Consider the following 57,671-nt stretch of genomic DNA (forward strand, 5'->3'; position numbering starts at 1 on the left):
GTAACTCTCTGGTGTAAATGTCTCGCGCATCCACTTATCCAGTTGGCCGCTCCAATCTTTTACTGTTGTACCTGCCTTCGCCGAAGTAACACGCCATTGCAGATACGCTCCATCCTTGGCCTCGTAGATCATCTGATTGTTGTCGATCGACCAGCCGGCAGGAATCTTCAATTCAATACCATAGTCATCGTTCCACGCGGAGCGCATGCCATTATCTACGGTGGACAGATCCTTGATCGTTCGATCCGACTCTGCATAGGTTGGCTGGAATGAATTGAGCAGCGCCGCACGTTTGCCCAGATCTTTATAATTCAGGGCTTCGTAATCCGCGAGGTACACATCATATTGACGGCCTTCACTCAGATACTGGCGCATCTCCCACAACATGCCGTCTACATCTTTCACAATAATCCGTGCATAAGGCGTCTTGCCTTTCGACACCGCTTCACGATCTAGCACCGTATCTCCCGATTGCTTGGCCTCCTGAACGAGTTGCTGCAACAAATCATCCGAATCCAGCGCCACATCCTGGTCACTGACATACACTTCAAGATAATAACTGTTGTCCGCAGCGCCGAAAGTCATCATGCGCTCCTGCTCACCAGTCTGGAAGACCATGAGATCTGCCGGATAATTAATGGACCACCCGTAAAAGCTGTTACCGATTCTGGTTTTGCCTTCGTCCAGATGGGTGCCGTCCTCATCGTCCACCGAATCATCGGTTTGCAACAGACGAATCACCATTTCTCCCGAACTGTTTGGAGCAAGCGTCGCTCCGATACCCGCAGCAACCGCACGAAGTGGGACCATGAGTACGTGATTCACCATCTTGGGAGCGGCACCCATCTCATGTTTCACACCATCCACCCAAGCAATCGTACTGCCAATCGTTAGAGTGACCGTGTGCGGACCTTCCTTGATTTTGACGACATCATTTTTCTCCAATCGGATTTCACTGCCAAATGCTTTCTTGAATACACCCACAGGCACCATCGTTACACCCTTGACCTTGTATGGTTTGGCTATGGCCTGCTTATCGCCGTTAATGTAGGCGCTCGTGCTACCTGCTTTGACCCGTAGTTCACTCGTCGTCAGATCAGATGCCCATACAGGCAGTGCCGCACCAATGGTCAGCATCCCGGTTAATACACCTGTGCTCAGCACACGTATCCATGACTTTTTCATTCCGTTCTTTCGTCCTCTCTCCATCCGGGTTGATTGCCGGGCTATATTATTCTTCATCTGCAAGGAACGCTTCATCTTCCTCGTCCTGGATGTCCGCACGATCAGCAAGCACTAACGTACGGGTGACGATATCGCCATCCGTTTGCATCAAGAGCTTTACCTTTTGCCCTGGCAGATATTTTTTGAGCAACTCATTGATATCCACGACAGAGGACACACGTGTACCTGCCACACTATAGATGACATCGCCCTCTTTGATTTTGGCCTTCTTCGCTTCAGAAGACAGTACGCCCGTAATCGTTAATGGATCATCTGTAGGCAAGCCCACAATCGCAGACCAGCTTTCTTCCAGCTGTAGCCCCAGACTCGCACGTTTTATTTTGCCATATTTAAAAAACTGATCGATGATATATTGAACGGTATCCACTGGAATCGAAAATCCCAAGCTTTCTACGCCGACCGCAGAGAATTTCATGGAATTGATACCGACCACTTCACCCTTCAGGTTGACCAGCGGTCCTCCGCTATTTCCTGGGTTGATGGCCGTGTCAGTCTGAATCAACCGATAGGTCGCCTCAACACCACGATTCAAGCCGCTAATTACCCCTACCGTTGCCGAGTTGCGCAAAGAAAAGGAAATTGGCGTACCTAGGGCAATCACCGTTTCTCCAACAGAGGTTTGTGAAGCTTTGGCGAAGCTCGCCGGTTTAAGTGATTTGGCATTGATTTTGATTAGCGCCAGATCACTTAGTGCATCACTGTATGTTTTCGTAATTTTGTATGTATTGCCATCCGTCGTTACGACCACCGGATTCACTAATCCATCAACCACGTGAGCATTCGTCACGATCCATCCGTTGGAACGAATAATGACCCCTGTACCATGTGCAAGATTATAACGGTCGTCTGATGTTGCACCGTCCTGCACTTCAGTAGATTTCCCAATAATGCCTACGACCGAAGGAGAAACTTTTTCAATCACTTTAGGAATGGCTTCATTTCCCTTGTACGTGTATGTTCCGGATTTGGCATCATATTGTCCGCTTCCACCAAATGCCTTGACTAGATCCTTCGTGTTTACATAGACTTGACCGTCTACCACTTTGGCTTGCATTGCCTTTTTGGATTCAGCCGCACCAGCCGTTGCCGCCACACTAATTGAGAGTACAGCAGCCATCAGTATGGCTATCCCCTTTTTACCCAACACGCTCATATTCTCACCTGACCCTCTCTATACATCCTTCTTGCGCGACTCGACATCGGATTCATCGCTGAATCTATTCTCTATTTCTCTCATCTGCAATTCCGGTATCCTTCAATGTATCATACAGAATCTGGATATACAATTGTTTTAAGTCCCGATTTTAGTAGAGAAGATAGAATCCTTTTCAATCCTTCAATATAAATGAAAAAAACACCCTCCATGTCTATCTGGAAAGTGTCCGTCTGTAACTCTATTGTCTTAAATTCCATCCACTTCAGTAGCATTCCTACTGAGCAAACCAACCGGTTATCATCGCATAGTCTGTCATCAGAAATACCAATAGGCTGACTATTGCAAACCCGATCGCAAACAGATTCTTCTTTGGTGCCCGAAGCAGGCGAACGACTCCAATGAAAATCAGGATCGTAAATAAGATGACAAAAATATCAAATGCATTAAAATTCGATGTACTCGCCGTGGCAGCTTCTGCAAACAGCATGGATAGACAGACCTCCTCACCATAGTTGAACAGCTAACGCATACCCTAATATCTTCCTCTATGTTATCTGTACCCTGCTTGTAATGCAAGCCCTATCATCCATAAAAATGAAAAAAATCCAATTTGGCCGAATATTCCTGCAATGCTTGTCTCTATACATATGTAAACACTTTCACGAAAACATTATAAGTCTGAGGAAGGCTCTACATATCCCACAAAATAAAACCCTTCTTGTCGGAAGCAGAACACATCAGATCCTAATCCAATGTCTCACACTTCTCGAAAAGAAGGGCCTATTCACTATCGTTAATTGTTCAATAATCTCTGACTACAAGGAGTTAGTCCACCAATTGCAGCGCCTTACTCCGCTCGGTATCCCGCTCCAGAACTGGCTTCAAGTACTTGCCCGTATAGGAAGCTTCCACTTTAATGATATCCTCAGGTGTTCCAGTTGCAACAATGGTTCCTCCACCGCTACCGCCTTCTGGACCCAGATCGACAACATAGTCTGCCGTTTTGATCACATCCAGGTTATGCTCGATCACTAGTACCGATTCCCCAGAATCAACCAGACGGTGCAATACGTTAAGCAAACGGTCGATATCATCGACATGCAAACCGGTTGTCGGCTCATCGAGGATGTAGATGGTTTTCCCTGTACTGCGGCGATACAGCTCGGAAGCAAGTTTCACCCGCTGGGCTTCACCACCAGACAATGTAGTTGCAGGCTGTCCCAGATTAATATAACCCAGACCCACGTCCATCAGTGTCTGCATTTTGCGATGGATCTTCGGGATGTTCTCGAAGAATTGGGTTGCATCTTCAACCGTCATTTCCAGCACATCGGAAATGTTTCTGTTTTTATATTTCACTTCAAGCGTTTCCCGGTTGTATCGTTTGCCTTTGCAGACTTCACAAGGGACATAGACGTCCGGCAAGAAGTGCATCTCGATCTTGATAATGCCGTCTCCACGGCAGGCTTCACAACGTCCACCTTTAATATTGAAGCTGAACCGGCCTTTCTTATATCCACGTACTTTGGCTTCGTTCGTCTGAGCAAACAGATCACGGATATCATCAAAGACACCTGTGTACGTAGCCGGGTTGGAACGAGGTGTCCGCCCGATTGGCGATTGGTCAATATCGATAACTTTATCGATATGTTCCAGACCACGAATCTCTTTATGCTGACCCGGACGTACACGAGCACGGTTCAGATCACGTGCCAGCGTTTTGTACAGGATCTCATTGATCAATGTAGATTTACCTGAACCGGACACACCTGTTACCGCAGTAAACACACCCACTGGAATTTTCACATTCAGATTCTTCAGGTTATTTTCTTTGGCTCCGCGCACTTCCAACCAACGGTCTCCTACACTTCTACGTTCTGTACGAATAGGAATGAATTTGCGCCCACTCAGATATTGACCGGTTAAGGAGTTCTCATCATTCATGATCTCTTCCGGTGTACCCTGTGACATGATGGTACCACCGTGGATACCTGCACCAGGGCCAATATCAATGATATAGTCGGCAGCCATCATCGTATCCTCATCATGTTCAACCACAATCAACGTGTTACCAATATCCCGCATATGCGCAAGCGTTGAAATCAGACGGTCATTATCCCGTTGATGCAAACCAATACTTGGCTCATCGAGAATGTAGAGTACACCCATCAGGCTGGAACCAATCTGTGTAGCAAGTCTAATCCGCTGCGCTTCTCCACCGGACAATGTTCCGGCAGCACGACTCAGTGTAAGGTAATCCAGACCTACGTTCACCAGAAAGCCCAGACGGCTGTTGATCTCTTTCAAAATCAGTTTGGCAATCGTCTGCTCTTTCTCCGTCAATTCCAATGTATCAAAGAATCGGCCAGCTTCACCAATGGACAAACTAGTCACATACGCCATGTTGTGATCATTAATCGTAACCGCGAGACTTTCCCGTTTCAGACGCTGACCTTTACACGTACCACAAGGCTTCGCACTCATGTAACCTTCAATGAATTCGCGGATACCTTCAGATGCCGTATCACGGTAACGACGCTCTAAGTTATTCACGATACCTTCAAAGGTAACCAGTGCTTCCTTCCGTTGTCCAAAATCATTCTCATAGCGGAAACGGATTTTCTCCGTACCTGTACCCTGCAACAACTTGTTCATCTGCTCAGCTGGCAGATCTTCGACAGGTACATTTTGCGGGATGTTGAAGTGCTCACATACTGACTTGAGGAACTGCGGATAATAGGTCGATGTTCCACCAGTCCAAGCATCGAAAGCACCGTCTTCAATCGTCTTGCTGCGATCCGGTACGAGCAGGTCAGGGTCAACGATCATTTTGACACCCAATCCATCACAATCCGGGCAAGCCCCGAAAGGACTGTTAAATGAGAACATCCGTGGTGCAAGCTCTTCAATACTGAATCCGCACACCGGGCAGGCAAAGTTGGAACTGAAGCGCAGCTCTTCTTCACCCATAATGTCCACAAGTAGTTGTCCACCGGACAAATTAAGTGCTGTTTCAATAGAGTCGGCCAGACGCGCCTGTACATCATCCTTAACGACGATCCGGTCAACAACGACTTCAATTGTATGCTTCTTGTTTTTCTCCAATTGAATATCTTCTGAAAGGTCACGCAGTTCCCCGTTCACCCGTACACGGACGAAGCCCTGCTTGGACACATCGGCAAATACACTTTTATGCTCGCCCTTACGGCCCGAGATAATGGGTGCCAAAATCTGCAACCGGGTACGCTCTGGATATTGCATAATGCGGTCAACCATTTGTTCTACGGTCTGGGAACTGATCTCCACACCATGGTCTGGACAATGTGGATGACCTACACGTGCAAATAACAGACGCAGATAATCATAAATTTCGGTCACGGTTCCTACTGTGGAACGTGGGTTACGGCTTGTTGTTTTCTGATCTATTGAAATGGCAGGGGACAATCCTTCGATGGAATCAACGTCCGGTTTCTCCATCTGTCCCAGAAACTGCCGTGCATAGGCTGACAATGATTCTACATAACGTCGCTGTCCTTCAGCATAGATCGTGTCAAAAGCCAGCGAGGACTTGCCTGATCCACTCAGGCCGGTCAATACAACAAAGCGATCACGCGGGATGGTAATATCGATATTCTTCAGGTTATGCGCTCGTGCGCCTTTAATGACAATGTTATCGCTCGCCAATAGTATTCATCCTCTCAGTGTGTTAATCCAAACCTTACCTTTCGATCCCTCCCAAACCCTCCCTTCCAAGGGAGGGCCCCAGAGGGCGCAGCCCTCTGGACACCCGAAACAAGCGGTGCAACGGTGAGGGGTCGGGTCTTGCTATGTGAAGGGTGGTCGTGTGCCCGCGGCTCCGTATAAGGTTCCGGCTCATTGCCGGAACCTTATACGGCCGCTCTGCTGCGAGGTGACGCTCTCGGCTTCGCCTTGGTCGCGACAGGTCGCCATTGCCTTCGGCTCGGCTCCAAGGTCAACACCGGAACGCTCTCAGCTTCGCCTTGGTCGCGACAGGTCGCCATTGCCTTCGGCTCGGCTCCAAGGTCAACACCGGAACGCTCTCGGCTTCTCCTTGGTCGCGACAAGTCGCCATTGCCTTCGGCTCGGCTCCAAGGTCAACACCGGGGCGCTCTCGGCTTCGCCTTGATCGTGCCAGGTCGCCATTGCCTTCGGCTCGGCTCCAAAGTTCAACACCAGGACGCTCTCGGCTTCTCCTTGGTCGCGACAGGTCGCCATTGCCTTCGGCTCGGCTCCAAAGTTCAACACCGAGGCGCTCTCGACTCTCAGGGGGGACACGACTCCCAAATGCTTTCCTATAAACCTTTTAACCAATTTCAACTTTTCTATCAGTATAGACCTGATTTCAAGATTTCAACATCTCTTATTATCGGTAGATATAGATGATTTCCTTACTCAACAAGAGAACGGCCAATTGGCCGTTCTCTTGTTACAGTTCTCTCATTTATGGAGCATATGAATGAGCAATATCTTATTCAGCGCGAAGTTCCAGCAACGCATCGCGAAGCTCGGCAGCACGCTCAAACTGCAGGTTTTTGGCTGCATCTTTCATCTCTACCTCCAGACGCTGGATAAGCGCCTGGCGATCTTTCTTCGACATCTTCTCGGCAGCACCTGTGAGATAATCTTTTTTGGATTCAGCAACTTTGGTTGCTTCAATCACATCACGCACTTTTTTGCGAATCGTCTGTGGTGTAATGCCATGTTTCTCGTTGTACTCGATCTGAATCGCACGACGACGTTCGGTTTCCTTAATCGCCTTGTCCATCGAATCGGTCACTTTGTCACCGTACAGAATAACGCGCCCCTCGCTGTTCCGCGCGGCACGACCAATCGTTTGGATCAGTGAGCGTTCGGAACGCAGGAATCCTTCTTTGTCGGCATCCAATATCGCTACCAGGGATACTTCCGGCAGATCCAGACCTTCCCGGAGCAAGTTAATCCCGATTAGAACATGGAAAACGCCCAGCCTTAGATCACGTAAAATCGCCATCCGTTCCAACGTTTTGATCTCGGAGTGCAGGTAGCGTACCTTGATTCCAATCTCCTTGAGATAATCCGTCAGGTCCTCGGACATTTTCTTCGTTAATGTTGTAATCAACACACGTTCGTCTTTGGCAATCCGATCGTTAATCTCACCGATCAAGTCATCAATCTGTCCCTTCGTTGGACGCAGTTCGATAATTGGATCAAGTAGTCCGGTTGGACGAATAATCTGTTGCACCATCGTATCCGTATGCTCAATCTCATAAGGACCTGGTGTGGCAGATACATAGATAATCTGATCCATCTTGCCTTCGAACTCGTCGAATTTGAGTGGACGATTATCCAGCGCTGACGGCAGACGGAAACCATGATCAACCAGCACCGTCTTCCGCGCTTGGTCACCATTGTACATCGCACGGATCTGTGGCAGCGTCACATGGGACTCATCGACCACGATCAACATGTCATCCGGGAAGTAATCCATCAGTGTATATGGCGTATCGCCACGTTCTCGGAAAGTCAGCGGACCCGAATAGTTCTCAATCCCTGAACAGAATCCGACTTCCTTCATCATCTCGATATCGTACCGTGTACGCTGCTCCAGTCGCTGAGCCTCCAGCAATTTCCCCTGTTCACGCAACACTTCAAGACGCTCTTCCAGTTCACGCTCAATGTTCACCAATGCAACCTTCATCGTCTCTTCTTGCGTTACAAAGTGAGACGCCGGGAAGATGGCAATATGTTCACGTTCACCAATCAGTTCTCCGGTTAACACGTCAATCTCCGTAATCTTCTCAATCTCATCACCGAACAATTCAACCCGAATCGCATGTTCGCCCTTAGAGGCAGGGAAAATCTCAACTACATCCCCACGGACACGGAATGTTCCCCTCACAAAGTTAATATCGTTCCGTTGATACTGAATCTCTACCAGTCGGGACAAAATCTGATTGCGCGGTTTCTCCATACCTACCCGGAGTGACAGCAACATGCTGGAATATGAGTGAGGTGAACCCAGACCATAAATACAGGACACACTCGCTACAATGATGACATCCCTGCGCTCAAACAATGAACTTGTCGCTGCATGCCGCAGTTTGTCGATCTCTTCATTAATACTTGAATCCTTCTCGATATACGTATCGGAGGAAGGGATATATGCTTCTGGCTGAAAGTAATCGTAATAACTGACGAAATACTCAACCATGTTATTAGGGAAAAAATCTTTGAACTCACTTGCAAGCTGCGCTGCCAACGTCTTATTGTGCGCAATAATAAGCGTCGGACGTTGCAGCTGGGCAATGGTCTGGGCAATCGTAAATGTCTTACCGGTACCCGTTGCACCCAGCAGTGTCTGATACCTTTTCCCCTCCTGAACACCCTTCACCAGTTCTTTAATGGCTGCAGGCTGATCACCTTGGGGAGAAAACTCTGACTCGATCTCGAACGTTTTGTCGCTCATTATAATATCGCTCATTGCCGTATCTCACCCTATCGTCTAAAATAATAGTCACTATATATTGTCGAAGTTCCCCGAATTTTCATATGGGAAAACTTATAGTAATAGGAATATTTGTTCCCGTTTAATTATACCTCGTTCGTTTTAGTGATGCAAACGTGAAATGAAGATAGGAGTGGGTTAATTTATGGATATTGCGACACTTATCGGTATTATTGCCGGAATTGCCGCAGTCATTAGCGGTTTTTTGTGGGAAGGCGGTCAATTGTCCGGTCTCCTGCAAAAAACGGCTGCTTTAATTGTATTCGGTGGAACGATTGCTGCTGTGGTTGCCAGTTTCCCAGCGCATCGCCTTCGTACAATTCCAGCTGCCTTGCGTATGGCTTTTGGACGCAACAATAATGAATCAGGCTTGTGGGTTGAAGAGCTGGTCGAGATGTCTTCAATCGCGCGCCGCTCAGGTGTACTTGCATTGGAACGCAAGGTTATGGATCATCCGCATCCATTTTTGCAAGATGGTATTCAGATGGTTGTCGATGGTACGGATCAGGATGTGGTTCGCCAGATCCTGGAGATGGAAATTGACTCCATTGAACTAAAACATGAGGGATATGCCAAAATATTTGAATCCGCTGGTGGTTATGCCCCAACCATGGGCATCATCGGAACTGTGATGGGACTTATTCAGGTCCTTGGCAGTTTGACCGATCCCACAGGACTCGGACCTGCCATTGCTGTTGCCTTTACCGCAACCCTGTATGGGGTCGCCAGTGCCAATCTTATCTTTTTGCCCATTGCCTCCAAGATCAAATCCAGAGGTGCAGACGAAGTGCAGACCATGGAAATGCTTCTCGAAGGTGTACTTGCCATTCAGAACGGTGAGAATCCCCAGCTTGTACGCAAAAGACTGGAGTCCTTCACCCTCACGCATCGTCAGCACGTACGTCCCCTAGCAAAGGAGGGATTGGATGAGTCGGCGCAGTAAACGGCGCGGAAAACGTGAAACTGTCGATCATCGGGATCGCTGGATGATTACTTATGCCGATCTCATCACCCTGCTTTTAATATTTTTTGTCATCATGTACGCCATGAGCAATCTGGATTCCGGTAAATATGATGTCGTTACTCAATCCTTACAAAATACATTCAACGCGTCCGACTCTGTACTTGAGCTTGGTGAAGGACTCGGTGAGAAACCCGGACAGACGATTACAGAGACCCCACCATCCGAGGTTCAGGGTGAAGGAACGCCTTCCGATTCCGGGACTGCTACGCCAGAAGATGACGACAAGCCTCTCACAGAGCGTGAAGAGCAATTCAGATCACAGGAACAGGAACTGCAAAATCTGTTCAATGTGATTACCCAATATATCGAGGATAATAAACTGGAAAATCAAATTTTTGTTGCGGACAAGCCACAGGGCCTCTCCATTACCCTAAGTGACCGTTTCCTTTTTGACCAGGGACAGGCCGCTCTAAAGGATGGGGCAGCACCAACGCTCAGTAAGCTTGCCAGCCTGTTCCGTGATCTGAACACCGTTGTCAGCATTGAGGGTCACACCGATAATGTTCCTGTGGGGGCAAACTCCGCCTATACCGATAACTGGCAGCTTTCGGGAGAACGCGCACTATCTGTATTGCGATTCTTTCTGGATACAGAGAAGCTCAACCCTGACGGCTTCCAATACGCCGGTTATGCGGATACTCGCCCAACGGGTGACAACACTACAGCGGCTGGCAGACAAAAGAACCGTCGAGTGGAAATTACTGTCTTGCGTCAGCTCCAACCTTAATCTTCAACATTTCCATAATGCATCATTACATTCTTCATTCTAAACATAAAGAGCACGCTCTGGCTGAATTATATTCAGGCAGAACGTGCTTTTTTTTGTAACCTATATCGTGTGAAGTCAGATCCCAAATCTCATATTCAAGTTATGAAGTTATGCATCCACACCTGGCTGACTGGGGCGCAGAATCGCAGAACCAACCGTCAACAAAATGGCAGCCATGCCGAACAATATTAATAGTGGCATTGTAATATCCGATAACGTACCGCCGGCGGAGATCGTTTCGACTGCCTGAATCGTCCACTTCTGTGGAACAAAGTTGGCGAGCTTCTGCATATAGTCAGGCATCAACGAGATCGGCCAGAAACAACCGCCTATCATGCAGGTTGGCATAATGACAAGTGAATTCAACATGTTGGCATTTTTGGGATTACGGATTAATCCTGCAACAGTGCTCGCAATCCCCATGGAGACCAGCATGAATGCCGCCAAGATCATGAAATGAATTCCAAAAGGGATACCCGCATCATAATGCAGCAACCACCTGCTGACTCCCAAAACCAGAACAATCTGAATCATACCAATGACAAAGCTGCCCAGAAAATTGCCAAGCGCAATCTCATATGCACGAACGGGCGCCGTATATACTCTGGCCATCGTGCGTTTCCTGCGATCTTCCATAATCACAGCAACTGCGCTGGTCAGCAGGCCCATCATAAACATGATTGTAAATCCAGTCACATTGCTCAGGCCTGGCTTGGGATAGATCTGCAGATTCGTGACTTCACCAGCAACCTGATGCTTTCCTGTTTCCTGCAATAGCTGTTCAACCGGCTTTTGTATCTTCTCCACTATGTCATTCTCACTTGAGACACGACCCGCAGCCAACGTAACAGCTGAAGCAGATTGTTGCAATCCGTTCGTCAAACCTTCAACTGCTGCTCGTAGTGTATAGGAATCTTCACTTATACGCATTTCCACCAGTTTAATTTCGGTGGCCTTACCCTGAAGCAGTTCCTCCGTATAACGTGCCGGAATGATGATGCCAGAACTTCCTTTTTGCTGAGCAATAGCTTCCTTCACTTCTGCTTCATTGTTCATTGGCTTAAGCAGATACTCTTCTTTGCCAGCAAGCTCGTTAATCATCCATGTCCCTGCTACCCCTGTATCCTCGTTGACATAGGGAATGACCGTCCGTGTACTCTGCTCACTCCCAAAAAGGGCAACTGCTCCTGTAACCACCAGGCAAGGCAGAAGCAGAAACGTAATGAAGCCCATTTTACGACCAAGTGTACGTCTGATCATCAACCAGGCGATGTGTAGACTATTCATATCGGTATCCTGCCTTTCTATAGATCAATCCAGAGATAGCCAGTAATACAGCGCATACCACGCCTAACATTAGAATGCTGTACATAATCTCTCCTACAGGTGCATCCAGCATCATTCTCAGAAAACTCTGGAGCGCCCAGTGGTTAACCGTAAATCCGCTAATCCGTTGTACGAAATCAATCGGAATGGGCATGAATCCACCGCTGATGAATGTCATGATAACGATGATACCTTGTATGGATGCACTAGCCGAAGCTGTGCTTTTGCATACCAATGCCACGATCACGCCAAGAGTCATGGATGCCAATGTGATGAACACACAAGTCAGCACGATATACCAAGGATGTGTTCCCCAATCCACACCGTAGAGCCAATATGTCATAAGGATAATCGTCGTTGCTTGTAAGAAAGCGAGCAGACTATTTCCTGCAATTTTGCCAGCGAAAATAACTCCATTACCTATAGGCGCAGCCTGAAGGCGGATTAACGTTTTGTTATCACGCTCTCCAAAAAGGCTGGTGCTGGTTGTCATGCCTGAGTACAACATGAACATTGCCAGCATGGATGCTGCATAGTATTGGGAGGCACTATACGCCGTACCTGTCTTACCGGGATTAATGACAGCAATGGAGGTGGGGTTCACATCACCAGACTCCGAAAAAGCTGCCATGGCAGCAATCACTTCCGGACCGAGCACTTTGGTCATCGCCATCTGTCGGTTCAATTCATCCGTAAAACGTGTGAACAAAGTTTCACCCAACGTATTAAGTGTGTTGTCCTTTCCTCGAATCCACTGTAACCGGGCCTCTTTCCCCATCATCATGTTCTGCTCAAAATCCGAAGGGATCATTACGGCAAAGTCCAGCTTGCCGGTACGCAGCGAATGGACAGCCTCTTCTTCTGTCGTAAAGTTCTGTACCTTAACCATCTCAGCTACCGCTGGGGAATTCACAAATGTATCCAGCGCTTGATTAAGCGTACCTAATCCTACGCCTGATTCAGTACTCAAATGGATGATTCCCACACGTACAGTATCCGGAATAACATCATCCGCCGTACCCATCGTACTGGAAAGGGCCGTGCCCAATATGAAAATCAATAATAATGGCAGAATGAACAGGTTCAACACTACAGATCGAATCTTAAGAATACGTCTCAATTCAAAAATGCAAATATGCCATATATTCATCTCTCGCTCCCCCTAATCCCGAAGCGTACGCCCGGTCAGATTGAGGAACAACGTTTCCAGATCCGGCTCTTCCACCTTGAGCGACTGAATGGATATTTCATGTTTGCTGCAAATGAAGAGCAGATCCTGGAGATCCTGCTGTGCCGAAGGCAGCGTAATGGTCAGTGTATTCTCTGAAACGTCTACCATCCGCACGCGAGGGTGAAGTTTCAGTTCTTCCACAACGTCGGGACCGATACCGGAAGTGGAGAGCACTACTTTTTCCTCCGATGCTACCCGTTCTCTCAGCTCTGCTTCAGTCCCACAGGCAATGATTCGTCCCTGATCCATAATTGCAACCCGGTGACTAATCGCAGCAACTTCCTCCATGTAATGACTTGTATATATGATCGTTGAACCCATCTTATTGAGTGTGCGTACCGATTCAAGGATATGATTCCGAGATTGTGGATCAATACCAACTGTGGGTTCATCCATAATAATGAGATCCGGGCGATGTGTAATCGCACATGCGATGTTTAACCTGCGTTTCATACCGCCGGAGAAGGTTGCGGGAGCATCCTTTGCTTTATCCTGTAACCCTACAAATTCAAGGGATTCCTGTACCCTCTCCTTAAGCAATTTTCCACGCAGTCCATACAGTCGGGCAAAAAAAGTCACATTCTCCGCAGCCGTCATCGTTTCGTATAAAGCCAGATCCTGCGGAACCAGTCCGATCTTACGCTTCACTTCAAGCGGTCGCTCCTTGACCGATATCCCATCTAATCTGATTTCACCCTGATCCATATTCAGGAGCCCTGCAATCATACTGATGGTGGTACTTTTCCCTGCTCCATTGGGACCGAGTAATCCAAAAATTTCGCCTTTGCCAACACTAAGGTTCAAGTGATCCACTGACAGCCTGCTACCGTATCGTTTTACGACATGATCCACTTCAAGTATGCCCATCCCTTTTACGCCCCTTTTCCGTTTCGGCCTTCGCCGCTGAATTTCATAATTGTATTGTAACGGATCGTAATCTGTAGCGAAGGTACGAAAAGTCATGAATCGAAGGTGACTTAAGTCATCTCCTGATTCGAATGCTGCTTATGGTATAATCAAGGGCGCATTACCGAGAGTTTTTCTACTCCACTTTTTATATAAAGGATGTCACAACCATATGCCGATGCGGTTTCTGCAATACGGATTAATTATCGTTCCAGCAGTGCTGTACCTGTTGATGCTACCCTTGGAAAACGAAGCCGTCTACACCCTGTATATCATCATCGCGCTTGGGCTCTCCGTGTGGAAAGATTTCACCCGTTCAAGTGCACAGCAGTGGCTGTTGCTTCTGGCCGAAATACTCTGGAGCTGTTGGCTGATTGCTTCGTATGGACCATTCATGTTATTCCCTTCTCTATCCGTGCTTTACGTGTATATGTACAGACTGGAGGGAAGTCGGCGGTGGCTGATGTTTGGAAGTCAGCTTGTGGTAAGCAATATTGCATTGCATTGGTATTATTCTGACCCACATACATTGCAGCCAGGGTTAACTACACTGTATACAAACGCCACTGCTCTATTCTCCGCAAAGACAACCGCGATGGTTCTTGGCAACCTGTTTCTGCTCATCACAGCGGCTCTGTCCTGGCAGGGATCAAGAACGGCGAGCAGCCGCGGACAACTGGAACAAGTCTATGACGAGCTTCGCAGCAAACATTACGAGCTACAAGAAGCGCGTGCGCAACTTCTGTTATTTACAAAGCAACTTGAAGGAGCGGCTCAGGCAGAGGAACGTACCCGTATTTCAAGACAGCTTCATGACGATATCGGCCATCGACTGATTCGCACCAAAATGATGTCGGAAGCCGCCCTGCTGACCCTCCCCCGAGATCAGGAAAAGGGAACAGAAATGGTGAGACAGATTCGTGATCAATTGGCCACCAGTATGGATGATATGCGCAGCACACTGCACAAACTGCAGCCGGATTCCTATGTATCCAATGCCTACGCACTGGATCGCCTCCTTGAGGAAGTGGGCAGAGATACTGGTGTGAAGACACATTATGAAGTTCATGGCCCATCCCATGTGCTGTATCCCAGCATACAAATCGTTTTGTACAAAAATGTAAAAGAAGCCGTAACGAATGCACTGCGACATGGAAATGCCTCTTCAATCTCAGTGGAGTTGGTATTCGGGGATCAGAAAGTATGTATGAGCGTAAGTAATGATGGCAATATCAATCCTCATTCGACTAAGGGAAATGGCATAGGACAGGAAGGCATGCGTCTTCGTACACAAATGGTAGGAGGGACTCTTGAGATTCAATCGGCTTATCCGTATACGGTGATTACACGCATTCCAATAACGAACAAAGTTGATATACTCTGAAAAAGGAAGTGAATGTTCTCATGTCCGAAAGGAATGATATGAACCAAAAGAGTGATGCAGTCCCCCCTCCACTTATTCAACTGATTCTCGTGGACGATGATTACTTCATTCGTGAGAGCCTTAAAGTGTTGCTAGGACTTGACTCTGGCATTACTGTTACAGGCACAGCCTCAAACGGGCATGAAGCGCTGGGATTGCTTGAAGCAGGAACACATGCAGATGTGGTGTTGATGGATATTCGGATGCCCGAATGTGACGGAGTCGAAGGCACACAACTTATCAAGGTACGTTTTCCTGAAATCCAGGTACTCATGCTGACTACGTTTGACGATGACGAGTATATTATTCAGGCATTACAGAATGGGGCAAGCGGTTATTTGCTCAAAAACGTCCCGCCTGAGCGAATCATTCAAGGCATCAAGACCGTACATAACGGCGATATGTTAATTCATCCAGATATTGCTCGCAAGCTAACAGGACTTCTTCGTCCTACTACGACTTCCCTGACACAGAATCCAATCGAAGCCTATGGACTGACACGTATGGAGCTGGCGGTTGCCGAGGCCATATCGGAGGGTCTATCCAATAAAGAAATTGCCGCCAAACTGTTCCTCAGTGAGGGCACGGTCAAAAACTACGTCACGGATATTCTCGGCAAGTTGAGCTTACGTGATCGGACTCAAATCGCCATCTTTATGTTAAAAAAATAACAAAAAAGGTAGTTCCCCTGCCTGCGACGGCGCTCGGAAATACCTTTTTCATTACTTAATTTATGCAACATATTCAATCCCATATGCTTAGTTACATCTCTATGGACCCTTTGTCACTAACCACAGGGGCAGGCGGTAACGCCAGTGGAGCTTCGTCCCTGTGTGGTTTTTTCAGGCGGGCAAACAATTTGAGGTTAACAATATGGAACAAAGTCAGTGGACGTAAACGAATCGCCCATACCTCATGATTATCTGGTGCCATAATAATCCCAAGCTGATGATGCTCCCCTTCATAGATCGCTCGTTGCATGAACTTGCTTTCTCCCTGGTGATTACGCACCTCAAGCTTGCAAAAAGCCGGGTTCATCCGCAGAGCGCGATGCAACTCTTCCGGTGAATGAACCAACTTACCATTCACCTTATACAACGTCTCTCCTGCTTCAATCCCCAAATCTGCAGCAGGACTCTCCGGAATAACAGCCAATACCTTCAACCCATGCTGCGGATGAACAAATACCGGACTGCGATTTTGCTCTTCAAATGCGCTGTACCATACCAGAAGTTCATGTCCAATAAATGCAATCAATGCAGCAACCACCATAAGTGGAGACCACCATGCAGCAAGCAAACTGAACACGAGCAAGGTTGTCCCATAGATCATCAAACGCTTGGATGTAATCTGCACCTTCTGTCCCGGAAGCATACTCTGCGTGATCTCACCAAATCCGAGCATGATGGGCAATGCAACCAGCATATAACTATGTCCTGCATTCATAAGTGGATTCCATGCCAGCTCCGCGCCACCTCCTGTGACGGGAACAAGAATCAGTAGGGGAATGGCCCAGAACTGTTGTAGTTGATATCCACCCACCAGTTTCCCACGTTTTCCCTCGAAGAGAAGCGGTGATGCCATCGATACTCCCTGCATACGTACCAACAGGGCTTCACCCATATGTAGGAGGGCCGCTAAAACAAGCAGTGCAGGCATATCCAGAGTACGTATCGTCTCCGTGATACTGCCCATCCAACCGGATGGTTGCCAGCCTGAAGCCAGATTCAAACCAAATTGCACCACACCCAGCAAACCTGCCGCGTAGGCAAAGCACAGATATCGGATACGGAACAAGGATAGAACTAACGTTGCAGCCCATATGCATATGAGACTTCCCAGCGTAAGATGTGCACCGAGAAATAGGGTCACGATTGAGACAATGGTACCGATGAGTATGCCTCCGAGCACCGCACGAATCGTCTGTGTTATCGAGCTTTGCAAACGGACATGAAACAATTTACGCTCCTGTAGTAACTGACGATGATAGATCAGCGCAATCAGGATCACCGCAATATAATAAAACGGCTGAATAAACAACTGTAACAAAGCTTCCCCTAATGTAGTTAACCACGGCCATACCCATTCCATTGTGGTCGGTCACCCCTCTCCTTCAGCCGGTTCAGAAAAAAAGAAGGCTGAAAATCAGCCTTCTTTATGGCTTCGACACCGCGGACGAAATATCCTTTGAGACATTTTCGATCGCGCGTTTCAGCTGCGCATCATATTGAGGATTGGCAATACGTTCAATCAGAGCCGCTTCCAGTGATTCAGCGGTTTTCTCGTCAATCTGGCCTGTAGCCTGAATGCCTTTTTGCTTCTGGAATGCCTTGACCGCTTCTTCTGTCTTCTGGTCGTAGTATCCGTCCACACGATCCGGTTTGAAATCGAGTCCTCTCAGCATCGTCTGCGCACTTTTCACATCCGTGCTATTGCTGTCATATTTCAGTGGTAACTTTTCTTTATTAATCGGTGCCACCGAGAAATAATCCGGTTGGTCTACCGCAATATCCGGTTTGATTCCTTTTTCATGAATCCAGTCCCCGTTCGGAGTGAGCCATTTGGCAATGGTGATCTTCAGCAAGCTGCCATCACCCATTTGCTTGTCATAACTCGTCTGTACGGTTCCTTTACCAAAGGAGTTTTCACCGATCAACTTAGCACCTGCTGACTGTTGCAAGGCTCCGGCCAGAATCTCCGACGCACTCGCGCTACCTTTGTTCATCAGCACTGTGATTGGATAAGCTTTCGCTGATCCATTGGATTTACTTTGTTCCTTTTTGCCGTTCTTGTCTTCGACTTGCACAATAACCTTGCCTTTAGGAACAAACTGTTCAGCAATATCAATCACGACTTGCAGTACACCGCCTGGGTCATTACGAACATCGATAACCAGACCTTTCATGTTCTGCTTCTCAAGTTTCGCCAATTCTTCTTTAAAGCGATCGCCCGTATTCAGAGAGAATTGGGTAATGGCAATAACGCCAATTCCGCCGTCCTCCATGTGAGCATATACGGTCTCCAAATCAATGTCATCCCGTACAATAACAAATTCAATCAGTTCGGAAGATCCGGCACGTTTAACCTGTACCTTCGCTTCACTGCCTTTAGGGCCTCTGATTTTGTTAACAGCCTTGTTCAGTTCCAATCCCTGCAGGGATTCTCCGTTTACCGACATAATCATGTCTTTCGCACGAATACCCGCTTTCTCGGCAGGTGATCCTTTGATCGGGGAAACTACAACGACGTTTCCATCCTGTGAGGACACCTCTGCGCCAATACCGGTAAATGAACCTTCGATCGACTCTTCAAACTGAGCAGCTGTTTCCTGCCCCATATAGTTGGAGTACGGATCACCAAGGGATTCCATCATGCCGTTGATCGCACCGTCAATCAATTTGGTCTGATCCACATCTTTATAATAGTTGCTTGAGATCAAATCCATCGCGGTTTCAATCTTCTTCAAATCGTTCTTCTGCTGCGTATTGCCGGTTACACTGGCCAGCAAACCTTCGCCGGCTGTGGTCTGGCTTGCTATTCCCGGATACGTCATTAATACCAGGGTTAGTAAACTACCGCCAAGCAAACCTACAATGACAAGCAGTAGCGCCGATCTTTTCTTCATCATCCGTTTGTCACCGCCTTTAGTTTTAAAGCGTGTCAGATTCCATGATTGCCAGAATCCATTCCCTGAACATGCCAGCTTAGTATATGTCTAGCTTGTACGGAATATGTTTTTTCCATTCGGTCTGTGGATGAGGAAATTACAAATAGTTCATTGGATTGACAGCTGTACCATTATCTCGTACTTCAAAGTGCAAGTGAGGTCCAGTAGAGTTTCCTGTATTTCCTGACTCAGCGATAGTATCACCTTTGCTCACGGTGTCTCCCTTGCTGACTTTAAATCCACCTTCGCGCAAGTGACCATATAACGTCCATAGTCCGCCACCATGATCCACAATAACCGTATAGCCATAACCGCTATACCATTCAGCCATGATTACAATTCCGCCGGAGGCAGCATGTACAGAGCTTCCCACAGGCACAGCGAAATCAACACCGTTATGCATCTTACCCACTACACCCGTAATTGGATGGGTACGGGGACCGAATGGAGAAGAAATACGTCCTCCAGATACCGGTCTTGAGAAGATACCATTACCGGATGAATAGGTAGGCTCACTACTGCTATCCGAGCTGACTCTAGTTGGAGCCTTAGCTGCTGCCTTCGCTCGAGCGGCTGCGGCGGCTTTTGCTTTGGCTGCGGCTGCTGCCTGTTGTTCACGCAATTTATTTTTCTCTTGAAGAAGTGCTGAACGTTTGCTGGCAATCTGCATCAATACATCTTCCTGCTCTTGTGTCAGCTCTTCTGATTCTTCAATCTTAGCATCATATGAAGCGAGAAGCACTTGCTTTTCCGCTTCTTTTTCATTCAATTGGGACTTGCGTTGTTTCTTCTGTGAATACAGGCTCTTGGCTTCTGCATATTGCACATCCAGTTCTGCCTTTTTGTCCACAACCAGTTGCTTGTCCGCTTTGTGCTCATCCAGCAGATGCTGATCCTGATCCACGATCGTTTTGAGTGAATCCGCACGGGTCAAAAAGTCAGTGAAGCTGGTGGAGGACAACAATACATCCAGATAGGATACAGCACCGTCCGTATACATCAGACGCACGCGTGACTCCAAAAGTTTCTCCCTTGCAACAATACGTTCTTCTGCCGCTTGAAGGTCTTTCTTGGTTGTACGGAGATCTTCCTCCGTGTTCTCGATTTGCAAGGATACACTGGCGAGTTCATCACTAACGACATTGATCTGTTCCATGACAACCTTCAGATAAGCATTGGTTTTGTTCTTGTAATGCTGAGCTTCCTTTTTGTTGGAAGCGGCTTTTTTCTGCTCCTGCTTGGCAGTAGCTGCCTTGTTCTCCAGTTGCTGAATCTGCTGGTCAATATCGCTGATGCTACTCTTGGCATATCCGTCAGAAGGTTGAAGCGTCAAACTGGCCAATAACGTAAAGGCCAGTAGCGAAGCGGTTTTTTTCAAAATGATGATCCCCCATCCTATGATTTCACAAGAAAGCAACCTGCACAGGTGGTGAACAGCATGTTCTTTGCTTTCTTCCAACTTAAAAGACTCCGTCTTTCCTACATATCGTCAAACAGCGTCCAATAGTGAACCTGCTTTACCATTCTTTTCGACATATTCTGCAATTCGATCGATGAAAACAAAATTATACGTTGAGTGATTTCCGAATGGACAGTGTACTTCCCAGAATACCTACCAGCACACCGAGTCCGATCAACAGTGTTCCAAACAGCAGCCAGATTTCGCCGAGCGGAATCAAGTTAAGCATCTGCATGAATACATCCTGACCAATCGTATTCATCAACTGGCTATATCCAACGAACAGCACCCCAACCGTAATGACTGAGCCAATAAATCCAATGAGTGCACCTTCAATAAAGAAAGGCCAGCGAATAAAGGTGTTGGTTGCGCCGACCAGCTTCATAATGCCGATCTCCCGGCGACGGGCCAGAATCGTTACGCGAATCGTATTCGAGATCAGGAACATGGACATCAGACCCAGTCCCCCGACAAAAATAAATCCGATATTACGAACAAGCTTCGTAAATTTGAACAATACTTCCACCGTTTCCTTGCCGTAGTTCACTTTCATGATCGGCTTCTCCGGGTGTTTTTCGTTCAGGGCTTCGATTTTTTGCGCCACAAAAGTGACGGTTTCCGGTTCAATGACCTCAACTTCAATGGTCTCCGGCAGTGGATTGTTGTCCACATCGAAACCGCTAAGCACGTTATCTGCACTGTCTCCAAGACGTTCACGGAACTCCTTGAGTCCTTCTTCCTTGGAAACAAAACGAATCTCACTTACTTCAGGCATCGCGCTGATTTCTTGCTCCAGCGTGTTACGCAGGTTCTCGTCCACATTCAGTTCAAGGAACGTGCTGATCTCCACCTGGCTATCAACTTGATTCGCCATGGAATTTACATTGAGCACCAACAGCATGAACACGCCAAGAATCAACAGCGACACAATGATGGACATGATGGAGGCCACAGACATCCAGCCGTTGCGGAATACGTTTTTGAATCCCTCCCGCAGATGGCGCAAGAGAGTACTAAAATTCATAACCGTATTCCCCTCTCATCTGATCCCGTACAATCTGTCCACGTTCAATGGCGATTACCCGTTTACGCATCGTATTCACGATATCTTTGTTGTGGGTCGCCATAACAATGGTTGTTCCCCGGAAATTAATCTCATCCAGCAGTTGCATAATGCCCCATGACGTCTCCGGATCAAGGTTACCTGTAGGCTCATCCGCGATAATAACCGATGGGTTATTGACGATAGCCCGTGCAATCGCAATACGTTGCTGTTCCCCACCTGAGAGCTGTGAAGGTTCACGATTCGCCTTGCTGCGCAGACCCACCAAGTCGAGCACTTCCATGACTCGTTTCTTGATATGCCGCTTCGGCGCTTCAATAACTTCCATGGCAAATGCCACATTCTCAAATGCGGTCATCCGTGGCAGCAGACGAAAATCCTGGAACACAACGCCGATGTTACGACGCACATAAGGAATCTTTCTTGGTTTCAACTTACCAATATTAAATCCGTTAATGGATATTTGTCCTTTGGTCGGAACTTCTTCTCTGTACATCAATTTCATAAATGTCGATTTGCCTGCGCCGGACGGACCGACGATATAGACAAATTCATTGCGGTCGATCTTCACCGACACCCCTTGTAATGCGTGGGTCCCATTGGCGTAGGTCTTCCACACGTCCTGCATTTCTATCACATCATCACTTCCTGCTCGCATAGTTAGCCATTATCATTTCGACACAATCCCGGCATTTCCTTTAAAAAGACCTGAATTTCATCAGGAAAAAATCCACGTCGTTCCTATTTCAATGGTGAAGCATGGATTCATATGAAGTTTATTGTAACAAATTTGTTACCTATTGAGTACCCGAAAGTTTTCCTGCATTGGATCATATATATAGAAAGTGTTACAAAGTCGGGAACAACTGAAGTATAAAGGAGCGTACGGTTATGAAAAAAATACATTTGACGGTCATTGTTGTATTCTCCATCCTCTTGATCGGCTCCGCGTCCTATGGATTGTTGTATATGTACGTGAATCAGCCTGCCCTGCCCAAAGACATTCATGTTGGCGGCATGCCAGTGCAAGGGAAGAACCATAAAGATGTACTGCATGAACTGGAGGAGAAGATCAAAAAGCTCGAGGACTGGCCTGTCACTCTTGAGTTGACTGAACCTGACCCCAAGACGATGACGTACAGCGCAGCTCAGGTGGGTGTAAACTACAACGTTAACGGCTTCAAGTCCGCGATAAAAGAGCTTGAGGAAGGGGATGTATGGGAACGCGCTTATGCACGTTATCATTTTCCGAAAGAGTTCTCTCTGGATATGAGTTACGACTTACGATCACTCCAAGAACATCTCAACCCTGCCTGGGAAAAAGAAACCTTCGGTACACCTGCGAACGCCGTTCGACGCATTACCGCAAGTGACAAAGTCCAGTATATCCCGGAAAAAGGCGTCCGCCGTGTTGATTGGGATACACTCACAAATCTCATTCAAACCAAGCTGCACCGAGATTTTAGCGTACTGAACCCGGATGAGAAACAAGCCCCATTGCTGATCCAGGTACCACTGTATACGCTGACGCCTGAAGTAACCCTTGATTCCCTGCGCCAGGAAGGCATTGACCGGAAGATCATCCAGTTCTCCACGGGTCTGGGCAATAGTAGTGAAGGCCGGATACATAATGTCAGCGCAGCAGCGGAAGCGATTAACGGTATGATTTTGCCACCGGATGCCACATTCGATTATGAGAAGGTCGTCCGTAAAGCGGAGAAAGATTACGGGTTTCGTGAGGCCCCGGTCATTGTCAATGGAAGACTGACCCCCGGAATTGGCGGGGGAATCTGCCAGGTATCCAGTACAGTGTATAACGCAGCGCTGTTGACGGGTCTTGATATTATTGAGCGTCGCAACCACTCCCTGCCGGTCAAATATTTGCCGAAAGGACTGGATGCCACCTTTGCCTCGGGAGCCATCAACTTTCGATTCAAGAATAATACCGGAAAATCCTTACTCATTCATGCAGAGGTGAAGAACCACCAATTGATGGTGAAATTTTTTGGCACATTCCCGGAGAATGTCAGCTATGCACTTGAATCTCGCACCATTGAAACATTAAGTGTTCCAGTGAAATATGTGTCCAGTACAGTACTGCCTGATGGTGCACAGCAGGTGCTGCAAGACGGACAGCCAGGATATATTGTCGAGACGGTACGAACCAAGAGGGTAGACGGAAAAGTAGTCGAATCCAAAACGATTACACGAGATACGTACAAAGCTCAGAATCGTCTAATTGCCCGCTCAGGTCATAGCAGCCTGCCTGATCCACAAGAACCTTCTGTTGTCGAGGACGGGATCAGCGATACGAAACAGCCTTAGGGCTTTTGTTCGAAGCATCTGATCACTTGTACCAGCATAAAAAAGAGCACAGAGTTCAATCCGTAATTTAATCATTCACGGGTAAGCTGATCATACGAAAACAAAAAAAGACACACTTTCCGCCCCCTTTTGAGGATACGTGAGAAGTGTGTCTTTTCATTATTAAAATAAGTTATTCAAGTTTTTAATAGACTACGGTTAGCCCATATTTCATAACTTATAGTTTTCTGCATAACGGCTTAGTGACCGCCTGTGTATTCTCCTTGCTCTTCGCCTACGACCATTTTCTCTTTTCCCATGAAGAAGGAAGCGACCAACGCGAGTGCAGCCGGAATCACAGCCCAGGCAAATAACTGCACGATGGAAGAAGACAGGGCATGTGTGATGGTGTCCAGCACCTGAGGCGGAATCGCCTGTCTGAGTTCTGGTGAGAGTAACGCATGCGGATCGGTCAGATCCACTCCCTGCGGCACGCCACCCGCTGAAGCACCGCCTGCTTCCGCAGCTGAACCAGCGAGAGCATCGTTCATTTTACGCGTAAATACCTGGCTCTGTACGATACCAAAGATCGTAATGCCCATCGTCATACCGAGGGACCGCAAAAAGTTAAGTGTGGAGCTTGCGGCTCCGCGTCTTTGCGGTTCAAACGCATTCATGGCTGCATTGCTAAGTACGGAGAACGAAGCACCGACACCCAGACCAACCATCACCATGTAGATACGTATCGTCCAAAGAGAAGAATTCTCATCCAGTGTGGTCAGCAATCCAAGTCCAATAACAAGTAAGGCTAACGTAGGGATCATGATATTACGATACTTGATTTTGGTCATCAGCACCCCGCCCAAGGACGCCGTCACAACGGACCCAAGCATCATGGGTAGCAGCACAAGACCGGAGTTGGTCGCTTTACCACCAAGTACCCCCTGTATGAAGATCGGAATGTACACGGATGCTGTAATGAACGCCGCACCACTGAACATACCAATAACGTTACTGGACCAGTAGACCCGGTTGCGGAACATGCTGAAGGAGATGATTGGTTCTTTGGCTTTGGTTTCTGCAAAAAGGAAGAGCAGCGCTAATGCTACAAATCCGGCAAACAAGCCAAGAATCTGCCAGGAACCCCAGGCAAATGTTTTGCCGCCCAGTTCCAGACCAAAGATCAGGCACACAACAGCACCGATCAGTGTTACAGCACCCAGCCAGTCGATCTGTTGGGATTGATGCTGATGGGATTCTTTATAAAAGAACGCAATGAACACAAATGCAATCAAGCCTAGCGGCAGGTTGATATAGAATACCCATTCCCATGTCGCATACTGGGTAATGTAAGCACCGAGCAGAGGTCCGAATACGCTGGAGAGGCCAAAGACGGCTCCAAACAATCCACCCAATTTACCACGAGATTCTGGTGCAACGACATCAAACATGATCGTAAAGGCAATCGGCACCAGGGCCCCCGCACCAATACCTTGAATCGCTCTGTACATCGTCAATTCCACAATAGACGTTGCCGTTCCGCACAGCGCTGAGCCAAGCATAAACACAATAATACCAAATACAAAAAACTTCTTCCGTCCATACATATCGGATAACTTACCGAATATCGGCATCCCTGCCATCTCAGCTACCATGTACGCGGAGGTAACCCAGACGAACTTGTCGAGCCCGCCCAGCTTCCCGACAATATCCCCCATAGCTGTTGCCACGATGGTATTATCCATCGAAGCCATTAGTATGCTGAGCAGTAACCCTGCCAGCACCAATCCAATACTGTTTTTACGTGCAACCATTGTACTCAATCTCTCCATTCACGCTCTATTCATATGACTGCATTAGTATATCCGAAAAGAAGTTTTCGTTAATCAGTCCAAGGACCGATTGCTTTGCAGCAAAACTTCCGATTGCGGATGAATTTGCAGAGATGAACGGTATTCCACTGTACCAATCCGGCAGCCAGGACCGATTTTTATTTTATCGCCACGGACAATCTCGGCTTCCGTATTCTCTAATTCAATGTCGTCACCTTCGATAATCTGTGCTTTAAGAATTGATTTATTCCCCGTAAACAAGTCATTCAACCGGCCACTCTTCACCGAGATGATGGAACCACCCATTTCCTTGACCTGGGATGGACCCATGATTTTGAGTGTGATGTGTTCAGCGCTGAGCATCCCCGCTATCGTCAACCGTCCGTTCAGCTTGATATTTTCCGCCTGACAATCCCCTGACAGATGAAGTTCACCGACCACTTTTATATGCTCAGCTTTGGCATGCAGGCCAGATGCCTGGATTCTATCCTCACCATCGTTGCTGGTCTCTCGCTCTGTTAGAGTCAGAGTTCCGATAATTTTAATATCTGTGGATTCAAGCGATCCGTATATGACCGATGTACCCGTACATTTGAATCGATCACAAGATAGATTGTCGTTAAAGGACGCGTCCCCTACGACCTTGATCTTGCCGTACACGCCACCAGAAGAACTGCCATCACCAACGATGCTGATATCCATTTTTTTGTCCAATGAACGCCCAGGATTGTTATTCATGTCGACCCCATCCCTTTCTCTCCATATCCAAACTTTAAATTCGCTGACTGCTGCCCACCTTGGCATCCTGATCTACCTCAAGTTCACCTGAATACTCAACCAGTCTGATGTTACAGCCGCGACCGATAAAAATGTTACTCCCCCGAACAATGTCAGCTTCGGTATCTTCCAGCACAATCTCATCGCCCTCAATTAAGGATGTCTTAAATGACGGGGTCCCGCCCAGGCCAATACTTTTCCAAAATCCATTCTGTTGTTCCTTGCGACGAATATCGATACGCTCTCCGCCAATCTCTTTAGCCGAAGAAGATGTATGCAGCCTGATCTCCACTGTTCCCGCATTCAGTAAGCCGCTGATCTTAATATTGCCCCGTACATTCAGGGACTCACATTGGACATCCCCTTCAATATCGATCACACCGCCAATATCAATTCGCTCCCCATCCACTCTTCCACGTACGGTACACTTTCCGTTCACTTCAAGCTCAGGGCTATGGAGATCTCCGTTAATCGTAGTTAAGCCATCCACCCGAACACGAGAACTGGTCAAAGGACCGTTCAACGTACACATGCCATTAATCGTTGCACTCTCGGAGCTCAAAGCGCCGTGCATCTTCAATGTTCCATTTACTTCCATAGAGGTGCAGTCCAAGTTGCCGTTAACTTTAGCCATGCCATCAATAGATACACGGTGAAAATTCCCGCCTGCCGTTTGACTTATGCCCGACACATTCAGATCATTCCGCTTATTCCGCTCTTCCATAGATGATCCTCTCCTTATCCCAATTTGAGTTTTAATTCTTCCATAAATGTTCCCATCGGCTGCCTAAGAACCACTTTCACACCATTGTCAAAATAAAACTCCGTTCCTGCTGTTATCAGCATGAATGAAGGAACACCCATCTTACGAATAAGCACGAGTTCGCTCGGTTTGCCTGTAAAACGATAATAATGTTCAGACATCACTTCGATCAGCAACGCACCCTCTTGCCGAGTAATATCTCCGCTCATTAACAGCTTATCAAGGACGTAGAGCATCATAATCTGTTCCAAAGCATACAGCGGTTGTTCCCGACCTGCTTCTTTTAACAGATCCAGCGAGATTTGTGAAACAATGTTTCGCTCTAACAGTTGTTGTGCAGACATCTCCACTTCACCCAACGTAGGTGAGAAGACGTCTGCCAGCTCATCCAGCGATAATCCGTCTTTCATATTGAGAATCTTGTCAATGCGCAGTAAAATCTGTTGTTTGGGAAAAAAGGTCTCTTGTCCGGTGTAGGACGACTTCCGAATGAACCATTCTTCCGGAATGAGATTTTTCCGCTTCCAGCGGTATAACTGGCCATATGAGATTCCTGTCAGGTCCAACAATTCTTTCTTGGAGATCAAATCATCTGTCATATATGGTCCCCCTTTTTATTGAAATGAGTGTAACATAACATTGTTACGTTGTAAACCAGATTGAAAAATCGATGATCCGATTACATACTTCCCTTTTAACCACTGGTGTGAAATTCTTTGTTTCCTACTGCAGATCTTGTTATTGCAATGGAAGAGTAATGCGTATAACCTGTTACATATAAACACTTTGGAGGCCTAGGCATCCGATTTCCATCCCATCGTCTCATGTCAGTACACGTGGTTAACGAAATTATGAAAGGGGTTTCTTATACTCATGGCACTTATTAAATGTGATTTTTACTCGGATACGCTCGGGCTTAGCACCAGCATGCATGTCATTCTGCCGCAACAAACCCACAATCAGATCGGTATGGAGAATGTGACTGGCAAAGGGTTGCACCCAACCCTGTACCTGTTGCACGGTCTGTCTGATGATGATTCCATCTGGCTGCGCCGGACTTCCATTGAACGATATGTAGCTAACCTCGGGATCGCTGTTGTTATGCCACAGGTACATCGCAGCTTCTATACGGATATGGTGGAAGGTGGAAAGTACTGGACGTTTATCAGTGAGGAACTGCCAGCACTCGCTCGCTCTTTCTTCCCATTGTCACCAAAGCGTGAGGATAACTTCGTTGCTGGTTTATCCATGGGTGGTTATGGTGCATTCAAGCTGGCTCTTCGTAAACCAGATCAATACGCTGCAGCTGCAAGTTTGTCCGGAGCACTCGATATGTCTGCACATATGGATAGAAATGCATCCTCAGCATTGCAACAGACGGAGTTACAGCGGATTTTCGGACCCGAGGTGGCAGGTACAGAGAACGATCTAATCTATCTGTTAAAAGAAAATCAATCTAGCGAAAGTCCCCGACCTTTGCTCTACCAATGTTGCGGAACGGAAGATTTCCTGTATGAGGATAATCAAACCTTCCGTCAAGCCTGTGAACAGACGAACTTCGAACTGACATACGAGGAAGGGCCTGGTGAACATGAGTGGGGCTACTGGGATGCCAAGATCCAGGATGTATTGAAATGGTTGCCTTTGCCCAAACGGGACTAGTGGAGCATTAGGAGCTACTGAGGATAAAGAAGGCTGGTACTCCGATGACAGAACAACCTTCCTTCCGTTCGCGATTGAATTGAATATATTTAAAGCACATCGCTGTAAAACACAAAAAGCAGGCCGCTGAGAACAAAGTTCTCTGGCCTGCTTCTTTATTGTACTGTCGTATCTGTAAGACACCTATCGTAACCGTGACATTAACCGCGATTCGTAATCCATTGCTCGGTAATCTCCAATACCTTCTCACTGCGTCCAATGGCTTCAGCAACTTGACCCGAAGCAGTTCCACCGTAAACATTACGAGCGTTCACAACCGCTTCCGGTTGCAGCACATCATAGATCCGGTCATCGAACAGTGGGGAGAACTGACGGAATTCATCAATCGTCAGATCCAGCAAATACTTGCTGTTCTGGATGCAGTACAGCACCGTTTTACCAATCACTTCATGCGCCTGACGGAAAGGCAAACCTTCGCCTACGAGGAAGTCGGCAATATCCGTAGCATTGGAGAAATCCTGGTTGACTGCTTGACGCATCCGATCTTTATTCACTGTCATTGTTGCGATCATTGGAGCAAACAGTTGCAGTGCACCCTCCAGCGTCGCTACCGTGTCGAACATGCCTTCTTTGTCTTCCTGCATGTCTTTGTTGTATGCCAGTGGAAGAGATTTCAGTACCGTCAGCAAACCGATCAGGTTGCCGTACACACGTCCTGTTTTACCACGAACGAGTTCAGGAACGTCTGGGTTTTTCTTCTGAGGCATAATGCTGCTGCCTGTGCAGAACGCATCGTCCAGTTCAACGAAACCAAACTCCGTGCTGCTCCACAATACCAGTTCTTCACTCAGACGGGACAAGTGAGTCATGATCAGCGAAGCTGCCGCCAGGAACTCAACGATGAAGTCACGGTCGCTTACTGCGTCCAGACTGTTCTCGTAAACGCCATCGAAGCCCAGTTGTTCCGCCACAAAATGACGGTCAATCGGGAATGTTGTGCCCGCAAGCGCACCTGCGCCCAATGGCAGGATGTTAATGCGTTTGTAGCTGTCCATCAGACGCTCCGCATCCCGTTGGAACATGGATACATATGCCATCAGGTGATGGGCGAACAAAATTGGCTGTGCCCGTTGAAGATGCGTATAACCCGGTACGATGGTATCGAGGTTATCCTTCGCTTGTCCAATCAATGCTTCCTGCAAGGAATGCAGCATGCCTACAAATCCAACCACACGCTCGCGCAGGTACAAGTGCATATCCGTTGCAACCTGGTCATTCCGGCTACGGCCTGTATGTAATTTTCCGCCTACAGGGCCGATCGTTTCGATCAGGTTTTTCTCAATATTCATGTGGATGTCTTCGTCCGATACGGAGAATTCCACTTCACCTGCACGGATTTTGTGCAAAACGGTGATCAGACCTTCTTTGATGGTCTCCACATCTTCCGCCGGAAGAATACCACATTTGCCCAGCATCGTTACATGGGCCAGACTACCCTGAATATCTTCCTCAGCCAAAGCTTTGTCAAAATTGATCGATGCCGTATATTCCTCAACCAAATGATTGGTTTGTTTTGTAAAACGTCCTCCCCACAGCTTACTCACAGTGAGTACTCCCCTTTCGCTCATGGACAAAGCCGCTCCTGCCAGATGTGCAAGAACGGCCTGCCTTGTCATTTATATTGGTGTAGCTCTTGTATGCAGGTATAAATTAGTTTTTGTTTTGCTCCACGCCGGAGTTTACTTTCAAACGTAGTGCATTCAGGCGGATAAAGCCTGTTGCATCGCCTTGATCATAAGCCTGTGTTGGATCAGCTTCCATCGTTGCGATGTCCGGATTGTAGAGGCTGACAGGACTTTTCACGCCTGCGCCGATGATGTTGCCTTTGTACAGTTTCACACGAACCGTACCTGTTACGTTCTTCTGGCTTTCAGTTACCAGCGCTTGCAGCGCCAGACGTTCCGGTGCGAACCAGAAGCCGTTGTAAACGAGTGTGCTGTAACGTGTGATTAGGCTATCACGCAGGTTCATCACTTCACGGTCCATCGTGATGGACTCCATTTTGCGATGTGCTGTGAACAGGATTGTTCCACCTGGTGTTTCGTATACGCCACGGCTCTTCATACCAACAAAACGGTTCTCAACCATATCTACACGGCCAATCCCATGTTTGCCACCCAGCTCGTTCAGTTGCTCCATCACTTGCAGCGGGCTCAGGCGCTCACCGTTCAGTGCAACACAGTCGCCTTGTTCGAATTCCAGTTCAACATATTCTGCTTGATCCGGTGCATCTTCAGGTGCACTGCTCAGCAAGAACATGTCTTTGTTCTCGTCCGCGCTTGGATCGAACCAAGGATCTTCAAGCACACCGCTCTCATAGCTGATATGCAGCAAGTTACGGTCTGTGGAATATGGTTTAGCCGCAGATGCGGTTACCGGAATACCGTGTTTCTCAGCGTAAGCGATCATCTCAGCACGTCCCGGGAACTGGTTACGGAACTCTTCCAAACGCCAAGGTGCGATTACGTTAATATCTGGTGTCAGTGCAGCCGCGTTCAGCTCAAAGCGAACTTGGTCATTTCCTTTACCTGTAGCGCCGTGAGCGATGGCTGTAGCACCTTCTGCACGAGCGATATCCACCATGCGTTTAGCGATCAGTGGACGAGCGATACTTGTACCGAGCAGGTATTGTCCTTCATAAAGGGCACCCGCCTGGAACATCGGATAGATGAAATCTTTCGCGAACTCATCGCGCAAATCGTCAATGTATACTTTGGAAGCGCCTGTTGCCAGTGCTTTTTCCTCCAAGCCGTCCAATTCATCCTTTTGTCCGATATCCGCTGTGAATGCAATAATCTCAGCATCGTACGTTTCTTTCAACCATTTCAAAATTACAGATGTGTCCAACCCGCCTGAATACGCGAGTACAATTTTTTCCTTAGCCATGTTCAATGGTCCTCCCCAAGATCAGTTAAGTTAAACAGAGCCTTCATACACTGAATCCTACGAGCCAGAAAACCCTTCCGATCACTGTTATCCCCAGATTTTTTCATCCCTTTATAATAAAGGGTAAAATCCGGGGATAAAGGCGCACGCTTCGCTTCTTCAGGCTTTTTCTGTCTCTCCGTTTTTGTGTATGCTTCTTGTTTAACTAACTTTTTAAAGTACATTATAGATGAATCTATCATCGCGAAATCTGCGCCTAAAATCAACCCATAAAGGCAAACAGCATCTATTCGCTCATTAACGCAGCCATTAATGCTTTCTGTGCATGCAAGCGATTCTCCGCCTGATCAAAGATCAGGGAGTTCGGTCCGTCAATTACACCGGCACTCACTTCTTCGCCGCGGTGTGCTGGCAGACAATGCAGGAACATGTAGTCTGGCTTCGCGCCTTTCATCAGTTCCTCGTCCACTTGATATGCGGCAAATGCCTGCTCCCGAATCTTCTGCTCTTCTTCAAAGCCCATGCTCGCCCATACATCCGTGTACACGATATCTGCATCTTTGGCTGCTTCTTGTGCACTGTAAGTTACAGTCACTTCAGAACCGCTCTCCTGTGCAATGATGCGTGCCTGCTCCACAACCGCACTATCCGGCTCATAGCCTTCTGGCGTTGCTACAGCAACATGCATACCCATCTTCGCTGCACCAAGCATCAAGGAGTGGGCCATGTTGTTGCCATCTCCGATGTAGGCCATTTTCAGACCTGCCAGCTTGCCTTTGTGTTCCAGCACCGTTTGGAAGTCCGCCAGTACCTGGCAAGGATGCGCCGCATCGCTCAGGCCATTAATGACTGGAACATCCGCATGCTCTGCCAGTTCAGTTACATTATGGTGTCCAAAGGTACGGATCATGATGCCGTCCAGGTAGCGGGACAATACTTTGGCAGTATCATGTGTTGTTTCCCCACGACCCAACTGGATATCATTTTTGCTCAGGAAGAGCGCGTGTCCGCCCAATTGGAACATACCCACTTCAAAGGATACACGCGTACGTGTGGATGATTTTTCAAAAATAAGTCCGATCGTTTTGCCTTTCAACGGTTGAAAAGGTACACCGCTTTTTTGCTTGCCTTTAATCTCAATCGCGAGATCAAGCAGATAACGAATCTCCTCTGCCGTGTAGTCCGTGAATTCGATAAAATCCCGGCCTCTCAGATCAATCTTTTGAACCTTTTCCGTCTGTTGTGCTGTCATGTATAATGTCCTCCTTATTTCCGGTTCCCTGCACCCGCATGGGCAGAAGAGATAGCAACGTTAACACTTTGTCTGGATGCTTCTCGAGTTTATCCATTCCCGCCTTCTGCAATTTCACCACGCGGCTACAGGGATTCATCATCTCATTCTGCTTCGAGGCCTGTAATGGCCCCGAGACAGAAAGGTTCTCATTTTTATATTAGGCTTTCGCCGCTACATGCTCTTCGATCAATGTGCCTACCAGCGATACGGCCTCGTCGATCTCTTCTTTGCTCACATACAGGTTCGGAAGCAAACGAATCACATTCGGTCCTGCAGAGACGAACAAGATACCGCGTTTTTGCCCAGCAAGCACAATATCACCTACCGGCTCAGCACATTCAATACCGACCAACAATCCCAAGCCACGTACTTCCTTCACAAAGGAATTGCCCGCCAAACGATTCCGCAGGGAGCTCATCAGGTATTCACCCATCTCCGCTGCGCGCTCTGGCAAACGATCTTCCAGCATCGTTTCGATTGTTGCGATTACAACGGATGAAGCAAGTGGTGTTCCTCCAAACGTTGTCGCATGACTGCCTGGCGTGAACGCATCCCGCAGGAAGCCTTTACCCAACATCGCGCCTACAGGGAAACCACTACCGATACCTTTGGCAACGGTGAACACATCCGGCTCAATACCATAATGTTCATGCGCAAACAGTTTACCTGTACGTCCCATTCCCGTTTGTACTTCATCGACAATCAACAGCAACCCGTGCTCGTCACACAGTTTCCGTACATGCTTGACGAATTCAGGTTCAACTGGATATACACCACCCTCGGCCTGAACCATTTCCAGCATAATCGCTGCTGTGTTGGGTCCGATTGCCGCTTCAAGTGCAAGAATATCATGTAAAGGTACGGTTACAAATCCGGCTGGCAATGGCAAAAATCCTTCTTTCACCTTATCCTGTCCGGTTGCTGTCAGCGTTGCGAGCGTCCGTCCATGGAAGGACTGGGCAAAGGTGATCACTTCATAGCGATCTGTGCCTTTCACCTTCTGGTGATAACGACGGGCTACTTTGATTGCCGCTTCGTTCGCTTCGGCACCACTGTTACAGAAGAACACCGCGTCAGCGCATGTATTGGCTGTCAGCAATGCTGCTGCTTTCTCCTGGCCCGGAATCTGGAACAGGTTGGACACATGCCACAGCTCATCAATCTGAGCTTTCAGCTTGGCTCCGACTTTCTCCGGTGCATGGCCCAGGCTAGTTACAGCGAGGCCACACATGAAATCGAGATATCGGTTACCCTGATCATCCCACAACCAGCTGCCTTTCCCTTTGACCAGACTGATTGGATAACGTGCATACGTTTGGAAAAGCGAGCTTTCCGTCTGTGCCGCTGCACCCGTTGCTGTTGCGCCCGCTACCGCTGTGCCAGAACCTGGCTGTTCGTTGCCTTTTGCCATGACCATATCACTCCTATTGGTTGGTACACGCCTAAGGTGAATAAACATAACACTAGACCACTTCGATTGCAGTTCATCTTCCGAACGTTTGCATACTTCCACTTCGATGACAGAACAACCTTATGATCGCTGTTATCCCCGGATTTCTTTGATAAATTTTCTAAAGCTTGAAATCCGGGGATAAAGGCGCACGCTTCGCTTCTTCAGGTTATTTCTGTCCTCTCCGTTCTTGCGTCTTTTCTTCAGATTGGCTCTGCACTCTTCGCGTTATGCCCAGATTCACAAAAAAATCGTCTACATATTTTTATATATAATATAAGGCTATTAAGATCCTAACGCATCGAGAGCAAATTATTGCATACGGATAATTCTTGTTCCGATGATTTCTCCGCCGAGCACTCGGCTCAGGATTTGAGGTTCGCTGCCGTCTACGATGACGACCTCACGTACTTGACCATGAATACAAGCGATTGCTGCACGTACTTTAGGAATCATGCCACCATAGATTTCTCCGGTCTGGATCATGTCCTCAATCTCCTGTACAGATACAGAAGGCAGTACTTTTTTCTCACCGCCCACGTTCTTCATGATGCCAGGAACATCGGTCACGACAATCATCCGACTTACGCCGAGATGAGACGCCACTGCACCCGCAGCTGTATCTGCGTTGATGTTGTAACGCTGTCCGGTTGCATCTACACCAACTGGTGCGATAACTGGCATGTAACCCATGTTCACGATGCCTTGGATAATCTCTGCATTCACGCTAGTGACATCGCCTACCCAACCGATCTCTGCGTGGTTCGATACGGGCTTCGCCTGAATCAGACCACCGTCCACGCCGGACAAGCCTAGTGCAAGACCGCCAACACGTTGAATCAAACGCACGATCTGTTTGTTGATACTGCCCGCAAGCACCATCTCCACTACGTCGAGTACAGGTTCAGTCGTTTTGCGCAGGCCATTAACGAATTCGGTTTCGATACCAAGCTTCGCCAGGTTATCTGAGATCGCAGGACCTCCACCATGCACGATTACAGGCTGTGTACCCTGAGACTGTAAGTCACGTAGATCCGCAAAGAAAGACTCGGGCAACGCTGCTAGCGTGCTGCCTCCACATTTCATGACAAACGTTTGTTTCTCAGTACCTGCTTCCGTTGCGGTACTCTCATTTGGCAATGTTGAATTCATGAGGGCAAGCTCCTTTCATAGTAAAAATTACATTCAAAAAAAATATAACACCTTTATAAGGTCACAAAGGCTGGGTAGGAGTCCATTCCGAATTCGGATTGTTCTTTCGATCGCTGTTGTCTCCAGGTTTCTTGAATTATCCCTATATAGGGGAACACCCGGAGACAAAGGCGACCGCTCCGCTTCTGCAGAATCAATTCCGTCTTCTCCATTACTATCGCTATATGTCCAACATCAAACAACAAGTTTAAATTTCATTGATAATTTTTGAAACATCTCACGAAACAGCTTCACAATAGAAGACAGCTGTTTCGCAAAACCTATATCAAAGGTTTATTAAGTGCGGTATGCTGCGTTAATTCGGACGTAATCATACGTCAGGTCACAGCCCCAGGCTGTTGCTATTCCTTCGCCGTGGTGCAGATCCACCACAATGCGAACTGTATCGGTCTGCAAATACGCCAATGCCGCTTCTTCGTCAAACACGACTGGGCGTGACTGCGCGAGTACCGAGATCTCTCCCAAACGAATATCCACGGTATCCGGGTTTACCGGCTGTCCTGCACGCCCTAAGGCTGCGATAATCCGTCCCCAGTTGGCGTCAGCACCGAACATGGCGGATTTCACCAGACTGGAACCAATGACAGTTTTGGCGATTGCTTGCGCGGATTCATCACTTACCGCACCTGTAACTTCTACCTCAACCAGTTTGGTTGCTCCTTCACCATCGCGAGCGATCGCTTTCGCCAGTACTTGGCATACATAGGTGAAGCCGGCTGCAAAAGCGTCCCAATCTGGATGCTCTGTGGTCAGCTCTTCATTGCCTGCATAACCACTGGACATAGCTACCAGTATGTCGTTTGTACTTGTATCCCCATCAACGGTAATCATGTTGAATGTATGATTCGTAGCCTGGCGCAGCAGGCGCTGCAACGCTTCTGCACCAATGACCGCGTCAGAGGTCATGAAAGCGAGCATTGTCGCCATATTCGGATGAATCATACCCGAGCCTTTGGCGGCACCTGCAATTGTTACTGTCTTGCCGTTAACTATAACGGAGACGCAGGCTTCCTTTTTCACCAAATCCGTTGTCAGAATTGCTTGTGAAAATTGTTCCGCCTCATTTGACTCCTTGCCCATATGCACTGGAAGTCCAGTAATCCCTGAATGTACAGCATCCATCTTGAGCAATTCCCCAATGACACCTGTGGATGCCACTGCCACGTCCTCTTCTGCCACACCCAACTCACGCGCAGCAGCCGAACGCATCGCATAAGCATCTTCTTCCCCTTGTTGTCCCGTACATGCATTGGCGTTACCACTGTTGACGATGACAGCCTGAAGGCGTCCATTGCTCAAGCTTTCCCGCGTAACTTTGAGTGGTGCAGCTTGAAATACGTTCGTCGTGTATACAGCAGCAGCTGTAGCCGGTACATCACATCGGATCGCTCCGATGTCATTGCGAGATGTCTTTTTCAATCCACAGTGAAGTCCACCAGCAGTGAACCCCCCAGGGGTTACAATTGTTCCGTTCTCAACCACGGTAAAACTTTGTTGCTCCACATTCGTTCCCATATCATATCCCCCGTATGCGTTCAGCTATATGCTGATGATCGCCTGCTTAACCTGATCCGTTCTCCCTCAGTGACTCCGAGAATGCATTCTTACAAACAATGTGCCAATGCTCCTCTTAAATTCCATCTCTTATGGATATACCGGTGTCATGTTCAGCCCGAGGTTCTCCTCCCATCCCATCATCAGGTTCATATTTTGAATCGCTTGACCGGAAGCACCCTTCACCAGGTTGTCGATGACCGAAATAATCGTCAAACGCCCTGTGCGAGGATCCACCGCAAATCCGATATCACAATAGTTGGATCCGTACACTTCTTTGGTAGAAGGCCAGATGCCCGGTTCACGTACACGTACGAAAGGCTTGTTTTCATAATATTTGCGATACAAATCCACGATCTCCCGGTCACTGTGTTCCCCAACAAGGCTTGCATACATCGTACTCATGATTCCACGTGTCATTGGCACCAGATGTGTTGTAAAGGTGACTGTAACAGGCGTTCCCGTTATGTTGCCAAGCACTTGTTCGATCTCGGGAATGTGTTGGTGTTTGTTGAGTTTATAGGCTTTGAAATTCTCATTCATCTCTGCATAATGGTTTGTCAGACTTGTTCCGCGTCCTGCTCCGGATACGCCTGATTTGGCATCAATAATGATGGTCGAAGGATCAATCCAGCCTGCTTCTACTGCCGGAATCAGTCCGAGAAGTGTAGCCGTTGGATAACAGCCCGGGTTGGATATAAAATTCTGTCCCTTCACTTCTTCACCGTACACCTCAGCCATGCCATATACCGCTTGTTCCAGCAAATCAGCCGGAGGAGCCGGATGTTTGTACCACTCTTCGTACACCGTTCCGTCCTTGAGTCTGAAATCGCCAGACAGATCAATGACCTTAAGCCCTGCTGCCAGAAGGCTTGGTACGAGCTTCGCACTTACGCCGGACGGGGTCGCTGTGAATACCAGATCCGCACGACTCGCAATTTCAGCCGGATCGACACCGTCGAGTGGCCTGCGAATCACGTCCGTTAAATGCGGGAATCCATCTGCGATGGACTCACCACTGCTCGATGATGAGATCACTGATGTGATTTCAACCAACGGATGGTTCTGGAAAAAACGAATCAGCTCCACCCCGCCGTAGCCGGTGGAACCGACGATTGCTACTTTTAATTTGTTATTCACTCTCGCTCCCCCAATCTCGATGTATGCGCTACTTGTGCTACGCCTAGGCTCTAATGAGGCCTGAACACAACAATTCCGTCGCTTATATGCATATTTGTGTATTATTATACGACTCTGGTTATATAAATACAACACTCTATCATCAATTTCACATGGATTTCCTCCCAATCCGAACATATCTTTTTTTCTCATCCGGGACGAATAGATATACTTCTGTTAAAATACGTATTAGTAGGAAACATTACAATCAGGGTCTCATTCATAACTAACCTGCTAATCAAGGACATATGAATAGATTCATGATGGTCATTATGAGACGTGGGGGACTATAGTGCATATCGAATCCATTTTACTTATTGTGCTCCTGGGCCTGAATATTATTTTTGCGGCAGCAGTCGTCTTCTTTGAACGGAAGGATGCTAGCGCTTCCTGGGCTTGGCTGCTCGTCTTGAACTTTATTCCGGTGTTTGGGTTTGTACTTTATCTTTTAACAGGTCAGAACCTGACCCGATACCGGCTTTTCCAGTGGAAAGAACGTAAGAAGCTCGGGCTGGAGGAACGTATTGAAGCCCAGCTCACGCAGTTGCACGATAACCGCACCCCTTTCCGCAACCAAGCAACCGAGAGTAGTCAGGACATGATTTATATGAACCTGAAGCAGAATGGCGCTCTGCTGACAGAGGATAATGCGGTTGAGATCATTACGGACGGAACAGACAAGTTCCAGCGACTCTTGGACGACATCGAAGCGGCTAAGGATCACGTGCACGTGCAATATTACATTTATAGAGGCGACCGTCTGGGTAAAAGAATCCGGGATGCACTTATCCGCAAAGCGCGGGAAGGCATTAAAGTCCGTTTACTGTATGACGCGCTCGGATCGCGCCGGGTATCAAAACGCTTTTTCAAAGAATTGCGCGAAGCAGGCGGTTTGGTTGAAGTCTTTTTCCCCTCCAAATTTAGTCTGATCAACTTGCGTATGAACTACCGGAACCACCGGAAGATTGTCATCATCGATGGTAACCTGGGATACACGGGCGGGTTCAATGTTGGAGATGAGTATCTCGGCTTAAACTCGAAGTTCGGTTATTGGCGGGACACACATCTGCGTATTCAGGGAAATGCCGTTCATGCGCTGCAGACCCGTTTCCTTCTGGATTGGAATGAAGCGTCCAAACAACACGACACACCCTATGTTCCAGCGCATTTCCCTCATATCGAGGGTACAGGAAAGATTGCCATGCAGATTGTCTCCAGTGGACCGGATGCAGAAACCGAGCATATCAAGAATAGTTATCTCAAGATGATTAACGGGGCCAAACAATCAATTCTGATTCAAACGCCTTATTTTATCCCGGATGCCAGTGTATTCGAAGCTATTCGTCTCGCGTGTCTGTCCGGCATTGATGTTCGTATTATGATTCCAAATAAGCCCGACCATGCTTTCGTATACTGGGCTACGTTATCTTATATCGGTGAGTTGCTGAAGGTTGGCGCCAAAGTATTTATATATGATAATGGCTTCATTCACGCCAAGACTCTTATCATTGACAGTTTGGTTGCATCCGTGGGAACCGCCAATATTGACTACCGCAGTTTCCGCTTGAACTTTGAGGTTAATGCATTTATGTATGATGAAACGATTGCGACAGCACTTGTACAAACCTTTGAGCACGACTTGCACGTATCTCGGGAGATGACGCTCGATGAATACCAAAAACGCAGTCTGATCATTCGCTTCAAAGAAGCCATTTCCCGTCTGTTGTCCCCAATTCTGTAGTGGTGGCCTCCGATGACCGAATCGGCTTCCGAAGTAGCTTTCTTTCAGAAAGCTTTTAGGCGAACGTTCCACTTCTTCAGGATATTTCTGTCCTCTCCGTTATGTGTTATGTTAAGTTGAACTTTTAATAAAAAGAAAAGCAGGTACTCCCTCTCCGTCATCTCAGAGAAGGATGTACCTGCTTTTTTTTGAAATTCCAAACTAATGTGCCTATATGGCTCACTCACTATATTTTATACTTAATTCACACATGTTCTCCCCGCTTAAAACCTTCACCGAGCACTTCGTGCGCGTTACTGATAATGACAAAAGCTCCAGGGTCCACAGACCGAATCAACGCTTTGAGTCTCGGCACCTCATTTTGCCCAACCACGACCATCAGTACCGTTCGTTGATCATCGGTGTAACCGCCTTTGGCTTCCAGCTTCGTTAATCCGCGATCCAAATCATCCAGAATCACTTTGCTAATCGCTTCCGTCTGGTTGGAGATAATATATGCCACCTTGGAGAAGCCCAGCCCCATCTCAACGGCATCGATCACTTTACCGGTAACATACAACCCAATCAGCGCATAGAGGGACTGCTCCAATGACAATACAAAAGCAGCCATGATAATAACGGTAGCATCCATAATAACGACACAGAGGGAGTAACTCAGGCCACTGTACTTCTGCACGATCCTGGCGAGAATGCTCATGCCACCTGTTGATCCTCTACCCCGGTATACAATTCCGATCCCGAGACCAACGCCTATTCCACCATACAGTGAACCAAGTAACGGATTCGTTGTTGGGATAGCCCAATCCTTTGTGAGATAGACTAAGAGCGGTAGGACTATACTGCCCAGGACTGAACGAATACCATACTGCTTACCAATAAGCAGAAAACCCGCGATCAGAAGTGGGATGTTAATCGCCCATTGGGTATATGCCGGCTCCCAATTAAGCCATTCCTTACCTAGAATTGATAACCCGGACACTCCACCCGAAGCGATCTGATTCGGTAATAAAAATAAATTAAAGGCCACTGCAATTAAAAACGAACCTAAAATGATAGATATCGTATCCACGACGTTTCTCCATGGACCATTGAGTGGAATGAGGCTAGTTATCCTCTTTTTGCGATTATTGTGAAGTTGTGATCGTTGTTGCATGTTCTCGTGCTCTCCTTTGTTGTGACTGATCAGTTGTTCGCTCTTTTTTTCTACCCTATAAAATTATTCAAAAAAAGCTCCTGTACACACCAGCATACGCCTACACGTATGGGTCCATACAGGAACTTAGTTTAATCGGTTTCTACTTTAATCTGGCTACGCAAATAACCATCGATGAATGCATCGAGGTCGCCGTCCATTACTGCGCCTGTATTTCCAGTCTCTACGCTTGTACGGTGATCCTTTACCATACTATAGGGATGGAATACATAGGAGCGAATCTGGCTACCCCATGAAATATCCGACTGATCTCCTCGGATTTCATCCAGCTGTTGTTTTTGCTCTTCAATTTTACGCTCATACAATTTCGAACGGAGCATCGTCATCGCTCGCTCACGGTTCTTGATCTGTGAACGTTCATTCTGACACGTTACAACTACACCTGTTGGTAAGTGAGTAATCCGTACGGCAGAGTCGGTGGTATTGATATGCTGTCCACCCGCGCCACTCGCCCGGTACGTATCGATCTTGAGATCCTCTGTGCGGATGTCCAGTTCAATCGTATCATCAATCTCCGGTACCACATCACAGGATACGAAGGACGTATGTCTACGGCCTGATGAGTCAAAAGGAGAGATCCGAACCAGTCGGTGTACACCCTTCTCGGCTTTAAGATAACCATAAGCATTATGTCCTTTGATCGACAACGTAACACTCTTGATCCCCGCCTCATCACCTGGCAGATAATCCAGTACCTCAACCTTGAAGCCACGCTTCTCGGACCAACGCGTGTACATCCGAAGCAGCATCTGTCCCCAGTCCTGGGACTCGGTACCACCCGCACCCGGGTGAAGCTCCAGAATCGCATTCATCTTGTCGTAAGGCTGATTCAGGAGAAGCTGAAGTTCAAACTCTGCGACCTTGTTCACGATCGCTGTAATACTATTACCAATCTCGGCTGCGAGGTCTTCGTCGCCTTCTTCATCCGCCAGTTCGATCATCATCACTGCATCATCATAGTCCTGTTGGAGTTTGGTGTATTGATCCACAGATCCTTTCACCGCATTTAACTCAGCGATTACGGATTGCGCCTTGTCGCTATCGTCCCAGAAATCCGGGGCAGACATCTTCACTTCAAAGTTGCCGATCATTTCTTGCTTCAGATCTAAGTCAAAGAGACCCCCTAAGGTTTGTTAGTTTCTTGCCTATTTCACGCAGGTCATGCTTCACGTTTGGATCGATCATGTGCAATTCCTCTTTTCATTAAGATAAGCTCCCCGCATCCAGGGCATTCCTCCAGACGAAGCATCAGATAAGCCAACCTGGTGTTGAGATCACTGAAGTATCAGTATATCTCTTTCCCGTGATCATGGTCATATGATTATAACTATGCACCATTAATCGGTTTTGCATCCTTACTTCATCCTATGGAATACCCGGCTGTGAGGAGCCATTCATGTCATGCTATTTAAGTTGACCAAGTAAATGTTACACCTTGTCACTTCGATTACAGCAGCATCTTCCGATCGCTCTTATCCCCGGATTTTCTTGATTCCCTCTTACAAGGGAAAAATCCGGGGATAAAGGCGAACGCTCCGCTTCTTCAGATTGCTTCTGCACTCTCCGTTATGGTGTAAAATCAAGGTTCAACTTATTACACTATAGTGTATATAAAAACCATCGCTCTACTCTTGACCGTGACAGTGTTTGAACTTCTTGCCACTACCGCATGGGCATGGATCGTTACGTCCGATTTGGTCAGAAACCTTCACTGGACGTTTCTCAGCAGGCTCACCGCTTGTCGAAATCTGACTTTCCTCAACAACCGCTTGACGCTCCTGATTGCTCTCGATCTGTGCTCTCATCACATAAGTCGCTACTTCTTCCTGAATCGAAGCGATCATCTGATGGAACATCTCGAAGCCTTCGAACTGGTACTCACGCAGTGGATCTGTACCGCCGTAGGCACGAAGGTGGATACCTTGACGCAATTGATCCATTGCATCAATATGATCCATCCACTTGCTATCTACTGCACGAAGCACAACCACTTTCTCGAACTCACGAACCATCTCTTCGCCAATTCGCTCTTCACGTGCATTGTACTTGTTCTGAACTTTCTCAAACAGATACTCGATAATCTCTTCTGCTTCCTTGCCCCACAGATCATCTTTCGTTACCGAACCGTCATCCAGCAATTTGCTGTTCATGTAATCGGCAACTTCCTGCAGCTCCCAGTTTTCCGGAATATCGTCACCACAATGAGCTTCAACGATACGTTCAATGGAAGGTTTGATCATATCCATAACGATCTGTTTAATATTTTCGGACTCCAGCACCTCACGGCGCTGTTTATATATAATTTCACGTTGTTGGTTCATGACATCATCATATTGGAGAACGACTTTACGCACGTCAAAGTTATTACCTTCAACACGCTTCTGCGCTGATTCTACTGCACGGGTAATCATCCGGCTCTCGATCGGTTGGTCTTCTTCAAAACCAAGGCGCTCCATCATGTTCAAAACATTGTCTGCACCGAAACGTCTCATCAATTCATCACCCAGTGACAGGTAGAATTGCGTTGAACCCGGGTCACCTTGACGTCCCGCACGACCACGCAGCTGATTATCAATCCGGCGCGATTCGTGACGCTCTGTACCGATGATATGAAGGCCGCCTACTTCAGCTACACCTTCACCCAAGATAATATCCGTACCCCGTCCAGCCATGTTGGTTGCAATCGTTACTGCACCCGCTTGACCAGCTCCTGTAATAATCTCTGCTTCTTCTGCGTGGTACTTGGCGTTCAGTACCTGGTGTTTGACACCACGGCGCTTAAGCATGTCAGACAGGCGTTCCGAGTTCTCGATGGACACTGTACCTACCAGAACCGGCTGATTCTTACTGTGGCGTGCCACGATCTCTTCTACAACCGCTTTGAACTTGCCATCGATGCTCTTGTACACGACATCTGCCATATCATCGCGTTTATTCGGACGGTTGGTTGGAATTTGCAGTACTTCGAGACCGTAGATTTTTTTGAACTCTTCTTCCTCGGTTTTCGCTGTACCCGTCATCCCCGCAAGTTTACGGTACATCCGGAAATAGTTCTGGAAAGTAATCGTAGCCAGCGTCATGCTCTCGTTTTGTACTTCAATGCCTTCTTTGGCTTCAATCGCCTGGTGCAATCCATCACTGTAACGACGTCCAGACATCAGACGACCTGTGAATTCATCAACGATCATAACCTCTTCATCACTGACAACATAATCTACGTCACGACGCATGATTACGTTGGCTTTCAAGCCCTGTACGATGTGATGGTTAAGTGTTACGTTGGCATGATCATACAAGTTCTCGATACCAAATGCTTTCTCTGCTTTTGCCACGCCCGCCTCAGTCAACGCTACGGATTTCACCTTGATGTCTACCGTAAAGTCTTCTTCTGGCACCAGACGTTTCACAAAACGATCTGCTGCATAGTACATGTCAGTCGACTTCTGAGCTTGTCCAGAGATAATGAGCGGCGTACGCGCCTCATCGACCAGGATGGAGTCCACTTCATCAATGATACAGAAGAACAATGGACGTTGTACCATTTGCTCTTTGTAGAGCACCATGTTATCACGCAGATAGTCAAAACCAAACTCGTTGTTCGTTCCGTACGTAATATCACATGCATATGCATGTTGTTTCAAAGCATGGTCCATACCGCTCAGGTTGACCCCTACCGTCATGCCCATGAATTCATAGATTTGTCCCATTTCCTGGCTATCCCGCTGTGCCAAATAGTCATTGACCGTGACCACGTGTACACCTTTGGACATCAACGCGTTCAGATATACCGGAAGTGTTCCTACCAGCGTTTTACCTTCACCCGTTTTCATCTCGGAAATACGGCCTTCATGCAGAGCGATACCGCCCAGCATCTGCACATCGTAGTGGCGTTTGCCCAGTACACGGCGTGAAGCCTCACGTACGGTTGCAAATGCCTCTGGAAGAAGTTCATCTGTCGTTTCTCCCTTTTCAATACGAGCACGGTATTCGTCCGTTTTGCCTTTCAGTTGTTCATCAGACAACGCCTGAAGTTGTGGTTCCAGTTTATTGATCACATCGACCGTCTTCATCAGACGTTTAACATCACGTTCGTTCATGTCGCCGAAGATCTTTTTGACAAGTCCTAGCATGGTATACCCCTTTCGTGCAAAACAGAATAGACCCCCTGTTGCCGCCATGCGACACCATCGGATGGATGTTGCTCCACTTGCCCGGGGGTGACAAACAATATAAAAAGTAATATGGATGAATCAACTCCAGGCTTGCCAAGGGTTCCTCATGAAGCTGATTCGGTGTTCAAACGGATCCGGTTATTAAAGACTAGCCGAAGTCCAAGCCTTGCGAATCATGTTCATGGTGCTGTGCCTGTCATTGATTATGATTAGCGATCATTCGTTGACAATTCCTCATCAGGACAATGATTCTCTTTGCATAAATTGTAACAGTTTGTAAGGGCCGCCGCAACACGCCACGGCACACTTCTTTGAACTTCTGAGACATATCAAACCGAGTTTAAGTGCAAAAAATCATAGTCGTTAGCCGAAGCCTTCGATTGTCATGTTTCGTTTTGCAGGATAGATCGCCCTGTCAACGAATTTTGATGGTAAATTTGGATGAAAATCTCAATATCCAGTTCTCGAATACATGTGTGCGAATATTTTCGTAATCATGTGAATCTGGTGGTAAACTTGTACAGTTTGTGATTCTTCTTACTATCTATTAGACGCAGCAGCATAGGGAATAGTTTCACCATTTTATTTCCAAAGGTCATTTCCCGGCTCCTCTACGCACAAAAGAGCCCCATCCCCTAAGGGATGGAAGCTCTTGTTAAGTCTAATCCAGGAAACTGCAGTTCCTGTGTTCATTATTATTAACGTTAAGATTAACCTTGTTCGATCAATCCGTACTTACCATCGTTCCGTTTGTAGACAACGCTAACTTCTTCACTGTCAATGTTGGAGAATACGAAGAAATTGTGGCCAACCATGTTCATTTGGAGGATTGCCTCTTCCACGTCCATTGGTTTCAACATAAAGCGTTTCGTCCGTACAACTTCCAGATCATCGTCATCCGTGTCCGCATCCAGTTCAGCTGTAGCTACAGTACCTGTTGGATCTTCAACGAAGAGTGTCTTCAGGCTGCCTTCCTGGCGGAACTTACGGTTAATTTTTGTTTTGTGTTTGCGGATCTGACGTTCCAGCTTGTCCACCACGGAGTCAATGGATGCGTACATATCGTCGCTCTCATCCTCAGCGCGGAGCACAATGCCTTTCAAAGGGATCGTCACCTCTACCGTATGCAAACCTCTCGTCGTGCTCAATGTAACAGCACCGTCAGAGTTAAGGGGTGCATCGAAATACTTCTCGAGTCTACTCAACTTTTTGTCGACATAATCCTTCAAAGCATCAGTAACCTCGATTTGTTGACCTCGAATACTTAAATTCATAGGGCACTCCTCCTTTTTCCTTTGCCACTTCATTATAACACGAATGTAAGCGCCATGTAAAAACTCCCGGTGACCGAATAATGACATCTGTTCAAGCCACATCTGCCAACGTAGGCATAACGCCATATTTCGCGATATTTCATCATATTCAGCCATAATCGAATATTTACTTGGTATGAATTATTAGGCGCTTGATGATGTAATTAACCGTTTTTGAGCTTGCTCAATCTATTATGTAAAATGAACTTCAATCTATCTCTTAAATCTATTAAATTCATTAAGATGATGTTCCTCGAATGATCCTCTAATCTCGAATCTATTAGAACAAAAAAAGACCCCGGAAAGTACCGGAGTCTGATGCTAGCGATAATTCAATTTGGTAACCATCTAACCATATATGTAGGTCGGATTGTCCGGATGATTATAATTTGATTACGTTAGCTGCTTGCGGTCCACGCGCGCCTTCGACGATGTCGAATTCTACGGATTGACCTTCTTCCAAAGTTTTGAATCCTTCGGATTGAATTGCGGAGAAATGTACGAATACGTCGCCGCCATCTTCAGTCTCAATGAAACCGTAACCTTTTTCTGCGTTGAACCATTTTACTTTACCTTGCATGCACTAACATTCCCTTCGTCATCAAATGAAGTGAAGCTTTCGGCCTTAACCTCTGCCCACAATTCAGATAATACCATCCAAAGTTATCCATTGTCAATTGGAAAAGTAAATGTTTTCTTGGAATTTTTTGTAGATTAATTGGGGAATGTGTTGAATGGTGGGATATCTTGAATATATCAGGTAATTGGAGGGTTGGTAAGTCTATTTTTGATGTATTAATGATATAAACTCGGATGAGAGTTTACTATTCAGATAACGAGTGAATAACAAAATTTACGAAAGTTAAAAAATTTATAATTTTACTATTATAGTTAATTAGTATAAGAAGTTATTTTAGGATAAGGAGAAAATTGAAATGTACTAAAGAGTAGTAGATCACTAAAAACATGGCACTGTCTGCTTGAATCTATTAATTCATATTTATATGAGAATCAAAATATGAATTTAAACAATCTTCATTTTTATAGATAAGACGAATTAACAGACTATGTTTAAAATAAAACAGAGCAAATCTTAGGAGATCTGCCCTGCTCTTTATATATCATTTTCTTCTATCCATAAGCATACTATCCGGTGCATAGGCAGTCTCATATACATTTCGCTGCATTTTTGCTTGATTACGCTTATGCAACCAATCTTGAGCCTCGATCCGAAGTGCGTTCATACGATCAAGTAAAGTTTTATCATAGGCCAAAATCCGATGAACTTCCTCTTTTTGTTTCACACCCAGAGGACAATTCTCACTCTCTTTAACTATAGCATCCACAATATGTTGTCGATCTTCTATGAAGGTTTCCAGTTCCTCATAGGAAGTCTCCTCAATCCGTTCAATGACTTCCTGAGTCATAGTAGACAAGCGCTCAATAAGTTTATCCATGAGCACTTTCAGTCTGCGTAGAGGCTAGTTTAGAGGCTTGCATCCAAGTTTCACGCAAGTCAGTCAAATATCCAATGGCTTCTTCTGCTTTTTCTGGACTCTTACGAATATTAGCCTCGATTAGAAGATAGTTCGTATACTCATAGAGAGCAAACAAGTTTTTGGATACATCATATGACTGGTCCAATGTGGACATAAGTTCACTAATAATAGTCTGCGCTTTCCCCAGATTATGATTGGCTTTCTCAATATCCTGGTTATTCAGGCCCTCAAGTCCAACTTTTACAAATCGGATTGCCCCATCATACAGCATAATAACCAATTGAGCTGGCGTTGAAGTCTGAACGGAAGATTGACGATATTTTTCATATGGAGATTTAATCAATTAGGTCACCCTCTATTATAAAATTTCTCTTAGCTTGTGGTAGAGAATAGACTGGACGACTGTGAACTAAGTTTGTTCATTGCTGTTTCCATCGCAGTGAACTGTTTATAATAACGAGTCTCTGTGTTTTCCAAAATTGTAAGCATATTAGTAATTCGACTATTGTACTCTTTGAGTTTCCTACCCATAGCACTTTCTTCTTTGTAACTGACTGTGAGATCAGCTGAGAATTTACTGGTTCCGACACGTGTAACGAGACTATCCAACGAACCTGATATTTTGTCCGCCAACTTGTCAAAGATACCATTATTCGCCTCACTGCCTGTGCCCTGGAATAGATCAACTGCTTTTTGAGGATTCTCAGTCAAAGCTTTTTTCAAGACGACTTCATCCAGAACAATTTTGCCTCCTGAGTTGTAGGACCCCATTGTAATCCCCATCTCAGACAAAGCCACAACTTGCCCCGATATAATGCCTCTCATGTTAGAAAGCGCTGATCTTAAAATGTCATCATTTTTCAACAGACCACTCTTAGCTTTGTCAGTCCAGTTGGTAATATCCGTATCTTTCATTGCCGTCTTTTGTTCGTCGGTCAATGGCTTGAAGTCACGATATTTATTTTCGTCCAACTTGGCATTAAGCAGTGTGATTAAAGAATTATAATCTTCAACAAAACTTTTGATGGTCTGCAAAGCAGTTTCTGTATCACTCGATGTCGTAATGCTAACAGGTATGTCCTTAGACGGGTCTGCCGGATCTGCTGTCGTTTTCTGAAGAGTTAACTGCACACCGTTAATGGTAACGGTATTACTCTTGTCCGTATAAGCTCTGCCATTAACACTAAATTCAGCATCTACGGCATTTGTTGTTTTATATTTGTCAGGACCGTCTGTTCCAGGTACGTATTTTTGATTAAAGAGGTCGAGCAAACTATTATCATCAGTCGCTACAATATCTGCCTTACCATCCGTCCCACTCGTTTTAGAGTTGATAATCAGTTTCCCACTTATCTCATCATACTTGGCAGTAACGTTAGCTTTGGCATTACCATTAATCGTAGCAACCATCGTAGCGATGGACGTAGATCCTGTGAACAATGACTTACCGTTACTATCTACAAAGCTCACACCGTTTATGGAGAATTTAAACTCTTCGGCGTTAAGGGCAGTTCGATCAGCATCTGTTAGTGTAGCTGGATCTTTTCCTTCTTTCATAATCTGCAAATCAGCTAACGTTTTGGTACTGGCTACTGGTGCATTGAGCCCGAATGTTTCAACTGTTTTCTTGGTTGCTAATTGCGTAATACTGACTTTCATATCAATTCCGTTAGCATTTGCCGAAGCTTCAGCTTTTAAAGCATCGGTGTTTCCACTCACAACGGCTTTTTGTGTATTTAATGCTGCGCTTTTACCATACTTATCAATGAGTTTGTTCGTACGAAAGTCTACGAGTTTACTGTTGATTTCCCTGTAGCTATCACGTTTCCATTCAAGGATTTGCTTTTCCTGATTCAGTTTATCCAACGGAATACGCTTGGCAGTCATCATGCTCTTAACCATACTATCTACGTCCATGCCTGAGAAGCCGTTAATACGAGTTACCATGAAAGCCCTCCTATAATTAAATTTTTTCGTCTACCAATATACCTGCGATCTCCATCATCTTAGCAACCAAGTCCAGCGTTTTCTCTGGTGGAATCTCACGAATAAGTTCCCCCGTATCTTTGTTCATCACTTTCACCATGATGTCATGGGTCTTCTCATGTACACTGATTTCCAAAGTAGTCTCGGGGCCTTGTAAAGATTGTACCGCACGTTCAATTGTTTTGATCAGTTGTTCGTCTGCAACCGAAATTTTAGCACCTTGGCTCTCTTTCGTGCTCAGATCTTTATAATTTTTAATAGCTAACGCTGAAGATATTGATTCACTTGCACTTTGAACAGGAGCTACTTCTGGTCGGGGCTGTCCGTTAGATGCGCCGGATGCCGAGAAGGAAAACTGTACATTCATGTGCTCTATCCTCCAAGAACGCTTGATTTATTATATATATCGGTCATTGGTCTTCGTTATTTTAGGGAATTCCTAGCAAAACAAAAAAAAGCCCCGGAATACTCCGGAGCTTTCGGTATTAATGTAAATCTTAACGAAGCAATTGCAGAACGCCTTGTGGTTGTTGGTTCGCTTGAGCCAACATCGCTTGTGCAGCTTGTGCAAGGATGTTGTTCTTCGTTTGTTCCATCATTTCTTTAGCCATGTCTACGTCACGTACACGGGACTCAGCTGCAGTCAGGTTCTCGGAAGATGTGTTCAAGTTGTTGATTGTGTGTTCCAGACGGTTTTGAACCGCACCCAATTTAGCGCGCTCGCTGGAAACGGAGCTGATTGCTTTATCCAAAGAAGTGATTGCGTTAGAAGCGCCAGCTGTAGTGGAGATATCTACACCAGCAACACCCAGAGCAGCAGAACGCATGTCATTTACACCGAAAGTGATACTTTGACCTTTGTTTGCACCGATTTGGAATGTAACACCACCGTTGCCGGAAGCATCAGTTTGAGCTTGAGAAAGACCCAGATCTTTGACAGTTGATTTACCAGCCAAATCTTGCAGGTTGATTGGACCGCTCTCACTTACGATTTCAAAACGACCATCAGACAAAGCATTTACTTTGACATCTTTGATATAGCCGAAATCTCCATCTTTAGTTGCTCCAGCTGCAGCATTAGCAGCTGCAATTGCTGTGTTAATATCCGTTTGCAACTGTGTTGCTGCTGCTGCCATTGTTGTTGTGTTATCAATATCACCCGCCAATGTTGCTTGAAGTTTAGTATCTCCAATTTGGAAGTTGAATTGGTCACCTGTTGTTACATCAGTGCCATTGTAAGTGCTAGTACCAGCAGCTCCAGTATTAGCCGCAGTAGCTCCAATGAATTTACCTACAAGCTGTTGATTAGCTGTAGCAATCGAAATACCCGAATCTGTTCCTTTAGAGCCACTTTCCAGAACAAGGCTCGAAGAAGCACTTACATAACCAGAAATATGTGCAATGTTTGCGCCGGATGCATCAATTGCTTCATTGATTTTGCTTACGATCAGATCAGCAGCAGCTTTCATTGACGAATCAGTGGCACCAGTACCTTTACCTGCCAAGATTGTGCTTTGCTCATCTGTGGAAAGGTTTTGCCAATCGACTTTAATATCAGTACCATCAATTTTAATAGTTTCACTCTTAAAGTCAGCGGACGTAATTGCTAGTGCTGTGTTCATTGCAGCAGCACCAGTCAAAGAAGCAGCTGTTTGTTTGGCAACTGTTGTACCAGTTGTAGAATCCTGCCCCACAGAAGCGCCAGCAGTTTTCAAAGCACCATTCAACAATTTCTTCGTATTGAACTCCGTAGTATCACCGATACGGTCGATTTCGGATTTCAATTGGGAAACTTCGCTTTGCAGCGCTTTACGATCTTCTTCAGTGTTCGTACCGTTAGCGGATTGAACGGAAAGTTCACGTACACGTTGCAGGATAGAGTGAGTTTCGCTCAATGCGCCCTCAGCTGTTTGGATCAAAGAGATACCATCTTGAGCATTTTTGGAAGCCATATCCAAACCGCGGATTTGACCGCGCATTTTTTCGGAGATTGCCAAGCCTGCAGCATCGTCACCAGCACGGTTGATACGAAGACCGGAAGACAATTTCTCGATATTTTTGCTAGTTGCAGCAGAGTTGCTGGACAGTTGGCGGTGAGTGTTCAACGCCGTAATATTATGGTTGATAATCATTTGATATTTCCTCCCTGAAGATAAATTAGTTCCACATCCTTGTGGTAAACGCCGCGACATTAAGGTCGGCCGCCCTGCTGAAGCAGCGTCTAAATTATATATCGACGGAAGGTGAGCAACTGTTTATAGCAAATTGGAATATTTTTAATCTTTTTTGATATCTGTATTTCGCAGACGTTCCATAAAGGCTTCAATATTGGCTGCAAGAGGCGTTGCAGACTCCCGATTAGCCTCTTGAATGGATGCATATATTTCCTGTCTGAATATATCAATATGCTTGGGTGCGGAGATTCCAATACGTACTGTATCTCCCTCAACAGCGAGTACAGTCACCTCAATCTGATCTTGAATGATAATGGACTCGCCTTTTTTACGTGATAATACCAGCATTTACACTCCACCTTTCACTGATTTGGCATCTTCTTCCGCCCAGATCAGATGACGTGTATCGTAAGAAGACTGATGGAGCACGACTTGCTTACCTAAATGTTGCTCGGGGTTAAGAACTACGGGTGCAAGCAGATTCATTGTTGATTTATTCGCCTGTGAATGAATCGTGACCATGGAGTATACGGACACTTGCTCCACAATCTCCAATTCTTCCTTATCTACCTCTCCCAATTCAAAACTATAATCCGGTACAAAAGTAAACGGGCTCACCAAGAGGAATGCCAGTCCCGGCTCTCTTGTCGATTGCAAATAACTGAAAGGTGTATCTTCCCAAGGAACCAACGCGAACTCGGTTTCCTCTTCAAATCCGGGTAAACCCTTAGGAAATTGATATACATCTTCTGTTTTAACCTCTAATGATCCCCACATGCTTGTCTGAATATGAATAATAAACGCCTCCCTGGCGAAAGTTTTATGCAAAAAGAGCCATAGATGTCTAAGATCAAGACCGTCTATAGCTCTACTTTAGAGTAACTATAATCCTATATCTATAGCAGGTGGCGTGTACTGAATCGATGCATACTGCTTCACATAGATATCAAGCTTGCCCCGATTATACTCAATCTCCGGTCTATTCACAATGACATTCATTTCCGAGACAGCGGGAGTAAAGTTGATATCCGGCGCCTGAGTATAAACACGGGTCTCCACGTTCCCAGAAGAAGCGGGTGTCCGCGTTTCCGGGAATGGCCTCGCCTGCCAGTCTGAGCCAATAATATTCGCAATGGTATTTCCAGGCTTATGAATTGCAGCCAATTCATTGCCCTGCTGAACTCGTTCAGCCATATTTTGCAAAAAAATCTGTTGAATGCCTGAATAGATCCGTGCATTCATATCAATCATATTGCCGCCTGTGTAAGCAGAGAATGCTTTGCTTTGATCTACACTTAGTCTCATCGGATGACTCTCCACCGTTAGCTTGGCAGGTCTGGTGTTCAACTGCACCTCAGCTTTCGGTTGACGAATGGAGAACTGTCCTGGATCAGCATCAATACTTAATAAAGTTGGCGTTGTTCTAATCTGAAGAACGGGAAGAGTACTCAAATGTTAACTCCTCCTTTTTATCTTAAGAAGTCCACCAAAGATGGAGAGATAATTTTGGCACCGGCAGATAAAGAAGCATTATAGATGTTTTCCTGAATTTTGGATTGCATCGCCAGTTCGGCATAATCCGCATCTTCCACCTTAGATTGCAGATCTGTCAGGTTAATGCCGAGATCATCCAAACGTCCCATCATCAGATCAACCCTGTTCGTTTTGGCACCAATCTCAGAACGGATTGCAAGCATCTTGTCTGTACGGCTATCAATATTGTCCAACTGATTGGATAGCTCTTTTTGATTGCCCTCTGTGAGAGCTTTCATGATGTTGTTCACGATGTTGAACAAGTTATCTTCTTCCTTCTCTGTGCCGAACACTTCATTACCACTCACGTTAATAGGCAATTGAACACTTTCACCTACGATGAAGTTAATCTTCCCTTTATCCGTCACAACAGACGTAGCATTCGTTGTATCTAAAGTACCGTCTGCATTAGACGGGAAATCATACGGTTTAATATCATACGTCTCGCCATTAAAAATATATTTCCCGTTAAGCTTACTGTTTGAGATATCAATCAGCTGCTCTTTCAACTGTTTGACCTCTTCATTAATACTGTCCAGCGCGGACTGCGGATTCGTTCCTGTCGAAGCTTGTACCGTCAACTCGCGCAGACGCTGTACGGCGTTACCTGCTTGATTCATAACCGTATCATTAAACTCAAGCCATGATATAGCACTGTCTACGTTTTTCTGATATTGATCGTTCGATGAAAGTTCTGCACGATAACGAAGGGAGTAAGTAATCCCTACCGGATCATCCGAAGGTTTGTTGATCTTGCGACCTGTCGCCAGTTGGGTCTGGGTGTTGTTCATTTGCTGTGCATTTCGATTCAGGTTCAGAAGCAATTGTGAACTGAGCATATTATTCGTTATTCTCATGGTCTGTTATGTCACTCCCTTCTATTATCTGCCTACTGTTCCAGTAGAGTTGATCAACTTATCAAGTAATTCATCATATGTGGTCATAAATCGAGCAGAAGCGTTATAGGCATGCTGGAACTTGATCATATTGGACATCTCTTCATCCAAAGATACGCCACTCACGGATTGACGACGGGTGTCCACTTGCTCCACTAGGAACTCCGAGTTGGATGTCTGACGTGCTGCTTCCTGGGATTGTACCCCCAGTTGTCCCACAATGGCACTGAATTGTGCACCGATCGTTGCATTACGTAAACCGTCTGCAGATTTCATCGGTGTATCTTTCAGATTCGCAAGCAAGATAGCAAGTGTATTATTACCTTTGATTACAGTCTCCGTACCAGAAGCATCCGATGTACGGAGTGAGGTCGCAATCTTATTCGGATCAGCCAAGATCTCTGCGTTCAATGAAATATTGCCAGCTGTAATGGCTGTACCACCACCCGCTGCTGTAAAGAATGGGACTCCTCCAGAGTTAGTTCCATCCATGCTGTATCCAAGCTGATGCAGACCGTTCAGTCCTTTGACAGTAACTTTCAAGTCTGTAGCGAGTGTGCGTGCTGCACCTGTGTATGTAACACCATCCAGTACAGTATTGTCTGGCAAGACCGAACCGGCAGGAAGAATAATTTCAATATCTCCGTTAGCAAGGGTATTCGCCAAGTCGTCCATTTGTTTCCGGTAATCACTTACCAATGTATCTCTGGACTTAATCATGCCATGAACTTCACCATTGGTGAGTGTGCCAGCAGTATATGCATCATTCAGAAAAGCAGGATCTACCGCCACTTGTACTGCCCCGCCTGTAACGAGTGCCTGTCCATTCATCTGGATCTGGTATCCTTGTTGAGAATCAGTAACCGTAATATTCATGATTTTAGAGAGTTTGTCGGTCATAAGATCACGTTGGTCGCGTAAATCGTTGGCATTGTCGCCAAGAGACTCAATTTTCACGATGGCACTATTGAGGTTTGCAATGTTACCCAGATAACCTTGAATCTCATTACTTTTCACAGCGATGTTACTATCCAAATCCTGACTGAGCGCATCCAATTGGCGGCTAATTTGATTCATCGCATCCGTAAGAGCGAGTGTGGTTTCCTTGACAATTCGGCGTGCCGTAACGTCCTCAGGGTTTTTGCTCAGATCTGACCATGATTTGTAGAAGTTATCCATAACCGTCCGAAATCCGGTGTCTGACGGTTCATTCACAATAGCTTCAAGTTTCTCAAGTGTATCTCGTTGAATGGACCAACTCCCGAAGTTGGTGTTTTCATTACGATATTGGTCGTCCAGAAATTTCTCACGCACACGGGTAATGGAGTCGAACTCTACCCCTGTACCAAGCTGTCCCGGTGTTGTGCTATGCAGAAATGCGAATGGCTCCATTGGAATGGATGCCTGCATGTTTACCTTTTGACGTGAGTACCCTTCCGTGTTGGCATTGGCTACGTTATGGCCGGTTGTGCTAAGAGCTGTCGTCTGTGTGAACAAACTGCGTTTAGCCGTTTCGATTGAATGAAATGTAGATGTCACCTGGTTTCCCCCTAATTAATCAGGCACGCGTGTCAAACAGACCGATTCGCCCTGGATTGCCGTTCTTATCAGCAGGATGCTGATATGTGGCATCCTGTTCTGGCCGAGAAGCGAAGATATCCATTGAAAGATCAATAAACATCAACGATTGCTCGATCAGCTTTTGATTCAGTTGATTGATTTCCTTTAACTCCTGCAGTGTTCCCGCCAGCTTCTTCTGGACTTCAAGCAATCGCTGTTTGTCAGCCGGATCAAAAATCAGCTTCGAGATCTCCGTAATGTTCAGGTTCAGCATAGACTTGATTCCACGCTCCTGAAGCAATTCGTGAACTGCACTCTGTCGTTCGATCTCCAATGGCTCCTGTTGTTTCATGAAACGGGATTCTTTGTTCAGAACGGCAATGAGTTCATCCACATCGTTTTTGACAATGACCTGTCTCTTGACCTCGCTGAGTGCCAGCATATCGCGGTGACTTTGTTCCATTTGCTGCAAAACTGCAATTAATCTGTCCAGTGCTGCCATTACGTGATCACCTATTCCTTATCAAAAGACTTAAAATACGGTAGCAATTTGTCAGCAAGCTTACTGCTGTCTACCTGATACGTTCCCGAACTGACCTGTTCTTTCAGTTCCTGTATCCGTTGAATGCGTCCTGCATCTTGCGTACGTCCTTGTTCCTCAAGCATCTTCATCGCCTCCGGAGAAATGGATACTTCGTCCTTACGGCGGCTCTTCTTGGCATCAGCCTGCTGATTGGATTCAACGTTCCTCTGATATGAATTGATGGCGCCAATTCTACTCGGTTCATTGATTTTCATATGAACTACACTTCCTTCCACGTTAGAATTTTACCTTGA

Annotated in this window: 50 protein-coding genes (1 of these 50 cut by a window edge); 8 read left to right on the forward strand and 42 right to left on the reverse strand. The window is 46.5% G+C overall.

Annotated elements, in window-relative coordinates:
• The 6 genes from MKX75_RS26045 to uvrB form a co-directional block, all read right to left on the reverse strand.
• A protein-coding gene (locus MKX75_RS26045) for a stalk domain-containing protein (RefSeq protein WP_339167387.1) crosses the window boundary here: on the reverse strand, positions 1 to 1,185 show its 5' portion. Its footprint begins 711 nt before the window's first position; the window shows 1,185 of its 1,896 coding nt (coding positions 1–1,185); it begins with the start codon at positions 1,183 to 1,185; the stop codon falls past the left edge of the window.
• Between the two features lie 46 nt (positions 1,186 to 1,231).
• Positions 1,232 to 2,398, reverse strand: a complete 1,167-nt coding sequence (locus MKX75_RS26050) for a trypsin-like peptidase domain-containing protein (RefSeq protein ID WP_339167388.1) — start codon at positions 2,396 to 2,398, stop codon at positions 1,232 to 1,234.
• Positions 2,399 to 2,675: 277 nt separating this feature from the next.
• Positions 2,676 to 2,888, reverse strand: coding sequence for a hypothetical protein (locus tag MKX75_RS26055; protein WP_062837045.1), 213 nt, complete (start codon positions 2,886 to 2,888; stop codon positions 2,676 to 2,678).
• Between the two features lie 338 nt (positions 2,889 to 3,226).
• Complete coding sequence (gene uvrA, locus MKX75_RS26060; protein ID WP_062837044.1) at positions 3,227 to 6,085, reverse strand: excinuclease ABC subunit UvrA; 2,859 nt, start codon at positions 6,083 to 6,085, stop codon at positions 3,227 to 3,229.
• 203 nt (positions 6,086 to 6,288) lie between these two features.
• Positions 6,289 to 6,486, reverse strand: coding sequence for a hypothetical protein (locus MKX75_RS26065; RefSeq protein ID WP_139331989.1), 198 nt, complete (start codon positions 6,484 to 6,486; stop codon positions 6,289 to 6,291).
• 404 nt (positions 6,487 to 6,890) lie between these two features.
• The gene (gene uvrB, locus MKX75_RS26070; RefSeq protein ID WP_062837043.1) at positions 6,891 to 8,882 is read right to left on the reverse strand and encodes an excinuclease ABC subunit UvrB; all 1,992 of its coding nucleotides are present in this window, start codon (positions 8,880 to 8,882) and stop codon (positions 6,891 to 6,893) included.
• 169 nt (positions 8,883 to 9,051) lie between these two features.
• Between uvrB and MKX75_RS26075 the strand changes: the two genes are divergently transcribed.
• Both MKX75_RS26075 and MKX75_RS26080 read left to right on the forward strand, forming a co-directional pair.
• On the forward strand, positions 9,052 to 9,849 hold the full coding sequence (locus MKX75_RS26075) for a flagellar motor protein (RefSeq protein ID WP_339167390.1): 798 nt from the start codon (positions 9,052 to 9,054) through the stop codon (positions 9,847 to 9,849).
• A complete protein-coding gene (locus MKX75_RS26080) occupies positions 9,833 to 10,657 on the forward strand; it encodes a flagellar motor protein MotB (protein WP_076334024.1) in 825 nt (274 codons plus the stop codon). Before MKX75_RS26075 ends, MKX75_RS26080 begins: the two co-directional genes overlap by 17 nt.
• 150 nt (positions 10,658 to 10,807) lie before the next feature.
• Here the strand turns inward: MKX75_RS26080 and MKX75_RS26085 are convergent, their stop codons facing one another.
• Genes MKX75_RS26085 through MKX75_RS26095 form a run of 3 tightly spaced genes read right to left on the reverse strand, consistent with a single transcriptional unit; the run spans position 10,808 to position 14,123 of the window.
• On the reverse strand, positions 10,808 to 11,986 hold the full coding sequence (locus MKX75_RS26085) for an ABC transporter permease (protein WP_339167393.1): 1,179 nt from the start codon (positions 11,984 to 11,986) through the stop codon (positions 10,808 to 10,810).
• The gene (locus tag MKX75_RS26090) at positions 11,979 to 13,175 is read right to left on the reverse strand and encodes an ABC transporter permease (protein ID WP_339167394.1); all 1,197 of its coding nucleotides are present in this window, start codon (positions 13,173 to 13,175) and stop codon (positions 11,979 to 11,981) included. Before MKX75_RS26090 ends, MKX75_RS26085 begins: the two co-directional genes overlap by 8 nt.
• Before the next feature lie 12 nt (positions 13,176 to 13,187).
• Positions 13,188 to 14,123 carry an ABC transporter ATP-binding protein gene (locus tag MKX75_RS26095; protein WP_339170599.1) on the reverse strand — a complete coding sequence of 312 codons (936 nt, stop codon included), beginning with the start codon at positions 14,121 to 14,123 and terminating at the stop codon, positions 13,188 to 13,190.
• A gap of 211 nt (positions 14,124 to 14,334) precedes the next feature.
• On the opposite strand from MKX75_RS26095, the gene MKX75_RS26100 reads away from it, so the two are divergent.
• Together MKX75_RS26100 and MKX75_RS26105 are read left to right on the forward strand one after the other, a co-directional pair.
• Positions 14,335 to 15,546, forward strand: coding sequence for a sensor histidine kinase (locus MKX75_RS26100; RefSeq protein WP_339167396.1), 1,212 nt, complete (start codon positions 14,335 to 14,337; stop codon positions 15,544 to 15,546).
• A 38-nt stretch (positions 15,547 to 15,584) separates the two neighbouring features.
• Positions 15,585 to 16,256, forward strand: a complete 672-nt coding sequence (locus MKX75_RS26105; protein WP_076334041.1) for a response regulator transcription factor — start codon at positions 15,585 to 15,587, stop codon at positions 16,254 to 16,256.
• Between the two features lie 91 nt (positions 16,257 to 16,347).
• Here MKX75_RS26105 and MKX75_RS26110 read toward each other — a convergent pair whose 3' ends face one another.
• The 5 genes from MKX75_RS26110 to ftsE all read right to left on the reverse strand — a co-directional run bounded on the left by MKX75_RS26110 (position 16,348) and on the right by ftsE (position 22,411).
• Entirely contained in the window at positions 16,348 to 17,676 is a 1,329-nt protein-coding gene (locus tag MKX75_RS26110; RefSeq protein ID WP_339167399.1) for a PDZ domain-containing protein, read from the reverse strand.
• A gap of 64 nt (positions 17,677 to 17,740) precedes the next feature.
• A complete protein-coding gene (locus MKX75_RS26115; protein ID WP_062837034.1) occupies positions 17,741 to 19,213 on the reverse strand; it encodes a S41 family peptidase in 1,473 nt (490 codons plus the stop codon).
• A gap of 136 nt (positions 19,214 to 19,349) precedes the next feature.
• The gene (locus MKX75_RS26120; protein ID WP_339167400.1) at positions 19,350 to 20,630 is read right to left on the reverse strand and encodes a peptidoglycan DD-metalloendopeptidase family protein; all 1,281 of its coding nucleotides are present in this window, start codon (positions 20,628 to 20,630) and stop codon (positions 19,350 to 19,352) included.
• Positions 20,631 to 20,817: 187 nt separating this feature from the next.
• On the reverse strand, positions 20,818 to 21,735 hold the full coding sequence (gene ftsX, locus MKX75_RS26125) for a permease-like cell division protein FtsX (RefSeq protein ID WP_062837032.1): 918 nt from the start codon (positions 21,733 to 21,735) through the stop codon (positions 20,818 to 20,820).
• Entirely contained in the window at positions 21,725 to 22,411 is a 687-nt protein-coding gene (gene ftsE / locus MKX75_RS26130; RefSeq protein WP_024631580.1) for a cell division ATP-binding protein FtsE, read from the reverse strand. The genes ftsX and ftsE overlap by 11 nt, the downstream gene beginning before the upstream one ends.
• Before the next feature lie 254 nt (positions 22,412 to 22,665).
• Here ftsE and MKX75_RS26135 point away from each other — a divergent pair, with 254 nt between their 5' ends.
• Positions 22,666 to 24,099, forward strand: coding sequence for a VanW family protein (locus MKX75_RS26135; RefSeq protein ID WP_339167401.1), 1,434 nt, complete (start codon positions 22,666 to 22,668; stop codon positions 24,097 to 24,099).
• A gap of 239 nt (positions 24,100 to 24,338) precedes the next feature.
• Here MKX75_RS26135 and MKX75_RS26140 read toward each other — a convergent pair whose 3' ends face one another.
• The 4 genes from MKX75_RS26140 to MKX75_RS26155 form a co-directional block, all read right to left on the reverse strand.
• Positions 24,339 to 25,892 carry an MDR family MFS transporter gene (locus MKX75_RS26140; protein ID WP_338588675.1) on the reverse strand — a complete coding sequence of 518 codons (1,554 nt, stop codon included), beginning with the start codon at positions 25,890 to 25,892 and terminating at the stop codon, positions 24,339 to 24,341.
• Positions 25,893 to 25,964: 72 nt separating this feature from the next.
• The gene (locus MKX75_RS26145) at positions 25,965 to 26,648 is read right to left on the reverse strand and encodes a hypothetical protein (RefSeq protein ID WP_339167402.1); all 684 of its coding nucleotides are present in this window, start codon (positions 26,646 to 26,648) and stop codon (positions 25,965 to 25,967) included.
• Positions 26,649 to 26,682: 34 nt separating this feature from the next.
• Complete coding sequence (locus tag MKX75_RS26150) at positions 26,683 to 27,411, reverse strand: polymer-forming cytoskeletal protein (protein WP_339167404.1); 729 nt, start codon at positions 27,409 to 27,411, stop codon at positions 26,683 to 26,685.
• Between the two features lie 14 nt (positions 27,412 to 27,425).
• On the reverse strand, positions 27,426 to 28,049 hold the full coding sequence (locus MKX75_RS26155; RefSeq protein WP_282320125.1) for a YhbD family protein: 624 nt from the start codon (positions 28,047 to 28,049) through the stop codon (positions 27,426 to 27,428).
• 274 nt (positions 28,050 to 28,323) lie between these two features.
• Between MKX75_RS26155 and MKX75_RS26160 the strand changes: the two genes are divergently transcribed.
• Complete coding sequence (locus MKX75_RS26160) at positions 28,324 to 29,112, forward strand: alpha/beta hydrolase family protein (RefSeq protein WP_076334012.1); 789 nt, start codon at positions 28,324 to 28,326, stop codon at positions 29,110 to 29,112.
• A gap of 200 nt (positions 29,113 to 29,312) precedes the next feature.
• On the opposite strand, the gene argH is transcribed toward MKX75_RS26160, so the two are convergent.
• The 7 genes from argH to argC form a co-directional block, all read right to left on the reverse strand.
• Positions 29,313 to 30,716, reverse strand: coding sequence for an argininosuccinate lyase (gene argH, locus MKX75_RS26165; RefSeq protein ID WP_036612430.1), 1,404 nt, complete (start codon positions 30,714 to 30,716; stop codon positions 29,313 to 29,315).
• A gap of 106 nt (positions 30,717 to 30,822) precedes the next feature.
• Positions 30,823 to 32,058, reverse strand: coding sequence for an argininosuccinate synthase (locus MKX75_RS26170; RefSeq protein WP_017692004.1), 1,236 nt, complete (start codon positions 32,056 to 32,058; stop codon positions 30,823 to 30,825).
• A gap of 286 nt (positions 32,059 to 32,344) precedes the next feature.
• Positions 32,345 to 33,310, reverse strand: a complete 966-nt coding sequence (gene argF, locus MKX75_RS26175; protein ID WP_017692003.1) for an ornithine carbamoyltransferase — start codon at positions 33,308 to 33,310, stop codon at positions 32,345 to 32,347.
• A 199-nt stretch (positions 33,311 to 33,509) separates the two neighbouring features.
• Positions 33,510 to 34,763 carry an aspartate aminotransferase family protein gene (locus MKX75_RS26180; RefSeq protein WP_339167407.1) on the reverse strand — a complete coding sequence of 418 codons (1,254 nt, stop codon included), beginning with the start codon at positions 34,761 to 34,763 and terminating at the stop codon, positions 33,510 to 33,512.
• 351 nt (positions 34,764 to 35,114) lie between these two features.
• Positions 35,115 to 35,954, reverse strand: a complete 840-nt coding sequence (argB, locus tag MKX75_RS26185) for an acetylglutamate kinase (protein ID WP_339167408.1) — start codon at positions 35,952 to 35,954, stop codon at positions 35,115 to 35,117.
• Between the two features lie 336 nt (positions 35,955 to 36,290).
• Positions 36,291 to 37,529, reverse strand: coding sequence for a bifunctional glutamate N-acetyltransferase/amino-acid acetyltransferase ArgJ (gene argJ / locus MKX75_RS26190; protein ID WP_339167410.1), 1,239 nt, complete (start codon positions 37,527 to 37,529; stop codon positions 36,291 to 36,293).
• A 129-nt stretch (positions 37,530 to 37,658) separates the two neighbouring features.
• Complete coding sequence (gene argC / locus MKX75_RS26195) at positions 37,659 to 38,708, reverse strand: N-acetyl-gamma-glutamyl-phosphate reductase (RefSeq protein ID WP_339167412.1); 1,050 nt, start codon at positions 38,706 to 38,708, stop codon at positions 37,659 to 37,661.
• Between the two features lie 331 nt (positions 38,709 to 39,039).
• Between argC and cls the strand changes: the two genes are divergently transcribed.
• Positions 39,040 to 40,488 (forward strand): cardiolipin synthase, encoded by a 1,449-nt coding sequence (gene cls / locus MKX75_RS26200; RefSeq protein WP_076334006.1) that lies wholly within the window; start codon positions 39,040 to 39,042, stop codon positions 40,486 to 40,488.
• Between the two features lie 244 nt (positions 40,489 to 40,732).
• Here cls and MKX75_RS26205 read toward each other — a convergent pair whose 3' ends face one another.
• The 3 genes from MKX75_RS26205 to secA form a co-directional block, all read right to left on the reverse strand.
• The gene (locus MKX75_RS26205; protein ID WP_062837019.1) at positions 40,733 to 41,641 is read right to left on the reverse strand and encodes a YitT family protein; all 909 of its coding nucleotides are present in this window, start codon (positions 41,639 to 41,641) and stop codon (positions 40,733 to 40,735) included.
• A gap of 131 nt (positions 41,642 to 41,772) precedes the next feature.
• A protein-coding gene (gene prfB, locus MKX75_RS26210) for a peptide chain release factor 2 (protein ID WP_339167413.1) occupies positions 41,773 to 42,886 on the reverse strand; the annotation gives its coding sequence in 2 pieces (ribosomal slippage) (positions 41,773 to 42,813 and positions 42,815 to 42,886; 1,113 coding nt in all).
• A gap of 440 nt (positions 42,887 to 43,326) precedes the next feature.
• A complete protein-coding gene (gene secA / locus MKX75_RS26215; RefSeq protein ID WP_062837017.1) occupies positions 43,327 to 45,831 on the reverse strand; it encodes a preprotein translocase subunit SecA in 2,505 nt (834 codons plus the stop codon).
• 87 nt (positions 45,832 to 45,918) lie between these two features.
• On the opposite strand from secA, the gene MKX75_RS26220 reads away from it, so the two are divergent.
• Complete coding sequence (locus MKX75_RS26220; protein WP_188310506.1) at positions 45,919 to 46,086, forward strand: hypothetical protein; 168 nt, start codon at positions 45,919 to 45,921, stop codon at positions 46,084 to 46,086.
• Between the two features lie 497 nt (positions 46,087 to 46,583).
• Here MKX75_RS26220 and raiA read toward each other — a convergent pair whose 3' ends face one another.
• The 14 genes from raiA to flgM all read right to left on the reverse strand — a co-directional run bounded on the left by raiA (position 46,584) and on the right by flgM (position 57,632).
• Positions 46,584 to 47,147, reverse strand: coding sequence for a ribosome-associated translation inhibitor RaiA (raiA, locus tag MKX75_RS26225; protein WP_047840659.1), 564 nt, complete (start codon positions 47,145 to 47,147; stop codon positions 46,584 to 46,586).
• 421 nt (positions 47,148 to 47,568) lie between these two features.
• Positions 47,569 to 47,766: a cold shock domain-containing protein gene (locus tag MKX75_RS26230; protein ID WP_024631599.1), complete on the reverse strand. Its 198-nt coding sequence runs from the start codon at positions 47,764 to 47,766 to the stop codon at positions 47,569 to 47,571.
• A 541-nt stretch (positions 47,767 to 48,307) separates the two neighbouring features.
• A complete protein-coding gene (locus MKX75_RS26235; protein ID WP_339167417.1) occupies positions 48,308 to 48,613 on the reverse strand; it encodes a hypothetical protein in 306 nt (101 codons plus the stop codon).
• 22 nt (positions 48,614 to 48,635) lie between these two features.
• Positions 48,636 to 49,028, reverse strand: a complete 393-nt coding sequence (gene fliS / locus MKX75_RS26240) for a flagellar export chaperone FliS (protein WP_339167419.1) — start codon at positions 49,026 to 49,028, stop codon at positions 48,636 to 48,638.
• A gap of 29 nt (positions 49,029 to 49,057) precedes the next feature.
• Positions 49,058 to 50,632, reverse strand: a complete 1,575-nt coding sequence (fliD, locus tag MKX75_RS26245; RefSeq protein ID WP_339167420.1) for a flagellar filament capping protein FliD — start codon at positions 50,630 to 50,632, stop codon at positions 49,058 to 49,060.
• Between the two features lie 16 nt (positions 50,633 to 50,648).
• On the reverse strand, positions 50,649 to 51,038 hold the full coding sequence (locus tag MKX75_RS26250; protein ID WP_339167421.1) for a flagellar protein FlaG: 390 nt from the start codon (positions 51,036 to 51,038) through the stop codon (positions 50,649 to 50,651).
• 130 nt (positions 51,039 to 51,168) lie between these two features.
• On the reverse strand, positions 51,169 to 52,803 hold the full coding sequence (locus tag MKX75_RS26255) for a flagellin (RefSeq protein WP_339167422.1): 1,635 nt from the start codon (positions 52,801 to 52,803) through the stop codon (positions 51,169 to 51,171).
• A 144-nt stretch (positions 52,804 to 52,947) separates the two neighbouring features.
• Entirely contained in the window at positions 52,948 to 53,193 is a 246-nt protein-coding gene (csrA, locus tag MKX75_RS26260; protein WP_036612471.1) for a carbon storage regulator CsrA, read from the reverse strand.
• Complete coding sequence (gene fliW / locus MKX75_RS26265; RefSeq protein WP_339167423.1) at positions 53,194 to 53,622, reverse strand: flagellar assembly protein FliW; 429 nt, start codon at positions 53,620 to 53,622, stop codon at positions 53,194 to 53,196.
• A gap of 105 nt (positions 53,623 to 53,727) precedes the next feature.
• Positions 53,728 to 54,297 carry a DUF6470 family protein gene (locus MKX75_RS26270; protein WP_076333998.1) on the reverse strand — a complete coding sequence of 190 codons (570 nt, stop codon included), beginning with the start codon at positions 54,295 to 54,297 and terminating at the stop codon, positions 53,728 to 53,730.
• A gap of 17 nt (positions 54,298 to 54,314) precedes the next feature.
• A complete protein-coding gene (gene flgL / locus MKX75_RS26275; RefSeq protein WP_339167425.1) occupies positions 54,315 to 55,235 on the reverse strand; it encodes a flagellar hook-associated protein FlgL in 921 nt (306 codons plus the stop codon).
• A 24-nt stretch (positions 55,236 to 55,259) separates the two neighbouring features.
• Positions 55,260 to 56,813, reverse strand: a complete 1,554-nt coding sequence (gene flgK, locus MKX75_RS26280) for a flagellar hook-associated protein FlgK (RefSeq protein ID WP_339167426.1) — start codon at positions 56,811 to 56,813, stop codon at positions 55,260 to 55,262.
• A 19-nt stretch (positions 56,814 to 56,832) separates the two neighbouring features.
• On the reverse strand, positions 56,833 to 57,336 hold the full coding sequence (locus tag MKX75_RS26285) for a flagellar protein FlgN (protein ID WP_076333996.1): 504 nt from the start codon (positions 57,334 to 57,336) through the stop codon (positions 56,833 to 56,835).
• Between the two features lie 11 nt (positions 57,337 to 57,347).
• Positions 57,348 to 57,632, reverse strand: coding sequence for a flagellar biosynthesis anti-sigma factor FlgM (gene flgM, locus MKX75_RS26290; RefSeq protein WP_053779526.1), 285 nt, complete (start codon positions 57,630 to 57,632; stop codon positions 57,348 to 57,350).
• Positions 57,633 to 57,671 lie beyond the last annotated feature (39 nt).

It is taken from the genome of Paenibacillus sp. FSL R5-0341 (assembly GCF_037975235.1).
Lineage (GTDB): Bacteria > Bacillota > Bacilli > Paenibacillales > Paenibacillaceae > Paenibacillus > Paenibacillus amylolyticus_A.

What these genes read in the sequence shown, in the direction of transcription:
- secA (WP_062837017.1), bottom strand. Translation starts at nt 45,831, where the DNA reads ATGCTAGGACTTGTCAAAAAGATCTTCGGCGACATGAACGAACGTGAT.
- argF (WP_017692003.1), bottom strand. Translation starts at nt 33,310, where the DNA reads ATGACAGCACAACAGACGGAAAAGGTTCAAAAGATTGATCTGAGAGGC.
- MKX75_RS26155 (WP_282320125.1), bottom strand. Translation starts at nt 28,049, where the DNA reads ATGACAGATGATTTGATCTCCAAGAAAGAATTGTTGGACCTGACAGGA.
- flgL (WP_339167425.1), bottom strand. Translation starts at nt 55,235, where the DNA reads ATGAGAATAACGAATAATATGCTCAGTTCACAATTGCTTCTGAACCTG.
- MKX75_RS26075 (WP_339167390.1), top strand. Translation starts at nt 9,052, where the DNA reads ATGGATATTGCGACACTTATCGGTATTATTGCCGGAATTGCCGCAGTC.
- MKX75_RS26115 (WP_062837034.1), bottom strand. Translation starts at nt 19,213, where the DNA reads ATGATGAAGAAAAGATCGGCGCTACTGCTTGTCATTGTAGGTTTGCTT.
- MKX75_RS26105 (WP_076334041.1), top strand. Translation starts at nt 15,585, where the DNA reads ATGAACCAAAAGAGTGATGCAGTCCCCCCTCCACTTATTCAACTGATT.
- MKX75_RS26095 (WP_339170599.1), bottom strand. Translation starts at nt 14,123, where the DNA reads ATGGGCATACTTGAAGTGGATCATGTCGTAAAACGATACGGTAGCAGG.
- MKX75_RS26085 (WP_339167393.1), bottom strand. Translation starts at nt 11,986, where the DNA reads ATGAATAGTCTACACATCGCCTGGTTGATGATCAGACGTACACTTGGT.
- MKX75_RS26135 (WP_339167401.1), top strand. Translation starts at nt 22,666, where the DNA reads ATGAAAAAAATACATTTGACGGTCATTGTTGTATTCTCCATCCTCTTG.
- MKX75_RS26150 (WP_339167404.1), bottom strand. Translation starts at nt 27,411, where the DNA reads ATGGAAGAGCGGAATAAGCGGAATGATCTGAATGTGTCGGGCATAAGT.
- MKX75_RS26080 (WP_076334024.1), top strand. Translation starts at nt 9,833, where the DNA reads ATGAGTCGGCGCAGTAAACGGCGCGGAAAACGTGAAACTGTCGATCAT.
- fliW (WP_339167423.1), bottom strand. Translation starts at nt 53,622, where the DNA reads ATGTGGGGATCATTAGAGGTTAAAACAGAAGATGTATATCAATTTCCT.
- MKX75_RS26050 (WP_339167388.1), bottom strand. Translation starts at nt 2,398, where the DNA reads ATGAGCGTGTTGGGTAAAAAGGGGATAGCCATACTGATGGCTGCTGTA.
- MKX75_RS26160 (WP_076334012.1), top strand. Translation starts at nt 28,324, where the DNA reads ATGGCACTTATTAAATGTGATTTTTACTCGGATACGCTCGGGCTTAGC.
- MKX75_RS26170 (WP_017692004.1), bottom strand. Translation starts at nt 32,058, where the DNA reads ATGGCTAAGGAAAAAATTGTACTCGCGTATTCAGGCGGGTTGGACACA.
- fliD (WP_339167420.1), bottom strand. Translation starts at nt 50,632, where the DNA reads ATGGTAACTCGTATTAACGGCTTCTCAGGCATGGACGTAGATAGTATG.
- raiA (WP_047840659.1), bottom strand. Translation starts at nt 47,147, where the DNA reads ATGAATTTAAGTATTCGAGGTCAACAAATCGAGGTTACTGATGCTTTG.
- ftsX (WP_062837032.1), bottom strand. Translation starts at nt 21,735, where the DNA reads ATGAATTTTAGTACTCTCTTGCGCCATCTGCGGGAGGGATTCAAAAAC.
- MKX75_RS26090 (WP_339167394.1), bottom strand. Translation starts at nt 13,175, where the DNA reads ATGAATATATGGCATATTTGCATTTTTGAATTGAGACGTATTCTTAAG.
- MKX75_RS26230 (WP_024631599.1), bottom strand. Translation starts at nt 47,766, where the DNA reads ATGCAAGGTAAAGTAAAATGGTTCAACGCAGAAAAAGGTTACGGTTTC.
- MKX75_RS26255 (WP_339167422.1), bottom strand. Translation starts at nt 52,803, where the DNA reads ATGATTATCAACCATAATATTACGGCGTTGAACACTCACCGCCAACTG.
- MKX75_RS26140 (WP_338588675.1), bottom strand. Translation starts at nt 25,892, where the DNA reads ATGGTTGCACGTAAAAACAGTATTGGATTGGTGCTGGCAGGGTTACTG.
- MKX75_RS26205 (WP_062837019.1), bottom strand. Translation starts at nt 41,641, where the DNA reads ATGCAACAACGATCACAACTTCACAATAATCGCAAAAAGAGGATAACT.
- MKX75_RS26250 (WP_339167421.1), bottom strand. Translation starts at nt 51,038, where the DNA reads ATGAATGTACAGTTTTCCTTCTCGGCATCCGGCGCATCTAACGGACAG.
- uvrB (WP_062837043.1), bottom strand. Translation starts at nt 8,882, where the DNA reads ATGAGCGATATTATAATGAGCGACAAAACGTTCGAGATCGAGTCAGAG.
- MKX75_RS26285 (WP_076333996.1), bottom strand. Translation starts at nt 57,336, where the DNA reads ATGGCAGCACTGGACAGATTAATTGCAGTTTTGCAGCAAATGGAACAA.
- MKX75_RS26235 (WP_339167417.1), bottom strand. Translation starts at nt 48,613, where the DNA reads ATGACTCAGGAAGTCATTGAACGGATTGAGGAGACTTCCTATGAGGAA.
- MKX75_RS26145 (WP_339167402.1), bottom strand. Translation starts at nt 26,648, where the DNA reads ATGAATAACAATCCTGGGCGTTCATTGGACAAAAAAATGGATATCAGC.
- MKX75_RS26055 (WP_062837045.1), bottom strand. Translation starts at nt 2,888, where the DNA reads ATGCTGTTTGCAGAAGCTGCCACGGCGAGTACATCGAATTTTAATGCA.
- MKX75_RS26110 (WP_339167399.1), bottom strand. Translation starts at nt 17,676, where the DNA reads ATGGAATGGGTATGGCCGTGGTTAACTACATTAGGGGAAGCTTTGTTA.
- argB (WP_339167408.1), bottom strand. Translation starts at nt 35,954, where the DNA reads ATGAATTCAACATTGCCAAATGAGAGTACCGCAACGGAAGCAGGTACT.
- MKX75_RS26100 (WP_339167396.1), top strand. Translation starts at nt 14,335, where the DNA reads ATGCCGATGCGGTTTCTGCAATACGGATTAATTATCGTTCCAGCAGTG.
- argJ (WP_339167410.1), bottom strand. Translation starts at nt 37,529, where the DNA reads ATGGGAACGAATGTGGAGCAACAAAGTTTTACCGTGGTTGAGAACGGA.
- csrA (WP_036612471.1), bottom strand. Translation starts at nt 53,193, where the DNA reads ATGCTGGTATTATCACGTAAAAAAGGCGAGTCCATTATCATTCAAGAT.
- MKX75_RS26180 (WP_339167407.1), bottom strand. Translation starts at nt 34,763, where the DNA reads ATGGCAAAAGGCAACGAACAGCCAGGTTCTGGCACAGCGGTAGCGGGC.
- flgM (WP_053779526.1), bottom strand. Translation starts at nt 57,632, where the DNA reads ATGAAAATCAATGAACCGAGTAGAATTGGCGCCATCAATTCATATCAG.